44 protein-coding genes, 2 pseudogenes and 1 riboswitch (1 of these 47 running past the window's edge) are annotated in these 57,671 nt (G+C 68.9%); of the genes and pseudogenes, 20 read left to right on the top strand and 26 right to left on the bottom strand.

Going from position 1 to position 57,671, the window contains the following annotated elements; genetic code table 11:
* On the bottom strand, positions 1–14 hold the start of the coding sequence (locus tag ABD225_RS17725; RefSeq protein WP_344088740.1) for an ROK family transcriptional regulator. Its footprint begins 1,207 nt before the window's first position; 14 of the gene's 1,221 nt are visible here — the first part of the coding sequence; the start codon lies at positions 12–14; the stop codon falls past the left edge of the window.
* A 133-nt stretch (positions 15–147) separates the two neighbouring features.
* Here ABD225_RS17725 and ABD225_RS17720 point away from each other — a divergent pair, with 133 nt between their 5' ends.
* Both ABD225_RS17720 and ABD225_RS17715 read left to right on the top strand, forming a co-directional pair.
* Positions 148–1,479: a YbiU family protein gene (locus ABD225_RS17720; protein ID WP_344088737.1), complete on the top strand. Its 1,332-nt coding sequence runs from the start codon at positions 148–150 to the stop codon at positions 1,477–1,479.
* A gap of 248 nt (positions 1,480–1,727) precedes the next feature.
* Positions 1,728–3,644: a M3 family metallopeptidase gene (locus ABD225_RS17715; protein WP_344088734.1), complete on the top strand. Its 1,917-nt coding sequence runs from the start codon at positions 1,728–1,730 to the stop codon at positions 3,642–3,644.
* Between the two features lie 18 nt (positions 3,645–3,662).
* Here ABD225_RS17715 and crcB read toward each other — a convergent pair whose 3' ends face one another.
* The 4 genes from crcB to ABD225_RS17695 are packed head-to-tail and all read right to left on the bottom strand — an operon-like array spanning position 3,663 to position 8,222.
* Positions 3,663–4,007, bottom strand: coding sequence for a fluoride efflux transporter CrcB (gene crcB / locus ABD225_RS17710; protein WP_344088731.1), 345 nt, complete (start codon positions 4,005–4,007; stop codon positions 3,663–3,665).
* Complete coding sequence (locus tag ABD225_RS17705; protein ID WP_344088728.1) at positions 4,004–4,474, bottom strand: fluoride efflux transporter FluC; 471 nt, start codon at positions 4,472–4,474, stop codon at positions 4,004–4,006. Before ABD225_RS17705 ends, crcB begins: the two co-directional genes overlap by 4 nt.
* Before the next feature lie 26 nt (positions 4,475–4,500).
* Entirely contained in the window at positions 4,501–6,492 is a 1,992-nt protein-coding gene (locus ABD225_RS17700; RefSeq protein ID WP_344088725.1) for an ABC transporter ATP-binding protein, read from the bottom strand.
* Positions 6,489–8,222, bottom strand: coding sequence for an ABC transporter ATP-binding protein (locus ABD225_RS17695; protein WP_344088722.1), 1,734 nt, complete (start codon positions 8,220–8,222; stop codon positions 6,489–6,491). Before ABD225_RS17695 ends, ABD225_RS17700 begins: the two co-directional genes overlap by 4 nt.
* A 140-nt stretch (positions 8,223–8,362) precedes the next feature.
* On the opposite strand from ABD225_RS17695, the gene ABD225_RS17690 reads away from it, so the two are divergent.
* Together ABD225_RS17690 and ABD225_RS17685 are read left to right on the top strand one after the other, a co-directional pair.
* Positions 8,363–10,231 (top strand): DUF294 nucleotidyltransferase-like domain-containing protein, encoded by a 1,869-nt coding sequence (locus ABD225_RS17690; protein WP_344088719.1) that lies wholly within the window; start codon positions 8,363–8,365, stop codon positions 10,229–10,231.
* A gap of 15 nt (positions 10,232–10,246) precedes the next feature.
* Complete coding sequence (locus ABD225_RS17685) at positions 10,247–10,936, top strand: exonuclease domain-containing protein (protein WP_344088716.1); 690 nt, start codon at positions 10,247–10,249, stop codon at positions 10,934–10,936.
* Positions 10,937–11,077: 141 nt separating this feature from the next.
* Here the strand turns inward: ABD225_RS17685 and ABD225_RS17680 are convergent, their stop codons facing one another.
* The gene (locus tag ABD225_RS17680) at positions 11,078–11,488 is read right to left on the bottom strand and encodes an SRPBCC family protein (RefSeq protein ID WP_344088713.1); all 411 of its coding nucleotides are present in this window, start codon (positions 11,486–11,488) and stop codon (positions 11,078–11,080) included.
* A gap of 135 nt (positions 11,489–11,623) precedes the next feature.
* Here ABD225_RS17680 and ABD225_RS17675 point away from each other — a divergent pair, with 135 nt between their 5' ends.
* From ABD225_RS17675 to ABD225_RS17665, 3 genes are all read left to right on the top strand, one after another.
* Complete coding sequence (locus tag ABD225_RS17675; RefSeq protein WP_344088710.1) at positions 11,624–12,523, top strand: hypothetical protein; 900 nt, start codon at positions 11,624–11,626, stop codon at positions 12,521–12,523.
* A 109-nt stretch (positions 12,524–12,632) separates the two neighbouring features.
* Positions 12,633–13,814: an acyl-CoA dehydrogenase family protein gene (locus tag ABD225_RS17670; RefSeq protein WP_344088708.1), complete on the top strand. Its 1,182-nt coding sequence runs from the start codon at positions 12,633–12,635 to the stop codon at positions 13,812–13,814.
* 5 nt (positions 13,815–13,819) lie between these two features.
* Positions 13,820–14,851, top strand: a complete 1,032-nt coding sequence (locus ABD225_RS17665; RefSeq protein WP_344088705.1) for an acyl-CoA dehydrogenase family protein — start codon at positions 13,820–13,822, stop codon at positions 14,849–14,851.
* A 254-nt stretch (positions 14,852–15,105) separates the two neighbouring features.
* Here the strand turns inward: ABD225_RS17665 and ABD225_RS17660 are convergent, their stop codons facing one another.
* The 8 genes from ABD225_RS17660 to ABD225_RS17625 all read right to left on the bottom strand — a co-directional run bounded on the left by ABD225_RS17660 (position 15,106) and on the right by ABD225_RS17625 (position 28,218).
* A complete protein-coding gene (locus ABD225_RS17660) occupies positions 15,106–16,620 on the bottom strand; it encodes an aminotransferase class I/II-fold pyridoxal phosphate-dependent enzyme (RefSeq protein WP_344088702.1) in 1,515 nt (504 codons plus the stop codon).
* A gap of 1 nt (position 16,621) precedes the next feature.
* On the bottom strand, positions 16,622–17,689 hold the full coding sequence (locus tag ABD225_RS17655; protein WP_344088699.1) for a hypothetical protein: 1,068 nt from the start codon (positions 17,687–17,689) through the stop codon (positions 16,622–16,624).
* On the bottom strand, positions 17,682–18,683 hold the full coding sequence (locus tag ABD225_RS17650) for an SGNH/GDSL hydrolase family protein (protein ID WP_344088696.1): 1,002 nt from the start codon (positions 18,681–18,683) through the stop codon (positions 17,682–17,684). The genes ABD225_RS17655 and ABD225_RS17650 overlap by 8 nt, the downstream gene beginning before the upstream one ends.
* Positions 18,684–18,862: 179 nt before the next feature.
* Positions 18,863–19,555 carry an ABC transporter ATP-binding protein gene (locus ABD225_RS17645; protein ID WP_344088693.1) on the bottom strand — a complete coding sequence of 231 codons (693 nt, stop codon included), beginning with the start codon at positions 19,553–19,555 and terminating at the stop codon, positions 18,863–18,865.
* Positions 19,548–20,480 (bottom strand): ABC transporter ATP-binding protein, encoded by a 933-nt coding sequence (locus tag ABD225_RS17640; protein ID WP_344088690.1) that lies wholly within the window; start codon positions 20,478–20,480, stop codon positions 19,548–19,550. Before ABD225_RS17640 ends, ABD225_RS17645 begins: the two co-directional genes overlap by 8 nt.
* Entirely contained in the window at positions 20,477–23,257 is a 2,781-nt protein-coding gene (locus ABD225_RS17635) for an FtsX-like permease family protein (protein ID WP_344088687.1), read from the bottom strand. The genes ABD225_RS17640 and ABD225_RS17635 overlap by 4 nt, the downstream gene beginning before the upstream one ends.
* The gene (locus ABD225_RS17630; RefSeq protein WP_344088684.1) at positions 23,254–26,361 is read right to left on the bottom strand and encodes an FtsX-like permease family protein; all 3,108 of its coding nucleotides are present in this window, start codon (positions 26,359–26,361) and stop codon (positions 23,254–23,256) included. Before ABD225_RS17630 ends, ABD225_RS17635 begins: the two co-directional genes overlap by 4 nt.
* A gap of 213 nt (positions 26,362–26,574) precedes the next feature.
* On the bottom strand, positions 26,575–28,218 hold the full coding sequence (locus ABD225_RS17625; protein ID WP_344088682.1) for a DHA2 family efflux MFS transporter permease subunit: 1,644 nt from the start codon (positions 28,216–28,218) through the stop codon (positions 26,575–26,577).
* Positions 28,219–28,440: 222 nt separating this feature from the next.
* Between ABD225_RS17625 and ABD225_RS17620 the strand changes: the two genes are divergently transcribed.
* Both ABD225_RS17620 and ABD225_RS17615 read left to right on the top strand, forming a co-directional pair.
* On the top strand, positions 28,441–29,838 hold the full coding sequence (locus tag ABD225_RS17620; RefSeq protein ID WP_344088679.1) for a sigma 54-interacting transcriptional regulator: 1,398 nt from the start codon (positions 28,441–28,443) through the stop codon (positions 29,836–29,838).
* Between the two features lie 7 nt (positions 29,839–29,845).
* Positions 29,846–31,837 carry a vWA domain-containing protein gene (locus ABD225_RS17615; RefSeq protein WP_344088677.1) on the top strand — a complete coding sequence of 664 codons (1,992 nt, stop codon included), beginning with the start codon at positions 29,846–29,848 and terminating at the stop codon, positions 31,835–31,837.
* Between the two features lies 1 nt (position 31,838).
* On the opposite strand, the gene ABD225_RS17610 is transcribed toward ABD225_RS17615, so the two are convergent.
* The 3 genes from ABD225_RS17610 to ABD225_RS17600 all read right to left on the bottom strand — a co-directional run bounded on the left by ABD225_RS17610 (position 31,839) and on the right by ABD225_RS17600 (position 34,241).
* Positions 31,839–33,023, bottom strand: coding sequence for an MFS transporter (locus ABD225_RS17610; RefSeq protein ID WP_344088674.1), 1,185 nt, complete (start codon positions 33,021–33,023; stop codon positions 31,839–31,841).
* A gap of 50 nt (positions 33,024–33,073) precedes the next feature.
* Positions 33,074–33,802 (bottom strand): sulfite exporter TauE/SafE family protein, encoded by a 729-nt coding sequence (locus ABD225_RS17605; protein ID WP_344088897.1) that lies wholly within the window; start codon positions 33,800–33,802, stop codon positions 33,074–33,076.
* An 82-nt stretch (positions 33,803–33,884) separates the two neighbouring features.
* Positions 33,885–34,241 (bottom strand): TetR-like C-terminal domain-containing protein, encoded by a 357-nt coding sequence (locus tag ABD225_RS17600; protein ID WP_344088671.1) that lies wholly within the window; start codon positions 34,239–34,241, stop codon positions 33,885–33,887.
* 6 nt (positions 34,242–34,247) lie between these two features.
* Between ABD225_RS17600 and ABD225_RS18810 the strand changes: the two are divergent.
* The 3 genes and pseudogenes from ABD225_RS18810 to ABD225_RS17580 all read left to right on the top strand — a co-directional run.
* Positions 34,248–34,493: pseudogene (locus ABD225_RS18810) on the top strand (carotenoid oxygenase family protein); the annotation flags it as partial.
* Between the two features lie 230 nt (positions 34,494–34,723).
* Positions 34,724–35,327: pseudogene (locus ABD225_RS18805) on the top strand (carotenoid oxygenase family protein).
* 88 nt (positions 35,328–35,415) lie between these two features.
* Complete coding sequence (locus ABD225_RS17580; RefSeq protein ID WP_344088662.1) at positions 35,416–36,900, top strand: DUF3352 domain-containing protein; 1,485 nt, start codon at positions 35,416–35,418, stop codon at positions 36,898–36,900.
* A 62-nt stretch (positions 36,901–36,962) separates the two neighbouring features.
* Here the strand turns inward: ABD225_RS17580 and ABD225_RS17575 are convergent, their stop codons facing one another.
* From ABD225_RS17575 to ABD225_RS17565, 3 genes are read right to left on the bottom strand one after another with little or no spacing between them, the layout of a single operon-like run.
* Positions 36,963–38,447, bottom strand: a complete 1,485-nt coding sequence (locus ABD225_RS17575; protein ID WP_344088659.1) for a gamma-aminobutyraldehyde dehydrogenase — start codon at positions 38,445–38,447, stop codon at positions 36,963–36,965.
* A 9-nt stretch (positions 38,448–38,456) separates the two neighbouring features.
* The gene (locus tag ABD225_RS17570; protein ID WP_344088656.1) at positions 38,457–38,699 is read right to left on the bottom strand and encodes a hypothetical protein; all 243 of its coding nucleotides are present in this window, start codon (positions 38,697–38,699) and stop codon (positions 38,457–38,459) included.
* Between the two features lie 29 nt (positions 38,700–38,728).
* Positions 38,729–39,298 (bottom strand): glycosyltransferase 87 family protein, encoded by a 570-nt coding sequence (locus ABD225_RS17565; RefSeq protein ID WP_344088653.1) that lies wholly within the window; start codon positions 39,296–39,298, stop codon positions 38,729–38,731.
* A gap of 191 nt (positions 39,299–39,489) precedes the next feature.
* On the opposite strand from ABD225_RS17565, the gene ABD225_RS17560 reads away from it, so the two are divergent.
* From ABD225_RS17560 to ABD225_RS17550, 3 genes are all read left to right on the top strand, one after another.
* On the top strand, positions 39,490–43,017 hold the full coding sequence (locus ABD225_RS17560; protein ID WP_344088650.1) for an indolepyruvate ferredoxin oxidoreductase family protein: 3,528 nt from the start codon (positions 39,490–39,492) through the stop codon (positions 43,015–43,017).
* Between the two features lie 5 nt (positions 43,018–43,022).
* Positions 43,023–43,445 (top strand): rhodanese-like domain-containing protein, encoded by a 423-nt coding sequence (locus tag ABD225_RS17555; RefSeq protein WP_344088647.1) that lies wholly within the window; start codon positions 43,023–43,025, stop codon positions 43,443–43,445.
* A gap of 74 nt (positions 43,446–43,519) precedes the next feature.
* A complete protein-coding gene (locus ABD225_RS17550; protein WP_344088644.1) occupies positions 43,520–43,948 on the top strand; it encodes a hypothetical protein in 429 nt (142 codons plus the stop codon).
* A gap of 59 nt (positions 43,949–44,007) precedes the next feature.
* Here the strand turns inward: ABD225_RS17550 and purL are convergent, their stop codons facing one another.
* The 5 genes from purL to ABD225_RS17525 all read right to left on the bottom strand — a co-directional run bounded on the left by purL (position 44,008) and on the right by ABD225_RS17525 (position 52,445).
* A complete protein-coding gene (gene purL, locus ABD225_RS17545; RefSeq protein WP_344088641.1) occupies positions 44,008–47,928 on the bottom strand; it encodes a phosphoribosylformylglycinamidine synthase in 3,921 nt (1,306 codons plus the stop codon).
* 67 nt (positions 47,929–47,995) lie between these two features.
* Complete coding sequence (locus ABD225_RS17540; RefSeq protein ID WP_344088638.1) at positions 47,996–49,111, bottom strand: hypothetical protein; 1,116 nt, start codon at positions 49,109–49,111, stop codon at positions 47,996–47,998.
* A 75-nt stretch (positions 49,112–49,186) separates the two neighbouring features.
* Positions 49,187–49,909, bottom strand: a complete 723-nt coding sequence (locus ABD225_RS17535; RefSeq protein ID WP_344088635.1) for a GNAT family N-acetyltransferase — start codon at positions 49,907–49,909, stop codon at positions 49,187–49,189.
* A gap of 35 nt (positions 49,910–49,944) precedes the next feature.
* A complete protein-coding gene (locus ABD225_RS17530; RefSeq protein WP_344088632.1) occupies positions 49,945–51,552 on the bottom strand; it encodes an ABC transporter permease in 1,608 nt (535 codons plus the stop codon).
* The gene (locus ABD225_RS17525) at positions 51,549–52,445 is read right to left on the bottom strand and encodes an ABC transporter ATP-binding protein (RefSeq protein ID WP_425564496.1); all 897 of its coding nucleotides are present in this window, start codon (positions 52,443–52,445) and stop codon (positions 51,549–51,551) included. Before ABD225_RS17525 ends, ABD225_RS17530 begins: the two co-directional genes overlap by 4 nt.
* Between ABD225_RS17525 and ABD225_RS17520 the strand changes: the two genes are divergently transcribed.
* From ABD225_RS17520 to ABD225_RS17500, 5 genes are all read left to right on the top strand, one after another.
* Positions 52,423–52,596 carry a hypothetical protein gene (locus ABD225_RS17520; RefSeq protein WP_344088626.1) on the top strand — a complete coding sequence of 58 codons (174 nt, stop codon included), beginning with the start codon at positions 52,423–52,425 and terminating at the stop codon, positions 52,594–52,596. The two genes, ABD225_RS17525 and ABD225_RS17520, sit on opposite strands and share 23 nt — an antisense overlap.
* Positions 52,597–52,622: 26 nt before the next feature.
* Positions 52,623–52,728, top strand: a riboswitch (TPP riboswitch).
* Between the two features lie 36 nt (positions 52,729–52,764).
* The gene (locus ABD225_RS17515; protein ID WP_344088623.1) at positions 52,765–53,910 is read left to right on the top strand and encodes a thiamine ABC transporter substrate-binding protein; all 1,146 of its coding nucleotides are present in this window, start codon (positions 52,765–52,767) and stop codon (positions 53,908–53,910) included.
* A gap of 20 nt (positions 53,911–53,930) precedes the next feature.
* Positions 53,931–55,643 carry an ABC transporter permease gene (locus ABD225_RS17510; RefSeq protein WP_344088620.1) on the top strand — a complete coding sequence of 571 codons (1,713 nt, stop codon included), beginning with the start codon at positions 53,931–53,933 and terminating at the stop codon, positions 55,641–55,643.
* On the top strand, positions 55,640–56,650 hold the full coding sequence (locus ABD225_RS17505; RefSeq protein WP_344088617.1) for an ABC transporter ATP-binding protein: 1,011 nt from the start codon (positions 55,640–55,642) through the stop codon (positions 56,648–56,650). The genes ABD225_RS17510 and ABD225_RS17505 overlap by 4 nt, the downstream gene beginning before the upstream one ends.
* A 53-nt stretch (positions 56,651–56,703) precedes the next feature.
* Positions 56,704–57,093 carry a VOC family protein gene (locus tag ABD225_RS17500; protein WP_344088614.1) on the top strand — a complete coding sequence of 130 codons (390 nt, stop codon included), beginning with the start codon at positions 56,704–56,706 and terminating at the stop codon, positions 57,091–57,093.
* A gap of 60 nt (positions 57,094–57,153) precedes the next feature.
* Here the strand turns inward: ABD225_RS17500 and ABD225_RS17495 are convergent, their stop codons facing one another.
* Entirely contained in the window at positions 57,154–57,501 is a 348-nt protein-coding gene (locus ABD225_RS17495) for a histone-like nucleoid-structuring protein Lsr2 (protein ID WP_344088611.1), read from the bottom strand.
* Between the last annotated feature and the right edge of the window lie 170 nt (positions 57,502–57,671).

The following is a 57,671-nucleotide window of genomic DNA, read 5'->3' as shown; positions in this document are numbered from 1 at the left end:
CGGAGGGGGGTCACAGGAGGACTCGGGCTGACGGCATTCGTGCAGCATAAGCCTTTGTAAGGTCTCTTGACATATGCACTCTCAGTCTGCCATTCTCTCCATTAGTCAGCAGTCCTAACCAAACCTTTGAGAGCATGGAGCACGCCGATGACCGCCGTCGCCGACACAGCCCAGACAACCCCCGCCGGGGGCACCATCTCCCGCATCACCGGCCTGCCGCACTGGGAGAGCACCCCCGGTGACCTGGCCGCGGCCACCCGCGAGATCAAGGCCGCGATCCGGGCCAAGATCGAGCGCGAGTCCGGCAAGAGCGTTGCCGAGGTCTTCGCGCAGCTCGAGGAGCACATCCGCGCTGAGGTTGAGGAGATCACGGCGGCCAAGGAGCGCGGCGAGCAGGTCTGGCCGGTGCTGGACTATGCCGACATCGAGGCCGGTCGCATCACGCCCGAGCAGCGCGCCCAGATCAAGCGCCGCGGCTGCGCGGTCATCCGCGGCCACTTCGATCGCGACCAGGCGGTCGCCTGGGATGGCGAGCTCGTCGACTATGTCGAGTCCAACCACTTCTTCGAGAACTACCGCGGGCCGGGCGACGACTTCTTCTCGACCGTGGGGTCCAAGCCGGAGATCTACCCGGTCTACTGGTCACCGACCCAGATGGCGGCGCGGCAGCACCCGCGGATGGCGACCGTGCAGGCGTTTCTTAACTCGATGTGGGCCAGTGAGTCCGAGGGTCGGCAGTGGTTCGACCCCAATGTCGACTCCCTCTATCCCGACCGGATCCGTCGCCGTCCGCCGCGCACCAACTCCGCGGGCCTGGCCGAGCACCTCGACCCGGGCACCCTCGATCTGTGGATGACCGAGGGCTACCAGCAGCACTTCCGCCACCTGTTCAGCGGCGATGTGACGGCATACGACCCGTGGGACCCGGCCTATCGCACCGAGGCCAGCCAGTATCCCGGCACCACGATGTGCTCGGCCTTCCGCACCTTCCAGGGCTGGACTGCTTTGTCGGACATGGCTTTTGACCAGGGCGTCCTGCACACCGTGCCGATCCCGACCGCGATGGCCTATCTCATGCTGCGCCCGCTGCTCGATGATGTCGCCGATGACGACATGTGCGGCGTCACCACCGGCAAGACCTTCCCGGCCAATGCCGCGTGGCACCCACTGCTCATGGAGGCCGTCACGGGCATCCCGTCGGTCGAGCCCGGCGACTCGGTGTGGTGGCACTGCGACATGATCCACTCGGTCGCGCCGGTCACTGACCAGCAGGGCTGGGGCAACGTCATGTACATCCCCGCCGCCCCGTGGTGCCCGAAGAACGAGGCGTATGCCGAGCACGTCCGCGCCGCGTTCGAGGCCGGCACCTCGCCCTCCGACTTCCCCGTCGAAGACTACGAAGCCGACTGGCCGAACCGCTTCCAGCCCGCCGACCTCAACGCCATCGGCCGCCGCGGCCTCGGCCTCCCGCCGGCCTGACCTGCGGGTGTAGCGGCTATACCACGGGGCGGAAGCCGGCGTTTTGGGCGGCCGTCTCGTCGAGGAACCACAGGTGCGGCTCGGCGTCGGCGGGCGCGATACGCCTGCCGTAATTGCCAACGTACGCCGCGCGGAGGACTGGCCGCAGAGCACTGCCCGCCCACTTGCGCCGACCGCGGCTTTCTACCCCAAGGGGTGGGTTCGGGCATATGCCGGACCGGGCCGACCCGGCTGGTTAGGGTCGGAGTATGCCGCTCGCCCCGCTGACCCTGCCCGCGACCGATGCCGCCTGGCTGGCCTTCCTGGATCAGCGGCTGACCGCTGCTCTGACGCGGGCCCAAGACGTCGTGACAGACCTGAAGGACGGAGCAAGCAGGTCGGCATTAGACGCCCTCCAGGCCTGGAACTCCGGCGATATCGGTCTCGGCGAGGCTGGCGGGATGGCCAGCCTCTTCGCCGAGGTTCATCCGGACCCGGACGTTCGCGAGCGGTGTGAGCGGGCCAGCCAAGAGGTCTCGAAGTTCCTCACCGCGAGGGCCTTGGACCGGCCGCTGTATGACGTGCTCTCCGCCCTCGATCCGGCGGGCCTGGACGGCGATGCCCGGCGCCTACTCGAGCGGACGCTGCGGGACTTCCGCCGCTCCGGCGTGGACCAGGATGAGGCCACGCGCGAGCGCATCACCGCCATCCAGGAGCGGCTGACCGTGCTCGGTCAGGAGTTCGGTCGGCATATTCGCGATGACGTCCGCACGATCCGAGTCACGGCCGACCGGCTTGACGGGCTGCCCGCGGACTACATCGCGGCGCACCCGGCCGATGCGGACGGGCTTGTCACGATCACCACCGACTACCCCGACCTGATCCCGTTCACGACCTTCGCGACGGATGCGGCGGCGCGGCGCGAACTGCATACGGCCTTCCTCAACCGCGGCTGGCCGGCGAATGACGCGATCCTGCACGAGATTCTCGACCTGCGCCACGAGTTCGCCGGGCTACTGGGGTATGCCGACTGGCCGGACTTCGACGCCGAGGTCAAGATGATCGGCCGTGGCGCCGCGATCGGGGAGTTCATCGATCGGATCGCCGCGCTCGCCGAGGCCCCGGGAAAGCGCGACATCGGCATACTCCTTGCCCGCGCACAGCAGGATGATCCGACGAAAACCGCACTGACAGCAGCAGATTCGGGCTTCTATGCCGAGCGGGTGCGCCGCGAGCAGTATGACGTGGACGCCCAAGAGGTGCGTCGCTACTTCGCCTTCCCCAAGGTTCGCGCCGGCTTGCTCGATGTCACCGCATGGCTCTTCGGGATCACCTATGTCGAGCAGCCCGAGGTGCCGGTCTGGCATGAGGAGGTCACGGCATATGACGTGCACCGGGATGGCGCGATCATCGGGCGCATCTATCTGGACCTGCACCCGCGGGAGGGCAAGTACAAGCACGCCGCCCAGTTCAGCATCACCAGCGGCGTGGACGGGGAGGTGCTGCCCGAGGGCGCGCTGGTCTGCAATTTCCCAACGGGGCTGATGGAGCATTCCGATGTCGTGACGCTCTTCCACGAGTTCGGTCACCTCGTGCATCACATCCTCGGCGGACAGCAGCGCTGGGTGCGCTTCAGCGGAGTCGCGACGGAATGGGATTTCGTCGAAGCGCCCTCGCAAATGCTCGAGGAGTGGGCGTGGGATGGGGCGGTGCTCGCCTCGTTCGCCACCGATGAGGACGGGCAGCCGATCCCGGCGGACCTCGTCGCGAAGATGGTGCGCGCGCACGAATTCGGCAAGGGTCAGAAGGCGCGGACCCAGATGTTCTATGCCGCGGTGTCCTATGGCCTGCACAAGGAGCGGCCGGCCGATCACACGGCCTTCGTCGCGGACCTGCAGGGCCGCTACGACCTGCTGGCGCGACTGCCCGACACGCATTTCCAAGCCGCCTTCGGGCACCTCGACGGCTATGGCTCGGGCTACTACACCTATATGTGGAGTCTGGTCATCGCTAAGGACCTCTTCGGTGCCTTCGACCCCGCTGACCTGTTCGCACCGGATGCGGCGGGCCGCTACCGGGATCAGGTGCTCGCGCCGGGTGGCAGCGCCGACGCCGCGGACTTGGTCGCCGAATTCCTCGGCCGGCCATACTCTTGCGACGCTTTCGGCGAGTGGCTCTCGTCCTAATCGGTCAGCGTCACATCGTCAGCCGAGCGCCACCCCGAGCGCGCTGGCCGCCAGGCCGAGCGTCAGGCTCAGCACCACATTGGCCACGGCCTTGCCCGCTGCCTGCTCGTCAAGCAAGCCGACGCTTTCGCTGGCGAAGGTGCTGTATGTCGTGAGGGCGCCGCAGAAGCCGGTACCGGCGAAGAGCGCGGCGTCACCCGTGAATTTGGCCATGACCACGCCGAGGAGGAACGAGCCGACGACATTGACCAGCAGCGTCCCCCACGGGAAGGCGCGCCCGAAGCGGGCCGCGACGAGAGCATCCGTCAGGTAGCGCACCACGGCGCCGGCTGCGCCGCCGAGCGCGACGAGGAGGATCGTCATACTCCTGCCTCCTCGGTGGGACCAAACAGGTCTCCGGCGTCGGCCTCGCCGGGCAGCGGCCACCCGAGGAACCGGTGCATGGCCCGGACCCCGATCCAGCACGCCAGGATGGCCAGCACGGGCGTGAGGATGAAATAGCTTGCGGCAGCGGCGCTTTCGCCGGCCGACCAGAGTGAGTGGGCGTCATACGCGAAGGTCGAGAAGGTCGTGAAGCCGCCCAGAATCCCGGTGCCGAGGAAAGGGCGCGCCAGCCGATGACCTGGCCGGCGCAGCAACCAGCAGACGAGCAGTCCCATAAGGAACGAGCCGAAGACATTGACGGCCAGCACCGGGCCGGCCGACCCGCCCCACCCGGGATCGAGTGCCTCGGTGAGCGCGGTCCACGACCCGACCCCCCACCGCGCCGTCGCCCCCACCGCGCCGCCCGCCGCCACCGCCACGAGCACGGCGGGTTCGCGGGGCGGCATACGAGCACCGTATGCCGTCGCGCCCGTCAGGCGGACTCCTCGAGCGCGCCGGCGAACTGGGCGGCATAGAGGCGGGCGAAAGCGCCTCTGGCAGCCAGGAGTTCGGCGTGCGAGCCCTGCTCGACAATTCGGCCGTCCTCCATCACGAGAATGAGATCGGCGTCTCGGATCGTGGAGAGGCGGTGCGCGATGACGAAGCTGGTCCGGTCGGAGCGCAGCGCGGCCATGGCATGCTGGACCAGTACCTCGGTGCGGGTGTCGACCGAAGAGGTGGCCTCGTCCAGGATGAGCAGCGAGGGGTCGGAGATGAAGGCGCGGGCGATCGTGACCAATTGCTTCTCACCGGCGCTGATATTGCTGGCCTCCGAATCGAGCATGGTGTCGTAGCCATCCGGCAGCGAGTGGACGAAACGGTCGACATAGGTCGCCTCGGCGGCGGCCCGGACCTCGGCATCAGAGGCACCAGGTTTGCCGTAGGCGATGTTCTCGCCGATTGTGCCCTCGAACAGCCAGGTGTCCTGCAGCACCATGCCGATCCGAGAACGCAACTCGTGCCGAGTCAGCTCGGTGATATCGGTGCCGTCCAAGGTGATCCGGCCAGAGTTCAGCTCGTAGAAGCGCATGATCAGGTTGACGAGTGTCGTCTTGCCAGCGCCCGTCGGCCCGACGATGGCCACTGTCTGGCCGGAGTGAACCGACAGCGATAGGTCTTCGATGAGCGGGCGCTGCGGATCGTAGGCGAACGAGACGTGCTCAAAGTCGACCTCGCCGCGGGTGCCAAAGCCCAGCACACCCGACCGCTCGGGCACATTCTCCGGCGCGTCGAGCACCTCGAAGACCCGCTCGGCCGACGCGACGCCGCTCTGCATCAAATTGGCCATCGAGGCGACCTGGGTGAGGGGTTGGGTGAACTGGCGCGAGTACTGGATGAAGGCCTGGACATCGCCGATGCTCATCGACCCGGACGCCACCCGCAGCCCGCCCACGACCGCGATGAAGACGTAGTTGAGGTTCCCGACGAACATCATCATCGGCATGATCAGACCGGAGATGAACTGCGCGCCGAACGACGCACCACGCAGGTCGTCATTTTTGGCCTCGAAGGCCGCTTGCGCCGCATCCGCCCGACCGAAGACCTTGACCAGTCCATGGCCGGTAAAGGTCTCCTCGACGATCGAGTTCAGCTCGCCGGTCGACTTCCACTGCTGCACGAAGTGGGCCTGACTGCGCTTGCCGATGACGGCGGTGATCCCGATCGACACTGGAATGGTCACGAGCCCGAGGATGGCCAGCAGCGGTGACACCCAGAACATCATCGCGAGCATCGCGATCACGGTGAGGAAGCTCGTGATGAGTTGGCTGAGGGTCTGCTGCAGGCTTTGTCCGATATTGTCCACGTCATTGGTCACGCGCGAGAGCAGCTCGCCTCGCGGTTGAGAATCGAAGTACGCCAACGGAAGTCGGTTCAGCTTGGCCTCGACGTCCCGCCGCAGCCGATAGACCGCGCCATTGACGATCTGCACGATGATCCGCGCCTGAGCCCACGAGAGCAGGCTCGCCGCGGCATACAACGCCAGGGCCAGCAGCAGCACCGACCGCAGCGCGCCGAAGTCGATGCCCTGGCCGGCGACGAAGTGCGACATGGCGCCCACGACCTCGGCGAAGTCGTTCTCTCCCTGGGCGCGCAGCCCGGCAACGACCGCCTCCTGCGTCATGCCAGCAGGGAACTTGCTGCCCGCCCACCCCTCGAAGACCAGGTCTGTGGCGTGCCCGAGAATCCGTGGCCCGAGCGCGTTCAAGACAACCGACACCAGGGCGAATGCCAGCGCCGCCCACAATCCGATCCGGTCTTCGCGCATCAATCCGAGCAGTCGCCGCGCGGACGGGCCGAAGTTGCGGGACCTCTCGCCAGGCTGGCCCATCCGCATATGCGGTGGTCCGCCGCGCTGCGCCGCTCCGGCCGCCCCACGGCGCTGCTGGGCTGCCTTCTCTTCCTCGGTGAGGATGCGGTCGCTCATGGCTGCACCGCTTCCAGGGTTTGCGAGGCGACGATCTCGGCATAGGTCTCGCACATCTCGAGCAAGTCCGTATGCCGTCCGCGCCCGACCACCCGGCCGTCCTCCAGGACGATGATCTGGTCGGCATCGATGATGCTGGAAACCCGTTGCGCCACAACGATGACCGTCGCTGCCGTGGTATGCGGACGCAGCGCCTCCCGCAGCCGCGCGTCGGTCGCGACGTCGAGGGCTGAGAAGGCGTCGTCGAAGAGGTAGACCTCGGGCCGGCGCACGAGCGCCCGCGCAATCGCGAGACGTTGCCGCTGACCCCCGGAGACATTCGTCCCGCCCTGACTAATGGGTGCATCGAGACCGCCCGGCATGGCGGCGACGAAATCCTCCGCTTGTGCCACCCGCAGGGCCCCCCACAAGTCCTCATCGGTGGCGTCCGGGTCGCCATAGCGCAAATTGCTCGCGACCGTTCCGCTGAACAGGAAGGGCTTCTGCGGGACGAGGCCGATATGCCGCCACAAATCGGCGAGGGCGGCATCGCGCACCTCGACGCCGCCGAGGAGAACGGAGCCGGCGGTCACGTCATACAGCCTGGGCACCAGGCCGATGAGGGTGGACTTGCCGGCGCCGGTGGAGCCGATGATCGCGGTCGTGCGGCCGGGTTCGGCGATGAAGGACACCCCGCACAAGACTGGCTGCTCGGCGCCCGGATACGCGAAATCGACCGACCGGAACTCCACCGCCAGCGGACCGTCCGGGATGGCGAGCGGCTCGCCCGTGTCCAGGACGGTGGACCGGGTTTCAAGCACCTCGGTGATCCGGCCAGCAGAGACGGCCGCCCGCGGAATCATCATCGACATCATCGTGCCGAACATGACAGACATCAGAATCTGCATGAGGTACTGCATGAAGGCAGTCAGCGCGCCGACCTCCATCGCGCCGGTGTCGACGCGCTTGGCACCGAACCACCAGACGGCGACCGTCGCCGCATTGAAGACGAGCATGACGAGCGGGAAGACCCGGGAGAAGAGCTTGCCGACGGCGACCGCGGTGCCGGTGTATGTCGTGTTCGCCGCATCGAAGCGGCGCTCCTCGAAGTCCTCCCGGACGAAGGCGCGCACCACGCGGATGCCAGTGATCTGTTCTCGCAGAATGCGATTGACGGTGTCCACGCTCTCCTGCATACGGCGGAACCACGGCAACATCCGATAGACAATGGACCCGACGATCACACCGAGCAGCGGCACCGCGACGGCAACCAACCACGACAGCCCGACATCCTCGCGCAGCGCCATGATGATGCCGCCGATCATCATGATCGGGATCGAGACCATGAACATCAGGCCCATATTCACGACGAGTTGGACCTGCTGAACGTCATTGGTGTTGCGCGAGATCAGCGTTGGCGGGCCGAAGCGGGACAGCTCCTGGGCCGAGAAGCCCGTGACCGATCCGAAGACCTCGCCGCGCAGATCCCGCGCCATCGACGCCGACGTCGCCGCAGCATTCCGGGCGATCGCGACCGTGGCGAGAATGTTGACGAGCGAGACGGCCAGCATGATCGCGCCGAGCCGCAAGATTTCGCCGGTGTCGCCGACCGCCACCCCATCATCGATGATCCGCCCGTTGAGCGACGGCAGATAGAGCGTCGTCAGCGTCGAGACGAACTGCAGGACGACGATCGCCGCCACCGCGCCGGCATACGGCCGCAGTTGGGAGCGGATGAGCGACCACAACATGAGGGATAGAACATCACCTGAGGCTGGGTCATGCCCATGTCCTTTCTGGACTTTCGCGTTGGGCGCACGATCCCGCGCGTCCGGCGCGCCGTTGGGGAGGCGCCGGCGGCGTCGATGTCCGGGCCGGGCACGATGGAGGCATGGCGCTCGATGTCGAGTTGGCGGAGATCCGCGATTTTCTCGCGGCCCACGCACCCTTCGAGGACCTGCCGCCGGCAGCTCTCCTCGCGCTCGTGCGCCGGATGAGCGTGACCTACCACCGGCGCGGCAGCGCGATCATGACGCCTGGGCTCCCGAACGATCGGCTGTATGTCGTGCGCTCCGGCGCCGTTGACGTCCGCGACACCTCCGGAGCGTTGGTGGACCGGGGGGAGGTGGGCACCGCCTTCGGGGCGACGACTTTGCTGCACGGCAATCCGTCGGCCTTCAGCGTGGTCGCGATCGAGGACACCTTGACGCTGTCGATGGAACGAGCCGCCTTTGACGACCTCGTCGCGGCGCATCCGAGCGTTCGGGAGTTCTTCGATCGGCAGCCGGCGCATCGCATGGCGGGTGCGGTCGCGGTGCAGCAGGAAAGCGCTTCTGGCAGTGCGATTCTCAAGACCCGGCTCCGCGAGTTGATGCGTGGTGAGCCGGTCACCGTGGCGTCGGGGGTGAGTATTCAGGAGGCCGCGCGCGTGATGTCGCAGCGGGGCGTGTCCTCGCTGCTGGTCATGGACGGCGAGCGCCTGGCCGGCATCGTCACCGACCGCGATCTGCGCAACCGCGTCCTGGCCTGTGGCCGTGACCCGCACGACTCGGTGGACGCGGTGATGACCGCCGATCCCGTGACCGCGCCCGCGGATGGTCTGGCCTTCGAGGCCCTCCTGGAAATGGTGGCGCGCAATATCCACCACCTGCCGCTCCTGGCTTCCGGGCACGCCGTTGGGGTCGTGACGACCACCGACTTGATGCGACTCGAGCGGGCGAATCCGGTGTATCTCGCGGGCGATATCGCCAAGCAGGCCGACAGCGCCGGGGTCGCGCAGGTCGCCGGACGGCTCGCCCGCGTGGTGCAGTCGCTCGTGGCGCAGGACGCGAGCGCTGCCGATATCGGCCGGATCGTGACGTCTGTCGGCGATGCCATCGAGCGGCGATTGATCGACATGGCCCACGAGCAGCTTGGCCCGCCACCGGTGCCCTATTGCTGGGTGGCGCTCGGCAGCCGGGCCCGCATGGAGCAGGCGCTGGCGGCCGATCAGGACACTGCTCTGATCCTCGACGACTCGGCTGGGCCCGACGATCGGGCCTATTTCGAGCGCTTCGCCGAGCTCGTGACAGGCTGGCTCGTCGAGGCAGGCTATCCCCGGTGCGCGGGCGATGTCATGGCGACCAATCCGGCGTGGCGGATCACCCTGCGGCAGTGGCAGGACGTCTTTCACACCTGGCTCACCGCGCCGACCCCCGACGCCATCCTGCGCGCCAGCATCTTCTTCGACATGCGCCCGATCGCCGGCGACGAACGGCTCTATTCAACGCTCGCGGAGTCGGTGCGACGCGAGGCACGCGGCGCGCAGCGCTTCCTCGCGCACCTCGCGAGCGCGGCCGTCGCCAATGAGCCGCCGGTCGGCTTCTTCCGCGGCTTCGTGCTGGAAAAGCACGGCGAGCACGCCGAGACCCTCGACATCAAGCGCGGCGGCATCGGTGCCGTCGTCGACCTCGCGCGCGTTCACGCGCTCGCCGTCGGCTCGGCAGCCCGCTCCACGCAGGATCGCCTCGCGGCCGCCGGGGAGGCCAAGGTCATCGACCCCAGGCGGGTCGCCGATCTGCGCGACGCGTTCGAGTTCATTTCGTATGTCCGCGTGGGGCACCAGGCCGCCCAGGTCGCCGACGGCATCGCTCCCGACAACCACATTCGGCCCGATGACCTCAGCTCCTTCGACAAAAGACACCTGCGCGAGGCCTTCACGATCGTGCGTGGCGCGCAGTCCACGCTCGGCTCGATCTACGGCACCGGCCGACTCGGCTGAGCGCGAGGTCACCCGATGGCATGGTTCGGCAAGGAGCGCGGGCGGACGAAGTCACTCGACCGCCTGAGCACACAGCCAGGGGCACTCGGGGTGTATGCCGCCGCGGGGCTGCCTGATCCGCATACTCCGGCCGGCGACCTGCGCCTGCTCGCCATCGACATCGAGACCACCGGGCTCGACCCGGACCGGGACATCCTGCTGAGCATTGGTTTCGTGCCTGTGGACGGCTATGCGATCACGCTCGCCGGGGCTCGTTCGGTACGCGTCCGCCCGCCCGCGGGGCATGCCGGGGTGGGCGCGAGCGCGACGATCCACGGCCTGACCGATGACGCCGTCGAGGCCGGCATACCCGCGAGCGAGGCTCTGGACGTGGTCGCCGAGGCCCTGACCGGCCGGGTCTTGCTCGCCCACCACGCGCCAATCGAAGTCGGCTTCCTGAGCCGGCTATGCCGCGAGGTCAGCGGCGCTGAGCTGCCCTGTCGGGTCGTCGACACCATGGAACTGGCCCGCCGTGCCTACCCTCCGCATATCAACCCGCCCGGCGCCTTGCGCCTGTGGGCTGCTCGGGAGCGGCACGGCTTGCCGGTGTATGCCGCCCACGACGCCCTGCTGGACGCGCTCGCGTGCGCCGAGCTCTATCTCGCCCAACTCGCCGAGATCGAGGCTCGCAGCGACCGGCCGATCACGGTGGATCGGCTGACCTGAGCACCGGCCGGGCTGCGGCGAGTGGGAACGCGCGCGCCTGAGCGGAGCAGGGTCTGTGAACGCGAGCGGGGATATAGGGCCGCTCCCATTCAGAAGGCCCGCTCCGCTCGGGCGCTCGGCGGGGTCACGCGCGCGACGCGGCTACGGAGCCAACGAGTCCAGACGGTCCAACGCGGCATTCCAGTGCGCGGACAGCTCGTCGTGGTCGGCGCCGGAGTCCAGGTGCTCGTGCACGATCTCCAACTGGGTCCGTTCGCCCTCGGGGCGTAGGTGCACATCCACCAGCGTGGCCGGCGAGTCGGCGTTCGCGTGCCAGGAGAAGCGGATCTGCTCCAGCGGATGGAAGCTGCGGGTCACGCCGAAGGTGCCATCGCTCGCGCGCCAGCTCGTGCCCTTGGTGCCAAGTTCGCCGCCCTCGCCGAGCAGCGCCTCGGCGCCGTGCGGGGCCATCAAGGCACCCCACACACTGGTCACGGGATGGTCGAGCACGCGTGCGACGCGCACGAAATCGGCCTTCTCGGTGGGTGCCTCACTCACGGTGTCCGTCGTCATCGACGACCACGTCCTTTCACCTGGTGGTGACCGGGGCCGGCCCGGTGACCGGCCTATGGGATTGACCTTACGCTCGGGCGCCGCGAAGCCGAAAGGGGTGGGGAACCGTGGTGCGCGCCCGGGCGTCCATGACCTATGAACGCCACGCCGCGACGCCGCTCGGTCCTCATCCTCGCTGGGCTCACCCTGGCCACCAGTGCGTGCGGGAGCGAGTCCGCGGGCGGGGGCAGTGCCAACCCCACCGGCGAGGGCACCGGATCGGGGATGCCCGCCGACTTCACCGCGCGGGCGGGCGCCGTGGCGGCGGCCCTGCGCTCCAATGGCGCGCTCACGGCATACCAGAACGGCGTCGTCCTGCTGGGGGACGCGGTGCGCTGGGGCGGGTTCAAGGACGACAAGGCCAAGGAGGCGGCGGGTGCCGGCCGCGCGGCTCTGGCCCTGCCCACCGTCGCCACACCGGGCCCGCGAAAGGTCACGTTCGCCGACGGCACGTCCCGGAGTATGCGGATCACCTCGGCAGAGAGCGCTGCGGGCCTGGCGATCACCATGCCGTGCGGGCCGGCCGAGCGGTGCCCGCTCTCGCTGGACGGGGCGAAGCTCGTGACGGCCGATGTCCTCACCAATCACGGTGTGGCCAAGGCGCCCTTCTGGGAGTTCACCGGCGGCGGGATGAGCGAGCCGCTTCGGGTGCTGGCCCTCGACGCGGCGGAACTCATCACGTGGCCGACTCCGGAATTGCCCGCCTGGCAGCCCGATGGGATCACCGGGGCCATGGCGCTGAAATCCGTCGATGGTGCGGCCTTGACCTACGAGATCGGGCTCGGCGCCTGCGACACCGGCCCCGCGCCGCTGGTGATGGAGGCGGAGGATGTGGTGATCGTGGGCGGCTCCTTTACGCCGCCGAAGCCGGGGACAGCGTGCACCGCAAACCTCATCTCTCAGCCGGTGTCGACCACGCTGAGCGCGCCCCTGGGCAGCCGGCCGCTGGTCGATGTCGCCACGGGCGGTGTCGTCACCACGCCAATGTGGCGCTGACCTGCCCCGTCGTCGGGGTGCGCAAGCTCATACCGGTCAGGTGAGCAAGCGCTCACCGGCGCTTGATTGAATGGGAGCAGTAGCCAGTCGGCCCGACGAGAGGCATCCCATGCAACGCGGCTTGAGTCCCGAGGACGAGCAGTTCCGTGCAGAAATGCGCGAGTTCTTCACCACCGCCATCCCGCAAGACATCCGCGACAAGGTCGCGGCTGGGACCGAGTTGAGCAAGGAGGACTTCGAGCGGTCGCACCGGATCATGCACGAGGCCGGACTTGCGGTCCCGCATTGGCCGGCCGAGTGGGGCGGCAAGAATTGGTCGGACCTGCAGCGCTATATCTATCTCGACGAGATGCAACTGGCCAATGTCCCGGCGCCGCTGGCGTTCAATGCGAACATGATCGGCCCGGTCATCGCGACCTTCGGCAGTCAGACGATGAAGGAGCGCTTCCTTCCGCCCACGGCTTCGCTGGATATCTGGTGGTGCCAAGGCTTTTCGGAGCCCGAGTCCGGCTCGGACCTCGCCTCGCTGCGCACCACGGCGGTCCTGGACGGCGATGAGTATGTCGTCAACGGGCAGAAGACCTGGACGACGCTCGGCCAGCACGCCGACTGGATCTTCGCGCTCGTGCGCACCAACCCCGCCGCGGAGCGGCAGCAGCAGGGTATTTCGATGCTGCTCATCCCGATGGACGCACCGGGTGTCACGCTGCGCCCGATTCAGCTCATCGACGGCGGCCACGAGGTCAACGAAGTCTTCTTCGACAACGTCCGCGTGCCCGCGGCTCAGCTTGTGGGAGAAGAGAATCGCGGCTGGGACTATGCCAAGTTCTTGCTGGGGAACGAGCGGGTCGGCGTCGCTCCCACCGGATGGATCAAGCGCAAGCTCGCCGCCGCCAAGGAGTATGCCGCGGCCGTCGCCTCCGGGGACGGTCACCTCATCGACGATCCGGTGATCGCCGCTCGGATCGCTGAGCTCGAATGCGACCTGATCGCGTTGGAGTTGACGGTGCTGCGCGTGGCCGCGAATTCCCACGGGGGCAAACCCGATCCGGCCTCCTCGATCCTGAAGTTGCGCGGCAGTGAGTTGCAGCAGGATGTGCTGGAGTTCATCGCCGATATCGCCGGGCCCTCATCGCTCTCGTGGGACCTGGACGCCGAGAGCGCGATCGCCGACTGGGCGCACAATGCCACGCCGGTCTACCTCAACTTCCGCAAGGCCTCGATCTATGGCGGCTCGAATGAGGTTCAGCGCCAAGTCATTTCCACCGGAATCCTCGGACTGAAGGGCTGAACGACATGAACTTCGAATTCACCGAGGACCAGATCGCGCTGCGCGACGCCGCCCGCGAAGCCATCTCCCGCCATCGCACCGAGCCCGTCCCGGGCACGGCTGCGCACAACACCGAGCTGTGGAAGGCCCTCGCCGAACTCGGCGCCTTGGGCCTGCCGTTCCCGGAGGACGCCGGCGGAATGGGCGCCGGACCGGTCGAGGCGATGGTCGTCGCCCTGGAGCTCGGGCGCGCGGGGGTGCGCACGGCATACTCCGAAACCCTCACGGCCGCAACGATGCTCGGCGAGGACGAGCTTTTCGGCGCCGCCGTTGAGGGCTCCCGGCTCGTCGTCCCGGCGCTCTTTGAGCCGATGCGCGCCTGGTCGCCCACACCGGTGGGCGTGCGCGCCGACGGCGACGCCCTGACCGGCGTCCGAGAGCCGGTGCCGTATGCCGCGGCCGCGCCCGCCGTGGTCACCACCGCCGCAACCGCGGACGGGGTCGGCATCTTCGCGATCGACAACCCGACCTTCACCGGCGCTCGGCTGGACCTGGCCGGCGTCTCGGCTCGGCGGGTGGACGGCGACGAGCTGCTCGTGCAGCGCGCCATCAACCTCGGCACCCTGTTGCTGAGCGCCGAAGCCCTGGGCGCCATGGAGTCGGCGCTGCACCTCACCGTCGAATACCTCAAGTCCCGCAAGCAATTTGGCGTCCCGCTGATGAAGTTCCAGACGCTGACGCAGCGCGCGGCGGATATGTACACCTCGCTCGAACTGGCCCGCAGCGCCGTCTACTACCTCGCCATGACACTCGCGATCCGCCCCGACCACGCGATCGGCGTCTCCCGGACCAAGGTGATCGTCGGAAAGTCCGGACGCCACATCGGTCAGGAGGCGATCCAGTTGCACGGCGGCATCGGCATGACGGCGGAGTATGCCGTGGGCCACCACACCGCCCGCCTGACCGAGATCGAACACACCTATGGCGACACCCGCTACCACCTGAGCCGCCTCGCCCGAGGCGTTTCGGAGTATGGCTCCCTCGACCTCGTCAGCTAACTAGGTGCGCCAGCAGGCCGGTGGATCTCCCCTGAGTGAATGAGGCGATCTGCATGGGTCAGCGTGGCGTCAGCCGTCGTTTCTCTAGGGCTGTTGGGTGCCCTGTCGGGAACCGGCGCGGCGCCGGCGCATGATGGCGCATCCGCCGCCGTCTCCGGAGGTGGCGCGCAAAGTGGGTCGGTGCCGACGACGGCGTCCGCTGCCGGCATGCAGGCGGCAGCTAACTGTCGTCCGACGCGTTCTGCCCCTGATGCTTAGCAGGGCACGGGTGCGACGACAGTGAGGATCGTTCGCAGGGTGGGGTCGGCGGCATACGCGATGCGGGCGCCGGCGTCGCGGGCCGCGAGCAGGGCGTCGAGGGCGTATTCGGTGATGCGTTCGCCGGGCGCGAGTACGGGGATGCCGGGCGGATAGGGGGCGATGAGTTCCGCGCAGATGTGGCCGACGGCGAACTCGATGGGGGTCGGAGCGTGGCCGGAGTAATAGGCGCCTCGCGGAGACATCACGACCTCGGGAGTGATGGTGTACGCCGCCATCCCGGCGGGCTGCCTCGGCGCGCCGCGGTGGCACTCGATCGACTCAATCAGGTTGTCCGCCAAGGCTTCTAGATCCGCATCCTCATCGGCCATCGTGACCATCGCGACGATGGTGTCGCGGTCCGCGAGTTCCACGGGCTGGCCGGCGGCGATCAGGTCCTGCTCGATGACGATGCCATCCGCGCCGGTGCCGGCAAGGACAAGGGTGATCTTCAGGGGGTCAATGCCGGGGCCGTCCAAGACGACTAGGCCGGGGACCGACGCGAACCGATCGCGCAGGCGCCTGACCCGTCCGAGGCAGTCGCCGAGCAACTGCTCACCATCGCGCGCCAGCAGTGCGCGACTTGCGTCGATGCTCGCGTAGATCGACCCGGCCGGGCTGGTCGTGTGCGTCGCATCAATGGCGGTCTCGAGTCGTCCTTGGTCAATCCGGTTGCTGCGCAACAGGATCAGGGCGGCCTGGCTGTATGCCGGCAGCACCTTGTGCGCGCTCGTCACGAGAGCATCGGCTCCGCACGCGAGGGCATGATCCGGAAGATCGGGGTGGAAGCCGAAGTGGGCGGCCCACGCGGCGTCGACGATGAGCGGCGCGCCATGGGCATGGGCCACCTCGGCCCAGGCGGCCACATCGCCGTGGGTGCCGACATACGCCGGGTCGGTGAGGAAGACGGCCGCGAGTTGCGGATCGGCAAGGACCGGCGGCCTGGGTCCGGATCCCGAAGAGGTCTGTGCATCATCGTCGGGCAGCGGGGCCGACGGGGATTGTGCTTGCTTGCACGCCCGCTCGAGTTGTTCGGCGGTGATGGGCAGCGGCAGCCCCGTCGCCGGGTCGACATCCGGAATCACCCAGACCGGTTCCAAGCCCGCGAGGACCAGTGCCGTCACGAGCGATCGGTGGGCCGATCGCGTGATGACGACCCGAGCGCCCGGGCGGGCGACGGCCAGCGCCAGCGCTTGGTTGCCATGCGTCGACCCGCCGGCCGAGAACCAGCAACGATCTGCTCCCCACAGTCGCGCCGCCCTCTTCTGCGCGTCGGCGAGCACGCCGTGGGCGAGCTTCATCGTGTCGAGGCCCGCGTAATAGGGCACGTCTGACGCGACGACATCGCCCACGAGGTCTAGCCGGTGCTTGTGTCCGGGGATCGTGAAGGCGTGCGTCGTGCGCTTATGGAAGGAAAGCCAGGCGTCGAAAAGCGGTGCATCCGAGCGCAATCCGCGCGGGTCGGTGGGCATCTCAGGCCTCCGCTTCGGCTTCGCGGCGGGCGAGCAGCTCGGCCGCCGCTTGCCGCCGTCGGACGGCGGAGGCGACGGCCTCGCGTGCCGCGGCGTCGGCGGCGAACAGCTGCTCGATCTCCCGCTCCGCGGTCGCAAGTTGATCCTTCAGGTCTGCCAGCCGGGCCTTCGCGGCGTCAAGCGCCTGACTCGCCTCTCGCACAGTCGCCTTCGCGCCCGTGACCTCCGCCGCCGCGTCCTGGTATGCCGTGGCCGCCGCCTCAATAGCCGCGTCCGGGTCAGCAGCGTTGTCGGTCGCTATCTCCTCGGCTACCGCTTGGTATTGGTCATGATCACGACCATTAACAGGCGGTAGGTCGGTGGTTAGCTCGCGGGTCGGGGCTGTGTCTGGCTCGACGTCCAGGGCGGTGGCTGGCTCTGCGTCTAGCTCGGTGGGTGGCTCTGTGTCCAGGTCGGTGTCCGGCTCTTCGTCTTGGTCGGAGGCTGGCTCGGCGGCTGGCTCGGGCGTGCGGATGAGGCGAAGGAGACGCCCGGTGGTTGTGGCGACGACCGCATCCGCGAGGTCAACCTCCCCGAAGCCGGCATAGCTGATCGCGCGCGTCAGCGCCCCCGACGTGACGGCATCGGCAGCCTCGGCGCTCGCGAGGGCCGCGATGACGGTCTCGCGAATCTCGTTCTCCCCCGCGACGGTTAACGCGGCACCACCGGCCTCCGAGACCTCGCGCGCACCGCCGAGGACATCGGCGATCACCTGATCCCGCGCGGGGCGCAAGGCAGCGATCGCCGTGCCGTGCAGATTCGCCTGGGCGGCACGCAGCTGCGCGCCCACGCTCAGCAACTGCTCCACCAGATCCGGTCGGGCGCGCACCAAGGCATTGACGACGCCCGCCGCCACGCTCGGTTTGCGCAGCTTGCCGATTGCCGCCGCGAGCGGCCGATCCTTGGCTGCCCGCGCGGCGGCGACCAGTTCGGTCCGGGTCGCCATGAAGTCGGCCAGCGGGACGGCATACAGCTGCTCGGCGGCCTCGGCCAGCGTGTCCGGCGCGCTCGCCGCTAGCTCCTCAGCCACCCATCGTCACTTCCCCGCGACGCGCGGTCGCGATGGCATCCAGTTCATTCAGTCGGGCCGCGGCCGCAGCCACTCCAGGGTCAGGGAGCACCGCAGCCTCGCGGGAGGCGGCGAGCCCGTCATACAGCTGATGCGCAAGAGCCTCGATCTCGGTGGGGTCGAGCCCGATATCCCGGGCACCGCCAAGACTGCGCGCGCCGAGCAGATCTGGCAACGAGAAGGTCGGTGCCGATCCGGGAACGCACGGGCCCTCGATGACCCTGCTGCCGCCTTCTCCGGCGTCCTCTGGCGCCACGCCCTCGCCGAGGCGGGCTTGGATGGCGTCGGCATATGCGTTGTGCCCCAAGGAATTCGGGTGGAATGAGCCTTCGAGCGGCCAGGAGACGCCATTGAGCCATTCGACGCCATCGCAGACGGCGTGGCCGGCGAAACGGGACCCAACGCCGACATAGATGAAGCCTGCCCTATGCGCGGCGGCGGCGATGGTGGAGCCGAGTTCGTCGGCGGCGGCATTGAGGCGGGACATCTCGTGCGCGGAGAAGAAGGTCGCGAGATTGCAGTCGACGCCATTGAAGAGCCGTGGGTATCCCGTGACGATGACCCGCGCGGCCGGCGCCCGGCGACCTACCTCGGCATACACGCCATCGAGCAAGCCGGGCAGGCGGCTGCGCAGAGCGATCAGCGCGTGGTCGATCGACACATCGCTATTGCTCATCCAGCCCGGCTCAGCGGCCGCGATGAGGACGGGAACGAAGCCGATATCGTTGCCGCCCAATGTGATCGAGACCAGCTCGGTGTCCGGACCGAGCGCATCAAGCTGATGAGACAGGACGTCCGCGCAGGTCGCCCCCAGGCAGGCGTTGTATGCCACGTCGAGACCGAGCCGCCGCGCCACCAGCACGGGATAGCCATCATCGGCCCGCCAACACGCATTGCGGCGTTCGCCCCCACCCACCCCGGCGGCATAGGAATCTCCGAGCGCGACATACCTCATCCCCCCACCCTGCCCCGCCGCCGGACCGGAAGCAACGAGAGAGACGCACTGGTTCGCGAACGGAGGGGCGGACGCGACGGCCGTCGTCGGGGCCGTGAATGATCGGTGACGGCGGGCCAATTAAGGTCTGAGCTTTGGCACCACATGTGGGGCCAAAGCTCAGACCTACCGGCCGGTAGTCACCCGGACTGGGCGAGCGCCCCGTCGGCGAGCTCCAGGACACGGTCGGCGATAGACAGCAGGACGGGATCGTGGGTGGTGACGATGGCGGTCATGCCGTTGTCGCGCACCAGGCTCGCGATCAGCTCCATGATCTCGCGCGCGGTGGTGGAGTCGAGCTGGCCGGTGGGCTCGTCGGCGAGCAGCAGGATCGGCTCGGCGACGAGAGCGCGGGCGATGGCGACGCGCTGCTGCTGACCACCGGAGAGCTGGCCCGGGATCTGATTGGGGTGCTTGTCCAAGCCCACTTGAGCGAGCGCCGCACGCACTCGCTCCTCGCGCTCGGCAGCGGGAAGGCCCTTGAGCCGCAACGGGATTCCGACATTCTCGGCGGCGGTGAGGATGGGCAAGAGCCCGAAGCCCTGGAAGATATAGGCGACCTGCTCGCGACGAAGCCGCAACAGGTCGTCATCGGACATTGCCGTCACCTCGCCACCGTCCACCACGATGCGGCCGGAATCAACGCGGTCGAGGCCCCCGATGGCGTTCAGCAAGGTCGTCTTGCCCGAGCCCGACCGGCCTCGGATCGCGAGGAACTCCCCACGAGGCACCACGAAGCTCACGCCTTGCAGGGCGGTCACGGTCGTCTCACCAGCGCCGAAGGTCTTCGTGACCTGCTCGACATGCAAGACCGCGCTCGACGCGTCAGCCACCGGACACCTCCTGCTCCCCCGAGTCCGCGCGTGGACGGTCCGGCCAGACACCGATGTGATCGCTCTCCAGGTCCAGGCGGACCCGATCCTTCATGGCCAAGGTCGTCGTGAACTCCCGAGGCAGCTGCAGGCGGCCGGCGCGGTCGAGCACGGCATACTCCTCGGCGATCACCGACTCGCCCCCGTGCTCGTCGATCGCGGTGCGCCGCAAGACTTCCGAGGAGGTGCGCCCATCGCGGATGCCGACAGTGCGCTGCACATGCTCGCTCACCAACGGGTCGTGGGTCACGACGACAACGGTCGTGCCGAAGGCCGCATTGGCCCGTTGAATCGCCCCAAAGACTTCCTCGGAGCTCTGATGATCCAACTCGCCCGTCGGCTCGTCGGCAAGCAGCACCCGCGGCTCGTTGGCCAGCGCGACGGCGAGCGCAACGCGCTGCTGCTGTCCGCCGGACATCTCCCCGAGCCCGCGGTCGGCGACCTGCGGAATGCCGAGCACCTCAAGCAGTTCCAGCGCCCGATCGTGCCGCGTGCGTTTCGGCGTGCGGGCAAGGGCCATGGGCAGCTGGATGTTCTCGATCGCGCTGAGATAGGGCAGCAGGTTGGAGGTCGCCTGCTGGAACAGGAAGCCGACCGTATGCCGTCGGTAACGCACCCGATCGCGCCCGGACATCGTCAGCAAGTCGGCTCCCGCCACCCGGGCGACGCCGGCGCTGGGGATATCGAGCCCGGAGAGGATGTTCAGCAGCGTGGACTTCCCGGACCCGGATGCCCCGACGACGGCGAGCAACTCGCCGGTGCGGACGAAGAGATCGAGGCCCTGCAGGGCCACCACCTCGACGCCCTCGGACTTGAAGATTCGCACGAGGTTGTCGCACAGGATCTCCAGTTCCCCGTCGCTTCGGGTCTCGGTGCGGGTCGTCATCGGTCTTCTCCTGCTCGCAGGTGGGCGCTAAGAGGGGTCGCACGGGCTCGAGCGAGGTCGAGGAGCACGGCGAGGATCGTGAGGAGCAGCAGGGCAATCGCGACCAGACCCGCCACCCACCACGGGGTGGAGATCGGCGGATAGGGCTCGCTGCCGGCATACGGCCCGAGGTCGATGGCTGACTGCATGACGCGCGGGAGATAGCGGCCCAGGACAAAGCCGCCGGCAATGGCCACGGCCGCGGGGGGCAGCACCTCGACCATGGCGAGCACCCAGTCGCGGCGGCGCGGCATACCCAGCACCCGCATGCGCAACAGGGCGGCCACCCGCTCGGGTCGGGTCAACGCGAGGATGACCAGCAGGGAGAGCACGGTGAAGGCGGCGGCCAGGGCCAGCCCGATCGCGAACAGTTGACGCACCAGCGTCGGGAGCGAGCGCGCGGCAATATCAGCTGCCGCCTCCCGCCGGTCCACGACACCCTCACGCAGCGCGACCGGATTGTCAGCACGCACCCCGGCAATGGCCTGCGCCGACCCCATCACGAAGAGGGTGTTCGGCTGCAGATACGGCTGGCCCTCGAGGACGGCATCCCACGGCAAGACCAGCACGGGATGCCCGGCAAGCTGACCGCCACGGGTCAGCCCTGGTTGCACCGCACCGATGGTCACGGCGCGCTCGCGGCCCTGCACGGTCACGGTGAGCTTCCCCGTCGGCCGGACCGGTTCGCTCGCGATCGCCGTGAGCTGTTCGGGCGTGCCCCCGGCGCCGGCCGCATCGAAGGCGATCGGGCTGCCCCCCAGTGCCCGGGAGTATGCCGCCGGGTCCACCCCAATGACGGTCACGGCTTGGTCGGCGCTCCCCGCCTCGCCCGCCAGTTGGCCGGCGAGGACAAAGGCGGGGACGGCGGCGGTGATGCCCGGAACGGCCGCGACCGATCGCACGGCACTGTCGTCGACGCGACGCGCGTCGATGCGCAGATCCGCCCCCGTGAGCGCATAGGCCGCAAGGGTCCGCTCGCGCTGGATTGACGTCGCCAGCCCGCCGAGGAAGGTCGCGAGCGTCGCCGCGACCACGAGTCCGACAAGGGCGGCCGACATACCTCCACCGCCGCGGGCGGCCCTGGTGAGACCCAGGAAGCCGAGCACCGACCGGCGCCGACCCAGCAGGCCCGCGGCCCAGCGGATCGGCAGGGGTAGCAGGCGCAGCAGGACCACCCCGACCGCTGCGGCGAGAAGGATGGGGGTGAGGGCGGCATACCAGTCGATCGAGCCCGTCGAAATAGCGCCTCCGCGCGTGCGCACGGTGTTGATGGCGAAGTAGGCGCCACCGATCAGGGCGAGCTCTGCGAGGAGCCGAATCGCCTGTGCCGCAGTGGAATCACTGCGTGACGTCCCGAGCTCGCGACGGGCCACCAGGGCGGCGGCGAGGGCCGCGATGACCGCAGGCGCGAAGGCCAGCACGGCCATCCGCCCGGCCCCCAGACGCCACCCCACCACGGCCGCCACGGTGCTCACCGGAACGACCCACATCAGGACTTCCAGAACCAAGCCCCAGATCAGCGAGAACCGGGACGCCCCGCGGGCGGACTGCAGGCGCATGGCGGGGGCCCGCCGACTGCCCAGGGTGACGACGAGCAGCACGGCGGCGATGGCGCCCAGCGCCGTGAGCGCCACCGAGACGAAGGCCGTCAGAGCTTTGGTGACCGTCACCGCCTTGGCCTGCTTGGTCAGGACATCAGCCAAGCCACTGCCGACGACCGGCCGCGTCTCGGCCCAGCCCGAAGACTCCAACTTCATCGCGTCGATGCCCTGCACGATGGTCCGGGCTCGAGCCAGATCGAGGCCTTTCGGGTTGAGGACATAGCGCCATTCGTAGTTCAGCCCGCGCGCATAGTCGGCGGACCCCTCGACCCGGCTCGGACCGAATCCTCGGTAGGCCTCGGGTATGGCGTCGAGCGCCTGCCCGAGCGGACCGACCAGGGCGTCCGAAACCATGAAGGCTGCTCGCGAGGTCGTGCCCCCGTCCCACGCGACAACGACATCATTGACGAGCAGTCGTCCTTCGTCCGCCCAAAACGGATCGTTTGCGTCGATCGGGGTGTAGGTGCCCGTCAGTTCGACGGTAATGGGGTATGGCGTGAAGCGCCCCGGCAGGGAGGGCGCCAGCGCGAAGCGGTCACCCACCGTGATCTTCCACGCCGTCGCAACCACGGTCGGAACGACAACCGGGATCACCGGAGTGGTCCGGCTGATGCGATAGGGCTCCACGGCATCGACATATGCGACCGTGCCCAAAGGCTTGGTCCCGAGCGAGCCGGCGTCCCAGCGGACCTTCTCGTTCAGCCCGCCCTGGACCCGCACCATCGCCTCGCGGCTCGACCCGATCGGCGACGACCCCGGACCGGTGACCTTGAATTCCGTTGTCGTGGCGGAGAAGTCGGGGCGACCAAGGAGCTTCGACGCAGCCGGCCCCAAGATCGTCGCGGCCCGCTCGGTGATGATCTGCTGAGGCGAGGTGGGCATGGCCAGGGTCTCGCGCTCAAAGTCCCCGCGCAGCAGCACCACGGACCCGGCGTTGTAGCTAAGCCGGACATCACGTTGCCCGGCCGCCGCGTCGGCCAGGAAATCCCCCAGGGCGCGGTCGTATGCCCGATCCTCCGCCACCGGGAGCAGCGCCACGAAGGCAGCGAGCAAGGCCGCGACCAGAGCCAAGAGCACCCCCGGTCCGACATCTCGCGCCTGGCGGCGCCAAGCGGCAGCAGTCGTGAACGGCCTCATGCGTGCTCCCCCGCCCGCAGCACATCCGCCGGATCCCGTGCGGTGCGGCCGACGACGACCAAACCGACCGCGGCGAGCAGCGCGAGGACGGCGCCCGCGAAGAGCACGAGGGCGCCCACGCCATACTCCGTGTGCACCGCCGGCACCTGTGGATGGCCGTCGCTGCCGATGACGAGCGCGACGATCGCCCAGATCGCCGCCACCCCGGCCCCAAGTCCGACAAGTGTCGACAGCACGAGGACGACCAATCGCTCCCCAAGAACAGCCCGCCGGATCTGCCGGGGCGAGGTGCCGAGCGCCAGCAGGATGCCGGCTTCCCGATGTCGCGCCAGCGCCAGCCCGGCGGTCGCTGCGGCGAAACCGAGCGCGGCCAGGGCGAGCGCTGAACTCGTGACCAAACGCAGCGCGGCCCGCATCCCTGCGTTAACCGGATTGTCCCGCCGCGCCTGCGCGATCTCGGCCGCATCGAGACGCGCAGTCGCGAGCCGCGGCTGTTTGTCCAAAGTGGCTCGGGCGGCGTCGAGGTCCGCAGGCGCGAGCAGCCAAAAGGTCGCGAGCGGGGTCGACAGGGCGCCGCTGCTGGTGCCTTGCGGGCGCGTCGCGGCGGCGGTGACGGCCGCTAGATCGGCGACCATCGCCAGCTGGGGGTTTGGGGCGGTGGGCACGGCGTCGAGGATTCCGTTGACCTTGGCCGGCAGGGTCGCGCCGACCAAGCCGATGGCGAACTCCGCTCCCACGGTGAGCCGGTTGGCGTCCGCGAGCGCCCGCGTGACCAGGACCGGGACGGGCTGCGCGGCGGCCTCTTCGTCGAACGGGACATAGACCGTCACGTTCATCAGCCGGCTGTCGGGCTTGCCGGTCACGGGCGCCGGTTGGGCATCGATGTGCACCGGCGACGCCCCGGACAGGCTCAATGTCACGCCGGCGAGATCGCCCGGACGCCAGTAGGGCGCGGTCGGCGAGGCCGAGACACCCGCGATCCGTGCCCCTGCCGGCCACCCGCCGTCGACCTGGGGGAGGGTGGCGGTGAGCTGCTGCGGGGTCGGGCCGTTCAGCTGCCCGGCCGCGAGCGAAAGCCGTTCGCCCGTCGGAAGTTCGATACGCACACGCCCGGCCAGCGGGAAGATGGAGTCGCCGACGCCGGCATTCTGGCTCGCCGAGCCGACCACGCGCACGCTGACCTCGCGGGCCCCCGCCGGGATGGGGATGCCATGTCTCGGCTGCGCCAGACCAGTCAGCGCACCTGGCCAGGCCGTCCCCGCCCGCACATCCGCGCGGGGCACGTAGGGCGCCGACGCGGCCGATGAGTCGAGCGCCAGCAGCGAGACATCCTTGCTCGCCCCGACCTCAGCCGTCGTGACATTGACCGCCATCGCCCGGTCTCGACCACCGGCGAGTGCGGCATAACTGCTGTTGAGTTGCGCGCTGCCGCGAAGCTCTTGCCCAGGTGTCACCCGAAGCGGCGCTCCGACGGCGAAGCGGGTCTGATCCTCGATGGCCCGCGTGACGGTCGCGCCCTGGGACAGGGCGAGCGCGCCCATCGCGACGCTCAGGAAGACCAGGAGTATGGCGCCCGCCTGGCCCCCCAGCCGCCGCGCCACTTGCCACGATCCCCAGGCCAGCGTGAGCCCTGGCCGCCGCGCGGCAGCGCCCGACGCGAATCGCGCCAGCAGCGGAATGATCCGCAGCCCGAGCACGCACAAACCGGCGATCACCAGAGCCGGTGCACTCAGCGTGAGCGGATCCATCCGCGGCGAGGTCGGGTCATAGCGCCGCAACTGCAGGATCCCCAGCACACCGAAGGCAATCAGCACGACATCAATGCCCGCCTTGGCCAGCCGCCCGAGCAGGGCGCTGCGCGCGGATGGGGTGGCTGACGCGCGCAGCCGCCCGGAGCGAGCCGCCGTGATCAGCACGATGACCGCCGACGCGATCCCCGCAGCCACGATCGGCCCGAGCACATCAGGGCGCATCACCCGTTCAGGGCTGGCCGTGATCTGCTCGGACAGACCGCCGAGCCGGGCCAGAGGATTCGCCACCAGGGGAATCAGCAGAATCGCCAGGGCAACAGACAGCAGCGCCACGAGCGCCGCATCAACGGCCGCCAGGGCCAGCACCTGCCAGGACGAGGCGCCCCTCGCTCGAACCAAGGCCGTCTCGCTGGTGCGCAAAGCGGCCAGTTGTAGGGCCGCCATCGTCAAGGCGACCCCGCCGAGCAGCATGAGCAGGATCGTCGGGGTGAGCAGCGCGATCCGGGTGCGGTCGGCGATATCGCGCGCCTCGGCATACAGCATGGGCGCCTGCGTGCTCACCTGCGCGTGCTTGAGGTCACCCTCGGTGAGCAGGCGCATCGAGCGCTCCGCGTCCTGTTTGTAGGCCAGCGCGTTGGCCCGGGTCACGCCCGTTTCGGGCCGCTCGATCCGCCACCGGGCGCTGACGCTGCGACCGGCGACCTTCGCGAGGTCGCCCTCGGCAAAAAGGAAAGGACCATAGAGAGTGAAACTGTCGCTGGCCTCGACGCCGGTGTTCATCAGCGGCTGATCGAGCCAGATCGGATCCGTGGGGTCGATCGCCTCGACGATGCCCGTGACGATCGCCGGCATCGTCGGCGCACCATCGGCGACGAGATCGACCAGGTCGATCGTGTCCCCGACCTGCCACCCCCCGGCCGTCGCGGCATCGCGGGGCAGCACGACCTGCAACGCGCTGGCCCCGGCGACGGGATAGGCGCCCGCGACGAGCCGGGTCCATCGGGGCAAGTCTCCGACGACGGCCAGCCGCGCGCGATCGCTCTCGGGACGAGACTGCATACCCCGGGAAATGGCCTCAAAGACCTCCGTGACCACCGCGCCGTCGTGCGCCGCCGCGGCGTCGACAACCGCGCGCGCCTGCGGCAACTGGTCCACCTTCACCGAGGCCCGCGCAGAAATCGTCGACAGCGCGGGATCGGCCGCCGTCAGCGTGCTCCGCGCAGCCGCATCCGAGACCACACCACCGAGCAGTTGGAGGAAGCCAAGGACGACCAGCGCGATGAGCGCCGTGGTGGTGAGCACGACGAGGGCACTGCGGTGATGGCGCAGGCGGGATCGACCGATCTGCAGCATCGACCCTCCTGCGAACATCCCCGACGTCGGCCCACCCTGCCACGCGCGTGACGCGCACGGATGGATCCGCTTATGCCAATAAGACGGTAGAGCAGCCCACTGACGTTGGGTCCCGGCGAACATCTCGGGGAAGCAGAACGCCCGGCCGGCCCCTGGTGTGGGGCCGACCGGGCGGTCGTATGCGGCGGTGCCGGGCGGGTCTGCCCGCGCCGCTCAGTGCACGAAGACGGGGGCCGCGGTGGCGTCCTCGTCGTCGAGCAGGTGGCTCTCCTCCTCCTTGCGGGGGAGGAAGAGGGCGGGGATGAGGGTCAGCAAGACCAGGAAGGCGGCCACGAGGAAGCTGTTGCCGAAGACCTTGCCCATCGCATCGGCCACGGCGCTGGCGAGCGCGGCCTGCCCGGCAGCCGCGTCCTGCCCGGCGGAGGCCAGGATCTCAGCGACCTTCGGGAACTGCGGAAGCAGCTGCTGAACGGCCCCCGGGGACATGCCCTTGCTCGCCTCACCGAAGGCAGCGGCCTGGGAGACCAGCGCGTCATTCTTCAGCCCGGTGGTGAGCACGACCGACATGATGGCGACGCCGACGGAGCTGGCGATCTGCTGGGTGATGTTGAGCAGGGTCGAGCCGCGGGCCACCTGGTGGGCGGTCAGCGTCTTGATCGCCGAGGTCATGATCGGCATCATCGTGCCGCCCATGCCGAGGCCGAGCAGGAACAGAACGGGGATGATGTAGCCCCAATAGGACGTCGTGCCATCCACGCGCGACAGCAGGAACATGCCGACGATGATCGCCACCAGGCCGAAGGGCACGATCTTGCCAACCGGCTTCTTGTCGGCCAACGCACCGGCGATCGGCATGGTCAACATGGCGCCGATGCCCTGCGGCGCGACGAGCAGACCGGCATGCAGCGCGTCCTCGTGACGGACATTCTGGAAGTAGGTCGGCACGAGCAGCAGGCCACCGAAGAAGGCCGCGGCGAAGATGAACATGGTGATCGTCGCAACGGTCAAGCGCCGGTTGGCGAACAGCCGCAGGTCGAGCAGCGGGTGCTCGGGCTTGAAGCTGTAGACCACGAACGCGATCAACAGCAGTAGGCCGGCGGTGCCCCAACCCATGACCTTGGCGGAGAAGAAGGTGCCTTCACCGGGGATCGACGAAATGCCGTAGAGGAACATCGCCAGACCCGGGCTCATCATCGCCATGCCGAGCACGTCGAAGCTCTCGCTCGGCTGCGGGCGGTCCTTCGGTAGCGCCCACGCGGCATACAGCAGCGCAATCAGGCCGAGGGGCAGGTTGATGAGGAAGATCCAGTGCCAGGAGACGGTGTCGATGAGATAGCCACCGAGGATCGGGCCGAGGATCGGGCCGAGCAGCATGGGGACACCGAGGATGGCCATGAGGCGGCCCATCCGGTGCGGGCCGGCCGCGCGGGTCATGATCGTCATACCCAAGGGCATGAGCAGACCGCCGCCGAGGCCCTGGACGACCCGGAACAGGATGAGCATGTCGATGCTCGTCGCCGCGGCGCACAGCACCGAGCCGGCGGTGAAGAGGCCGATGGCCAGCATGTAGAGACGCTTGGTGCCGAAGCGGTCCGCCGCCCAGCCGGTCAGCGGGATGACGGCCGCGAGGGCCAGGGTGTATGCCGTGACCGTCCAGGCGACCGTGGAGTAGGCCAGCGGCTCGCCGTTCTTGGCGAACTCGGTCTCGAAGGTGGGCAGGGCGACATTGACGACCGTGATGTCGAGGATCGACATGATGGCGCCGAGCACGACGACGCCGGCGACTTTCAGGACCGCCCCGTCGATCTTGTCGGAATACGCGTCGACGGGTGCGTCGACCGGTGCAGGGGTAGACAAGGATTTCTCCGTCTGTGGAAATGAGGTCCCGGCCCAGGGCTGCTACTCGTCCCGGTGGCGACGCTGTCTCCGGAGGCGGGTCGTGGCAAGGCGGGTGGCGACGAGGACACGCCGCAATCGGCCAATGCTAACAGTTTGAACGTTCATCGACTAGTTGGATTTGCGCGGCTCGGGCAGGAGTGAGGCCGGCAGCCCAAAGGTGCCGGGGTTAGGTTGACTCGTATGACTGGGGCCCCGGATATCGCCACGCTCAGCCAGCTGCGCGCAAGCGGGCATGAGCAGAAGTCGCTGCGCCGCGAATTGCGCGACAACCTGCTCGCCAAGCTCGCCGCCGGCGACGATCCGTGGCCCGGTCTGCACGGCTTCGAGCAGACCGTCCTCCCGCAGGTCGAACGCGCCCTCATCGCCGGGCACGACATCGTTCTGCTGGGCGAGCGCGGCCAGGGCAAGACCCGTTTGCTGCGCACCCTGACCGGCCTGCTGGATGAGTGGACGCCGGTCATCGAGGGCTCTGAACTAGGCGAACACCCCTACGAGCCGATCACCGCCGCCTCCGTGCGCCGCGCTGCGGAACTCGGCGACCACCTCCCCGTCGCCTGGCGGCACCGCTCCGAGCGGTATGCCGAGAAGCTCGCCACCCCCGACACCTCCGTCGCCGACCTGATCGGTGATGTCGACCCGATGAAGGTCGCCGAAGGCCGCCATCTCGGCGATCCCGAGACGATCCACTACGGCCTGATCCCGCGCAGCCACCGGGGCATCGTCGCCATCAACGAGCTGCCCGATCTCGCCGAGCGCATCCAGGTCGCGATGCTGAATGTCATGGAGGAGAGGGATATTCAGATCAGGGGGTATGTCGTGCGCCTCCCCCTCGACGTCCTCGTCGTCGCCTCGGCGAACCCCGAGGACTACACCAACCGCGGCCGGATCATCACGCCGCTGAAGGATCGCTTCGGCGCCGAGATCCGCACCCACTATCCGGTCGAACTCGCCGACGAAATCGCCGTCATCCGCCAGGAGGCCGACCTCGCCGCAACGGTGCCGGACCAGATCGTGGAGATCATCGCCCGGTTCACCCGGCACCTGCGCGAGTCCAGCGCGGTCGATCAGCGCTCCGGCGTTTCGGCGCGCTTCTCGATCGCGGCGGCCGAGACGGTCGCGGCGGCGGCGCTGCACCGGGCCACGATCCAGGGCGAGCCAGAGGCGGTGGCCCGTGTGGTGGACCTCGCCGGCGCCGTGGACGTCCTCGGCGGCAAGGTCGAATTCGAGACCGGGGAGGAGGGCCGTGAGCGGGCCGTCCTCGATCATCTGCTGCGCACCGCGACGGCCGAGACGGCGCGAGAAGCGTTCCGCGGCATCGACTTCCGGCTCCTCGTGGAGGCGCTGGCCGGTGGCGTGCTGGTCATGACCGGCGACCAGGTCAGCGCCGCCGACTTCCTCGACGCCCTGCCGATCCTCGGGGAGTCGGAGTTGTATGACGAGGTCGCAGCCCGCGTCTCGGCCGCCTCCGCGGGTGAGCGGGCCAGCGCCCTCGAACTCGCCCTGGAGGGGCTCTACCTCGCCAAGCGCATCGGCAAGGACTCCGACGGGTCCCGCACGGTCTACGGCGAAACCCCTTGAGCCACCGGTGAGTTCGCGTCGGGAGTCGAGGCACTCCGCATACGGACCGTATGCCGGGGGCGACCCCCTCGCGCCGCCGGTCGACCTCGGCGAGGCGCTGTCAGCGATTGGCGAGGACGTCATGGCGGGCTACTCGCCCGACCGGGCGCTGGCGGAGTTCCTGCGCCGTGGTGGTCAGAACCAGCGCGGCTTGGACGACCTTGCGCGGCAGGTCGCCGAGAAGAGGCGCGAGTTGTTGCAGCGCCACAACTTGGACGGCACCATGCAACAGGTCAAGGAGCTGCTCGACAAAGCCGTTCTGGCAGAACGCAAACAGCTCGCGCGGGACCTCGATGATGACGCGCGTTTCCAGGAGATGCGCCTTGACGGGTTGCCGCCCTCGCCGGCGGCGGCAGTCAACTCGCTCGCCGATTACCCGTGGCGCAGCAGTGACGCGCGCGCGGCATACGAGGACATAAAGGACCTGCTCGGGCGGGAGTTGCTCGACCAGCGCTTCGCCGGGATGAAACAGGCCCTCGAAGGCGCCACCGACGAGGACCGGGCCCGGATCAACGAGATGCTCGGCGATCTCAACGACCTTCTGGAGAAGCACCGGCTCGGCGAGGACACCGACCAGGACTTCGCCGATTTCATGGGCAAGCACGGTGACTTCTTCCCCGAGAATCCACAGTCCGTCGAGGAGTTGATCGACGCTCTCGCCCAGCGGGCGGCCGCCGCACAGCGGATGCTCAACTCGATGACGCCGGAGCAGCGAGCCGAGCTGATGGCGTTGTCGCAGCAGGCTTTTGGCTCACCGCAGCTCATGGACAGCCTCAGCCGGTTGGACGCCAATCTGCAGATGCTGCGCCCGGGCGAGGACTGGAACGGCGGCGAGCGCTTCCAAGGTGACGAGGGCTTGGGCCTCGGCGATGGCACGGGCGCCTTCCAAGATCTTGCCGAGCTCGATGCCCTCAGTGAGCAACTCTCCCAGTCCTATCCGGGCGCGCGCCTGGACGATATCGACCTCGACGCCCTGCTGCGCCAGCTCGGCGACGAGGCCAGCGCGGATGCCCGCACTCTCGCCGAGATCGAAAAGCAACTGCGCGAGACCGGCCTGATCAAGCGCAGTGCCGATGGCTCACTTCGTCTCTCTCCCAAGGCAATGCGCCAGCTCGGCAAGTCCCTGCTGCGCGATGTCGCCGACCGGATGTCCGGCCGACAGGGCGCCCGCGAGCTGCGCCAAGCCGGGGCGGCCGGCGAGCCGAGCGGCGCCAGCCGCGCCTGGGCCTTCGGTGACACCGATAGTTGGGATGTCACAGCCACCCTGACCAACGCCGTGCAGCGCACGGTGAGCCGCGGGATGGACGCGCGGCACGGCATACGGCTGGAACTGGACGACATCGAGGTGATCGAGACCGAGGCGCGCACCCAGGCGGCCGTCGCGCTGCTCGTCGACACCAGTTTCTCGATGGCGATGGACGGCCGCTGGCTGCCGATGAAGCGCACCTCGCTCGCGCTACACCAGCTCATCTCGACCCGCTTCCGCGGCGACAAACTGCAGCTGATCGCCTTCGGCCGACGCGCCCAGGTGATGGACATTGAGGAACTCACCGGCCTGGAACCGAAGTGGGACAAGGGAACCAACCTCCACCACGCCCTGCTGCTGGCCAACCGGCACTTCCGCAAGCACCCGAGCATGCAGCCGGTGCTCCTCGTCGTCACTGATGGCGAACCGACGTCACATCTGCACTCCAGCGGGCAGGTCTTCTTCGACTACCCGCCGCACCCGCTGACCCTCGCCCTGACGGTGCGCGAGCTCGACACGACGACTCGGTTGGGCGCCAAGGTCACCTTCTTCCGGCTCGGCGACGACCCCGGCCTGGCCCGCTTCATCGACCAGATGGCCCGACGCGCAGACGGCAAGGTGGTGGCGCCGGAGACGGACGATCTCGGCGCCGCCGTCGTCGGGAGCTACCTCGGCTCCCGCTCGACCTGGCGCTCCGCCTGGACCGGCCTCTGACCTACGCGTCCGCCACGCGCGTCCGTTGGTGGACGAGCAGCGAGACCGCGAAGATCAGGCCGCCGGCGAGGGCCAGAGCGAAGCCGACCCACGACGGGGCGGTGTAGCCGTAGCCGGCGGCAAGCACGGCGCCACCGAGCCAGGCACCGAGCGCATTCGCCACATTGAGGGCCGCGTGATTGCTCGCCGCGCCCAGGTTGCGGGCATCACCGGCGACCTGCATCAGCCGCATCTGGAGACCGACCACCAGCATGCCGGCGCAGATGGAGCACGCGAGGATCGACAGAGCTGCGGGGATCAGCCACTGTGAGGTCCAGGTGAAGAGCGCCAGGTTGGCCGCCAAGGTCGCCAGCCCGATCCCGATGGTCCGCAGGATCGACCAGTCCGCCATCCGCCCGGCGATCGGGGTCCCGACCAGCCCGCCGAGTCCGAGGACCAGCATGATGACCGGCACCACCGACGCCGGCTGTTTCGTCACCTCGGTGATCGTCGGCGCGATGTACGAGTTCATCGCGAACATCCCGCCGAAGCCGATCGCCCCCGTCAGCAAGGTCAGCCAGACCTGCAGGTTCTTCAGCGCCCGCAGCTCGCGTCGCATCGCCCCGTCAGGATGCGGATAAGACTGCGGCACAACGAGATGCACGAGCAGAGCGGAGATAAGGGCCAGTCCCCCGATCACGCCATATGCCGTCCGCCACCCGAACTGTTGCCCCAGCCAGGTGCCCGCCGGGACCCCGAGCAGGTTGGCGAAAGGTATGCCGAGCATCACCCGTGAGACCGCGCGTCCGGCCATCTGCGGCGGCATCAGGTCGACAGCAGCGAGCGATGCGACTCCGAAGAAGGCACCATGCGGCAGCCCCGCCAGGAAGCGGGCACCGACGAGCAGGCCGAAGTTCGGCGCCAGGGCCACGAGGGCATTGCCGATCGCCAGCGTGGCTAACAGGCCCGCCAGCATCGTGCGCCGCGGCCAACTGGCCCCCGCGACGGCGAGGATCGGCGCGCCGACGACGACCCCCACGGCATACGCAGCGATCGAGGCCCCGCCCGCCGGTATGGAGACCCCGAGATCGCCAGCGGTCTCCGGCAGCAGGCCCATGGCGATGAACTCGGTCGTCCCGATCCCGACCCCGCCGAGGATGAGGGCGATGATGGCGAGGTTGGTATGCCGGGCCTGGGTCACCGGCATACGGTGTCACGACTCGGGGTCCGACAGCACTCTCAGTCGGATGCTGGCGGTCAGCGCACGAGGAGCGCGAGGGCGGACAGGGCGGATGCGGCCAGCACCGCCTTCTCGAAGGCGGCCTGCGAGATGCGCCGGATCGTATGCCGCCCGAGCCAGGCGCCGATGCCGACCAGCGGGGCGAGGGCGAGCGCGCGCCATACATCGGCCCAGGCCAGCAGCCCGAGACTGGTGGAGAAGGGGATCTTCAGCAGGTTGATGCCGAAGAAGAACCAGGCGCTCGTGCCGACGAAGCGCACCTTGTCGACCTGCTTGGCGACCAAATAGACCGTCATGACAGCACCGGCGGCGTTCGCCGTCATGGTCGCGAACCCGGCGCCCATGCCCGCGGCCCACGCGGCCGCGCGGCCGTGGGCGACCTGGCCAAGGCGGTCTCGCCGGGCGTTGACGACCAGCTGCAGCGCAACCATCGCCAGCAGGAGGGCTCCAATCGACCGGCGCAAGACCGTGTCGTCGACGATCGCCAAAAAGCCGGCGCCGAGCGCCAAACCCGGCAGGACGCTCGGAATCAGGCCGCGCATCAGCTGCAGATCGCAGTCGCGTCGGTAGGACCAGATGGCGAAGAGATCGCCGACGATCAGCACCATGAGGATGGCGGCCGTCGAGGACCGGGTGGGCAGGATCGAGGCGAAGATGACCACCGAGATGACGGCCAGGCCGCCGATGGCGGTCTTGCTATAGCCGATGACGAAGGCCGCGAACCCAAAGAGCAACAGCTGTGTCATCCCCACGCCCAGATCATGTCGCGGCCAGCGGCACCGGCGCGAGTGCGCTGGTCCGCTCGTCGCAGCACGGAGCGCGAATGGCTTACGACTCGAGAGGTGGTCGACGGACCAGGTGGACGCGCTCGGATGAGCTGAGCAGCGCCCGCATGATGTCTTCCTCCGTCGCGCCGTATCCCTTGAGCAGCGCCCCGAACAGGCCACCCATCACGAGCAGGTCGGGCTTTTGACCGAAGTGACCGCCGAGCTCCAGGGCGACATACCCGTGAAGAGCTGCCCACATCTGGGCGCTGAACAAGCTGGCGTCCACCGGGTCGATGAGGTCTGCCTTGAGGATCGCCCGCGCGCGCTCGACCACCATGGCGAAGGCGGCGATGCCCGCCGGCGCATCCGCATTCATCGAGCTCTCGACCTCGGCGCGCACGCCGCGGGCATAGCGCATGACCCATTGTTACCCTCGTCACCGGCGGCCGAACTCGACGACGAACTGGCGACTCTCGGAATCTGCGACTTCGGCGGCACCATCAAGGGCGCCTATAGCGCGCACCCGCATCGCGACCCGGTAACCGGCGAATTGCACGCCGTCTCCTATCACTTCGGCATGGGCAACCAGGTGGAGTATTCCGTCGTCGACCAGCACGGGCGCGCACGCAAGATCGAACGGATCACCGTCGGCGGCAGCCCGATGATGCACGACTTCTCGCTCACCGCCGAGCACGTGGTCTTCTACGACTTGCCGGTGTCTTTGACCCGGCGATCGTCGCGTCGGGCGCCCCACGACTCTTCCGGACCGGGGTCCAAGTCTTCCTCGGGGGGATCATCGGCCGGGTCCGCATACCCGAGCCCATCCTGGACCGAATCCCGTTGGGCAACAGCGACTTTCCCTACACCTGGAATCCGAAGTATGCCGCCCGCATCGGCATCATGCCGCGCGAGGGCACCGATGCGGACGTGCGGTGGTTTGAGATCGATCCGTGCTTCGTCTTCCACCCGCTGGGGGCGTATGACGATGGGTCCCGCGTCGTGCTGGACGTCGTGCGGCACCCGCGGATGTTCGATTCGAGCCCGTTGGTGCCCAACGAGGGCGCGCCGCGCTTGGAGCGCTGGATCGTCGATCTCGAGCGCGGCTCGGTGACTCAGGAGGTGCTCGCCGACCAACCGCTGGAGTTCCCGCGCCGACGAGCGGCGACTGGGCCATCGGCACCGCTATGGCTACTCCATCGGGATCGGCGCGGGCGGCATCGCGACCGGCCAGGTCCTCAAACATGATGTCGAGCACGCGACCACCCAGACCCGTGATCTCGGGGCGGCGGTCAACGTCGGCGAATTTCTTTTCGTGCCCCGGGACGAGCACTCCGGCGAGGACGACGGCTGGCTGATGGGGACGGCATACCACCGCGACGGCGACCGCAGTGAGCTCCGCCTTCTCGACGCGGGGACCCTGGAGGATGTCGCGATCGTGGAGCTGCCGGCGCGGGTGCCGGCCGGCTTTCATGGCAACTGGATAACAACTGGCCCAGCGGGTTAGGAGGAACCCGCGAGGCTGGTTTAGCGTCGCACCTGCCGAAGCCGCGCGGTCGCCCGATCGCGCGCACGATTAGGGGGAGAGAACGAGCATGACCGAAGACATCCAGAACCCGGCCGAGCCGCTTGATGGCGTCGTCGAGGTCGCCGCGCCCAAGCGCCGCCGGGGCGTCACCATTGCCGCCGTCGGTGGCACCCTCGCGCTCGTTGGCCTCGCGGCCGGCGGTGCCCTCGCGATGAACGCCCTCAGCGGTGGCGGGCCGCAGCCGGAGGATGTCCTGCCTGCCAACACGCTCGGCTTCGCCAAGATCGACCTTGACCCGTCCAGCGGTCAAAAGATCAGCGCGCTGCGTCTGATGCGCAAGTTCCCGGCATTGAAGGATCAGCTGTCCGGCACCGATGACAACTCGGACTTGCGCAGGGTCGTCTTCGAGGCGGCCCAGAAGGAAGGCGGCCTGAAGGGGCTGTCGTATGACGCCGACGTGGCCCCGTGGATCGGCGACCGATTCGCGATGGCGGCCGTCCCCACGGCCGACGGCAAGGGCGTCGTCCCCGTGATGCTGCTCGCGTCCACCGACCAAGCTAAGGCCAAGGCCGCACTGGCCAAGGCCGCGACCGACGGCGCGGCGTGCGATGTGCTCCCCGACTTCGTGCGCTGCACTGAGAAGGCGGAGGAGCTGGCCGCGCTGGCTAGTGCCCCCGGCACGAAGCTGGTCGACTCGGCGGGCTTCAAGGGCGACATGAAGGACCTCGGCGAGGATGGCATCGTCAGCATGTGGCTCGACCTCGGGGCGGCCGTCGACCTGGCGGCCACGGAGTCGAGCGTTTCGGCACAGGAGCTCGACGCGGTCAAGGACAAGATCGGCGGCGGCCGGATGTATGCCGCCCTGCGCTTCGATGGCGCCAATGTCGAAGTCGCCGGTGCAGTTCGCGACGCCAAGGCACCGGCCGTCGACGCTAGCGGCTCCACGGAAATTGGCTCGCTGCCTGCGGACACCATCGCGGCCGTGAGCTTCAATAGCCTGGGTGAGCAAGTCAAGTCCGCGTGGGCGGACGTCCAAAAGGCCTTGGACGCCACCTCGGGCGAGAGCGATCTCACCGGCTCGATCCAGAACCAGTTCGGCATCTCGCTGCCGGACGACCTCGTGGGCCTGCTCGGCAAGCACACGACCTTCACGTTCGGCGGGATGGGCAGCGACGACATGCCCAAGATCGCCCTGAAGACCGACGGCGACCCAGCTGTGGCGCAGAAATTGGTCAACGCGGTGTCCGACCAGGGTCAGCCGCTGGGCCTGGTCGGTGACGGCCGCGTCGTGCTTGCGCTGGACCAGACGTATGCCGATGCTGTCGCCAAGGGCTCTGGCCTGGACAAGAACGAGGCCTTCGTCAACGCGATGCCGGACTACAAGAACGCCTCACAGGCGGTCTTCGTCAATATCGCCAAGGTCATCGAGGCCTTCGGCGCCGACATCCCGGCGGATATGCGCGCCAACCTCGACCCGCTGTCGGCCTTCGGCATGACCGGCACCCAAAAGGGCGGCGACTCCGACTTCACCATCCGCCTGACGACCCGCTGACCCGGGCCCCGCGCGGGCTCGGGGGCTCGGGCGCGAGGTCTCCTAACCTCTGCTAGCACAGGTTAGTCAACCCGGCCCAGCGTGAAAATTGTGCGGTGCCAGGGCTTTTCGGCCACGGCAGTGCGGTCGAACATCACGTGCTTGATCGTCGTGTACTCCTCGAAGGAGTAGGCCGACATGTCCTTGCCGAAGCCCGACTGCTTGACGCCGCCGTGCGGCATCTCGCTGATGATCGGGATGTGGTCGTTGATCCACACGCACCCGGAGCGGATCTCGGCGCTGGCGCGCATCGCGCGATAGACATCGCGGGTCCAGGCCGAGGCGGCCAGCCCGTATGCCGTGTCGTTGGCCAGCGCGATCGCCTCGTCATCGGTGTCGAAGGGCGTCACCGTGAGCACGGGGCCGAAGATCTCGTCGGTCCACACCTCATGCGCCGGAGTGACATCGGCAATCAATGTCGGCGCGTAGTAGGAGCCGGCCGCGAGGTCGCCGCCAGGGGACGTGCCGCCGGTGACGACTCGGGCATACGACCGGGCACGCTCGACCATGCCAGCGACCTTGTCGCGGTGCGCCATCGAGATGAGCGGGCCGAGATCGGTCGCGGGGTCGGGGGTGGGGCCGAGGCGCACCGCGGCATACAGATCGGCGACGCCCTCGACGAAGCGACCATGCAGCGAGCGGTGAACGATCGCGCGGGTCGCGGCGGTGCAGTCCTGGCCGGTGTTGATCAGCGAGCCGGCGACGGCGCCATGAATGGCGGCCTCGAGGTCGGCGTCATCGAATACGACGAAAGGCGCCTTGCCGCCGAGTTCGAGGTGTACGCGCTTGGCGGTCCCCGCGGCAGCTTCGAGCACCGTGCGCCCGACCCGGGTCGAACCGGTGAAGGAGACCATGTCGACGTCCGGGTGGCGCAGCAGATGCGCGCCCGCGGTGGCACCCGCGCCGGCCACGACGTTGATGACGCCGGGCGGCAGACCGGCAGCGGTCGCCGCCTCGGCGAACATCAAGGACGTCAGCGGGGTGTTCTCGGCAGGCTTGAGCACGATGGTGTTGCCGGCGGCAATGGCGGGCAGGATCTTCCACGCGGCCATCTGCAGCGGGTAGTTCCACGGCGAGATCGACCCGACCACGCCGACCGGTTCGCGGCGGATGCTGCTGGTGTGGTCAGGCGAGTATTCGGCGGTCGCCTTGCCGTCGAGATTGCGCGCGGCGCCGGCGAAGAAGGCGATGTTGTCGATGGTGCCGGGCACGTCGAACTCGGTCGCAAGCCGGATCGGCTTGCCCGCCTGCCGCGACTCGACCTCGGCGAATTCGCTTGCCCGGCGCTCCATTTCGGCCGCGAAAGCGGTCAGGACCCCCGACCGCTCGCCGGGCGAAGTGCGGGACCAGCCGTCGTATGCCGCGCGCGCCGCCCCCACTGCCGCGTCCACCTGCCCGGGCCCCGCCAAGGCATACTCCGTGATCGTCTCCCCGGTCGAGGGATCGATCACCCGGTAGGGCTCGCCGCCGTCCGCTGCCAGTTTCTCGCCATTGATGAACTGCATCACGGGGGCAGCCTATGCACCCGCCACGGTGGTGGCTCGCTCATCGCCCTTGTTGGCGTAGGTCGTGACGAGCCACCAGATGCCGAAGGCCGGCATCAACACGGTGGCGGCCACCCAAACTGGCCGCGGCGCATCACCGAGCGCCCCGAGCGGCGAGAGCGCCAGCGGCGCGAACCAGAAGACCACCGCAGCCAGGGCCAAGGCGACTCCGCGACCTGCGGCATACAAGCTCATGCCGAGCGGGACGCACCACACCCAGTGGTGGGACCACGAGACAGGAGACGCTAGGAGCGCGCCGACGGCGACGGCCAGACGGTTCCGACGGTCGTTGCGATTAACCGCAGGATGGAGCCGAGGTCCCGCCGAGCGAGCAGACACAGGGCGAAAGCGGCTGGCACCAGCTTGATTCCGGCCGCGATGCCGATCAGGATGCCGCGATATCGGCGAGGAACATTGAGCAAATCCGCAGACACCAAGGCCGCCAGGACGAGATTGACCTGGCCCTGCTGGATGGTCCGTAGCACCGGCTCGGCGAGCAGACCGACGCCCGCCGCCACGGCGATCCCGGTGCGCGTCCAGCCTAGGCTCCGACCGAAGACCCCGATGAGGACGGCATACGCGAGAGCCGACAACAGGACCAGCGCCACCGCGGCCCCAGCCCAAGGCAGCAGGGCGAACGGGACGAAGATGAGGGCCGCGAAGGGCGGATAGGTGAAGACGAGTTGTCCGTGGCCGGCGGAGCGATCGGCATACAGCGCCGACCCGTCCAGAAGAGCGCGGGCGCCGGCCCGATAGACACTCAGGTCCTGGAAGTGCGGGGGCCCGCGAAGCCAGTCGACATAGCGCCAGGACACCAGGACGAGCAGAAGTGCGACGGCGAACGCACGACGCCCCGCCCCGCCCCGCCCCGCCCGCCCCGAGCCACCATCACGCCCCGAGCCACCATCACGCCCAGAGCTTAAGCACGTGCCGTGGCGCGCGCAGGTCACGTCCGGCGAAAGCTGCGAGAGTGGGAGAGACAGGGCAGGCGAGCGGAGGGGACGCGATGACGGCGACGCAGGACGGCGCGCGGGCGGGTGGCTTCCGGATCGCGGACCGGCTCACCGCGACGAGCGGGACCGTCCACCTTGGCGGCCTGCACGCGCTCGTCCGGCTGCCACTCGACCAGCGGCGGCTCGACGAGGCGGCGGGGCGGCATACGGGCGGGTTCATCAGCGGGTATGAAGGGTCGCCCTTAGGCGGCTATGACAAGGAACTCCTACGGCTGGGTCCGCAGCTGGCGACGGAAGGGATCGTCTTCCGGCCGGCAGTGAATGAGGAACTGGCGGCCAATGCCGTGCTCGGCAGCCAACTCGCGGCCACGCGATCGACGCGGACGGTCGATGGGGTGGTGGGCCATTGGTACGGCAAGGCACCCGGCCTGGACCGCGCGACCGACGCGCTGCGGCATGGGAATCTCGGCGGGAGTTCGCCGCTCGGCGGGGTGCTTGTCATGGTCGGTGACGACGTCAACGCCAAGAGTTCGACCGTCCCGAGTGCGTCGGAGTGGGCGATGGCCGAGCTGGGTATGCCGGTGCTCGTCCCCGCGGACCCGCAGGACATCCTGCGGCTGGGGCTGCACGGCATCGCGATGTCGCGCTTCAGCGGGCTGTGGTCCGGGCTGAAGCTTGCGACCAATGTCGTGGACGGCAGCGCCACGGTGCAGCTGGGTGACCCGCCGATTGTCTTGCCCGACAACGAGATCGACGGTCGACCCTACGTGCACCAGCCGCACGCGCGCTTCCTGCAGCCCGCCCTGGCGGCGCTCGAAGAGTCGCTGCTCACCACGCGGCCGCAGCTCGCGCTGCGCTATGCCCGCGCCAACGGCCTCAACGAGATCACCGGTGATCCGAACGCCCGCGTCGGCATCGTCGCTGCTGGGCAGCGCTTCCGGGACGTCCAGGAGATGCTGGGCCTGCTCGGCGTCACGGCAGATCGCCTGTCCGACAGCGGGATTCGGTTGCTCAAGCTTGGCATGGTCGCGCCGCTCGACGCCGAGATCGTCCAGCGCTTTGCCGAGGGACTCACCGAGATCATCGTCGTGGAGGAAAAGCGCGCCTTCGTCGAGGCGGCGGTCAAGGGCATCCTGTATGGCCGTGCCCACGCCCCCGCAGTCAGCGGGCGAACCACCCCTGATGGCCACTCACTGCTTCCGCCGCAGAGCGACCTGACCGCCGCGACGCTCGCCCGAACTCTCGGCCACCGGCTCGCCGAACTCCTCCACGCCGAAACGATTGCTGCCGCGAGTTCCGCTCTGGCGCAACCGCGTTCGCGCACCCAGCTGTCGCTGACCCCGACGGCGCCGCGCACGCCATACTTCTGCTCCGGCTGCCCGCACAACCGCTCGACCCGCACCCCCCGCGACAGCCTCGTGGCCGCGGGCATCGGCTGCCACACCCTCATCGTTTTCATGGAGCCCGACAAGGTCGGCGATGTCATCGGCTTCACGCAGATGGGCGGCGAGGGTGGTGCCTGGATCGGCATGTCGCCCTTCGTAAGCGACGAGCACCTGACCCAGAATCTCGGCGACGGCACCTTCCACCACTCCGGCAGCCTCGCCGTGCGCGCGAGCGTCGCGGCGGGCACGAATATCACCTACCGCATCCTCTGCAATGGCGCGGTCGCCATGACCGGCGGGCAAGACATCGTCGGCGGTATGGCCGTGCCAGACCTCGCCCGCGCCCTGCTCGCCGAGGGCGTCACAAAGGTCGCGATCACGACCGAGGACCCGAGCCGGTATGCCGAGGCGCGCCTGCCAGAGGGCGTGCGCGTCCACCATCGCGACGACCTCGACCAGGTGCTCGCCGACCTCGCTGCCATCCCCGGCACGACGGCTCTGCTGAACGACCAAGAATGTGCAACGGAGTTGCGGCGCAAGCGCAAACGCGGCCTCGTGACCGCGCCAACGCGACGCGTCGTCATCAATGAGCGCGTCTGCGAGGGCTGCGGCGACTGTGGCGCGAAGTCGAACTGCCTCTCGGTTGTCCCCATCGACACCGAGTTCGGTCGCAAGATCGCCATCCACCAGGCATCCTGCAACCAGGACTTCTCCTGCGTCGACGGCGACTGCCCGTCGTTCCTCGAGGTCATCCCGGGCAAGACGCCGAGCCCCCGCGGGCGAGCGACGGCCCTGGCGGCTACGGACCTGCCCGAGCCCACGCCGCTTCGGCCCGGCGCACCCGTCAACATCCGCCTTATGGGCGTCGGCGGCACGGGGATCGTCACCACGGCGCAAGTGCTCGCCGTCGCGGCCACGAATGCCGGCCTCTACGTGCGCGGCCTCGACCAACTCGGCCTTTCTCAGAAGGGTGGCGCGGTCATCTCCGACCTGCGCCTGCGCCCAGAACCGACCGAGGGGAGCAATGTCCTCGGCCTGGGCGAGGCCGACCTCTACCTTGGCGCCGACCTGCTCGTGGCCGCCGCACCGGCAAATCTCGCCATCACTGATCCAGCGCGGACCTGGGCCGTGGTGTCCACCTCCAAGGTTCCCACTGGTGCGATGGTGGCCGATCCAGGCGTGACCTTCCCCGCCCTCGATCCCCTCACCGCGAGCCTTCGCGAGCGCATCCGCCCCGACAGCATCCTGCTCGACGTTCGCCACCTGACGACGACGCTCTTCGGCGGGGACCAACTCGCCAACACTTTCCTCCTCGGCGTCGCGGTCCAAGCCGGTGCCCTCCCGATCCCACCGCGCGACATCGAAAATGCCTTGCAGCAGAACGCCGTCGCCGTCGAGGCCAATCTGCAGGCCTTCCGTTGGGGCCGGATGTATGCCGCTCAGCCCGACCGGGTGCTTGCCCTCACCGCCGCTCCCGAACCGGCCGCCCCGCCCACGGCAGCGGTCGCCTTGGTGCGTGCGGCGGGCCTGCCCACCGAGGGTGACCTCGGCGACCTCCTAGCCCGTCGGGCGGGCGACCTGATCGCCTACCAGGACACGGCATACGCCCGCACGTTCCTGACCCACCTCGCCCACGTCCACCGGCGCGAGCAGGCGGCCGTGCCGGACCCCGACGCTCCCCTCACCCGGGCGGCGGCGGTCGGCCTGCACAAGCTGATGGCCTACAAGGATGAGTACGAAGTCGCTCGCCTCTCCACCGATCCCGCTGTGGGAGAACGGATCCGGGCCGAGTTCGGCGACGACGCGGCATACCGCTTCCGCCTCCACCCGCCCGCGCTGCGCGCCCTCGGGATGGACAGCAAGATCGCGCTCGGCCCGTGGTTCGAGCCCGTGTTCAAGAGCCTGTATGCCGCGCGCCGCCTCCGCGGCACGCCCCTCGACCCCTTCGGCCGGGCCCGCGTCCGGGTGGTCGAGCGGACCCTGATCGAGGAGTATGTCGCCGCCCTCGCCTCCGCGACCGCCCACCTGAGACCCGACAACCGCCCCGCCGTGATCGCGCTCGCCGAGCTCCCGGACCTCGTGCGTGGCTATGAGGACGTGAAGCTGCGCAATGTCGAGGGCTTCCGGGCCGCTCTGGCCGAAGGATTGGACGCTATCCGCGCCACGCCAGTCGCGGCGAACCATGCGCCAGACTGAGGCGCATGAGCCGCCAGCCCGGAGAGCCGCTGCACCGCACCGCCAAGGACCTCGTCGACGCCGCGATGGAGCGCATCGAGACGATCCCGCTTGCGCAGGCCGAGGCGCTCCTCGATGATCCCGACGTCCTCATCGTCGACATCCGGGACCCGCGCGAGTTGGAGAAGCTCGGGACCATCCGCGGGGCTTACTCCGCGCCGCGCGGGATGTTGGAGTTCTGGATCGACCCGGCGAGCCCGTACTACAAGCCGGTCCTCGACGACGGCCGCAAGCTGGTGCTCTATTGCGGCTCCGCGTGGCGCTCAGCGCTCGCCACCGCCGTGCTTAACGATATGGGCCGCACCGATGTCGCCCACCTCGAGGGCGGCTTCACCGCATGGAGCAAGGCCGGGCTGCCCGTCGAGCCCCACCAGGCTCGGCGCGGCTGAGCCGAGCGGCGGCCAACGCAAGAGGCCCGGCGCTTTCGGCCCACAAGGGTGAGCGGGCGCCATACAGTCGGCCCATGACGACTGACGCCCCCGAGAACAGCACCGGCGAGACCAGCGACGTCGACGCCAACCCCGCCGCCAAGATCGCGCCCGCGCGCATCGCCCACATCGTCTTGTCCGAGTCGTTCGTCGAACACCACGGCCCGGAGCACGTGCAGGCGTATGTTGACGCGGTCGTCGCAGCCCAGGTCGACGCGCAGACGATGGACGAGGACGCCGTCGCCACCCGCATCCGTGAGCGCCTCGACGCCGTGGGCCTCGCGATCCCGGACGAGTCCTATCGCAACCTCGCCAAGCAGGTGCACGACAGCACCGGCGTCGCGATCAGCACCGATGGCGGCGAGGTGCTGCATGGCGACCCGGCGGTCTCGGCCGATGTCCACGAGCCCGATGTGCGCGGCACCGATGACCCCGACGACCCGGATCGGCCCTTCTACTCCTGACGCTTACCGGCAAGTAGGTCTGAGCTTTGGCACCACATATGGGGCCAAAGCTCAGACCTTCAGTTCGCCCAGGCGCGGGCGTTGCGGAACATCCGCAGCCAGGGACTCGGCTGGTCGAGCGGGCCGTCGGTCCACGACATTTGGATGTTGCGCTGGACGCGCTCGGGGTGCGGCATCATCGCGGTGAATCGGCCGTCCGGGGTGGTCACCGCCGTCAGCCCGTCGGGCGAGCCATTGGGATTCCCAGGGTATGCCGTGGCCACCGCCCCGGTCGCGTCGACGAAGCGCATGGCTCGGTGGACCTGCTCGGGGTCGCCTTGCGCGGAGAAGTCGGCGAATCCCTCACCATGCGCCACCGCGATCGGGAGCAGTGAGCCGGTCATCCCCGCGAAGAAGAGCGAGGGTGAGTCGAGCACCTCGACGAGGGACAGGCGGGCTTCATACTGCTCGGACTTGTTGCGGGTGAACCGCGGCCACGCGTCGGCGCCGGGGATGTGCTCGGCGAGCGCGGCGAACATCTGGCAGCCATTGCAGATGCCCAGACCGAAGGTGTCCGCCCGGGTGAAGAAGGCGTGGAAGGCGTCCGTCAGCTCGGGATGGAACAGGATCGAGCGTGCCCAGCCCTCGCCGGCCCCGAGGGTGTCACCATAGGAGAAGCCACCCGCCGCGACCAGGCCCGTGAAGTCACGCAGGTCCGCGCGGCCGGTCATCAGGTCGGTCATGTGGATGTCGTATGCCGTGAACCCCGCCGCGTCGAAGGCGAAAGCCGTCTCGACATGGCTGTTGACGCCCTGCTCGCGCAGGATGGCGACCTTGGGTCGGGCACCAAGATTGAGGTAGGGCGCCGCAATGTCTTGCGCTGGATCGAAACTCGGCTGCACAACCAGACGACTCTCGGAAGAGCCCAGGCGGGCGAGAGCGGAGTGTTCCTCGTCCGCGCACTCGGGGTTGTCGCGCAGTGCGCTGATCCGCCAGGAGACCTCATCCCACGCCGCCGCGAGATCCTGCAGCGACTCATCGAGGAGCGGGCCGGCCGTGCTCGACACGCTAACGCGCGGCTGGTGATGGGTCGCGCCGAGCACGTGGACGAGATCGCCGAGTCCGTGATCGCGCAGGATCGCGACGGCTTCGGTGGCGCGCTCGGATGGCACGGCGAGGACGGCGCCGAGTTCCTCGGCGAAGAGCGCGGCGACCTCACCGCCGGGCGAGCGCCGCACCAGGGGCGCCAGGTCGATGTCGATGCCGATGCCGCCCGCGAAGGCCATCTCGCAGATCGCGGCCCAGAGTCCGCCATCGCTGCGGTCGTGGTATGCCGCGACAATTCCCTTGTCCCGCAGGCTATTCAACGCATCGACGAGGGCGACCAATCGCGCCGGGTCATCGAGATCGGGCACCGTCGCGCCTAAGGCGTTCTCGGTTTGGGCGAGGATCGAGCCGCCGAGCCGGTGCTTGCCCGCGCCGAGGTCGACGAGGATGAGCACCTGGTGTTCGCCCGCCGCGGGCGTGAGGGTCCCCCGAACATCGGGCAGCGTCGCGAAGGCCGTGACGACGAGCGACACCGGTGACGTCACGGAATGCTGGACGCCGTCGTCGCCCGCCCACTTGGTGCGCATCGAGAGCGAATCCTTGCCGACCGGCACGCTAATGCCCAGGGCCGGGCACAGTTCCATCGCCACGGCCTGCACGGTGTCATAGAGCGCGGCGTCCTCACCCGGCTCCCCGCACGCCGCCATCCAGTTGCACGATAACTTGATGCCGCGCAACGAGATTGGCGCCGCCAGCAGGTTGGTGATGGCCTCTCCGACCGCCATCCGTCCCGACGCCGGAGCGTCGAGAGCAGCCAGGGGCATCCGTTCGCCGGTGGCCATCGCCTCGCCCTCGAAGCCGGTCAGGTCCGCGAGAGTGACCGCGACATCAGCGACCGGCACCTGCCACGGGCCGACCATCTGATCGCGATGGGTCAGCCCGCCGACGGTCCGGTCCGCAATGGTGATCAGGAAACGCTTGCTAGCCACGCTCGGGTGGCGCAGCACGGCATAGGCCGCCCCCCGGAGATCGACCCCGGAGCCGTCGAAGTCATCGCCCGACCGATCCACCCGCGCGACATCGCGCGTCATTCGCGGCGGCTTGCCGAGCAGCACCTCCATCGGCATATCGACGGCGAACTCCTCGCCGGGCTCGCCCTCGACGTCAAAGCTCAGGCGCAACTGGCCGTCCGAACGCGCCTGTCCGACAACGGCATACGGGCAGCGCTCTCGCTCGGCGAGCCGCCGGAACAGCGGCAGCGACTGGGGCGCGATGGCCAGGACATAGCGTTCCTGGCTCTCGTTGCTCCAGATCTCCTTGGGCGAGAGCCCGGACTCGGCCTGCGGCACCAGGTTCAACTCGAAGCGGGCGCCGAGCCCGGCATCGTCGACGAGTTCGGGGAAGGCATTAGACAGCCCGCCCGCTCCCACATCGTGGATCGCCAAGATCGGGTTGCCCTGGCCGAGCGCCCAGCAGTGGTTGATGACTTCCTGCGCTCGACGCTCCATCTCGGGATTGCCGCGCTGCACCGAATCGAAGTCCAGCGCAGCAGTATTCGCGCCGGCCGCCATGGACGAGGCTGCCCCACCGCCCATGCCGATCCGCATACCCGGGCCTCCGAGTTGCACGAGGAGGCTCCCCTCGGGGAAGGCGATCTTGTCGGTCTGACCGGCATCGATCGTGCCGAGTCCACCGGCGCTCATGATCGGCTTGTGGTAGCCGCGGCGGACACCATCGACCTCTTGCTCGAAGACCCGGAAGAAGCCGCCGAGACCTGGCCGCCCGAACTCATTGTTGAAGGCCGCTGCTCCGAGCGGCGCTTCGATCATGATGTCGAGAGGCGTCGCGATATGCCCGGGCGCATCGGCTTCCCTTGTCTCCCAGGGCTGTTCAGCACCGGGGATTCGCAGGTTCGACACCGCGAAGCCGGTCACGCCTGCCTTCGGCTGCGACCCACGACCGGTGGCGCCTTCGTCACGAATCTCGCCACCGGCTCCGGTTGCCGCGCCGGGGAAGGGCGAAATGGCCGTCGGGTGGTTGTGCGTCTCGACCTTCATCAGCACATGCACTTCGCCCTCGCGGGCGGCATACGCGCTGGGACCGTCCGGGCCACCCTCGGGCAGCCACCGGCTGCGCACCGAGCCCTGCATGATCGAGGCATTGTCTTTATACGCAACGATCGTGCCCTCGCCGGCCACGCGTTCGGTGTGCCGGATCATCCCGAACAGCGAATTCGGCTGCGGCACACCGTCAATGACGAAGTCCGCGTTGAAGATCTTGTGCCGGCAGTGCTCGGAATTGGCCTGGGCGAACATCGTCAACTCGGCATCGGTGGGATTGCGACCCAAGCCAGTGAAGGCTTCGACGAGATAGTCGATCTCGTCCTCCGCCAGCGCCAGGCCGTATGCCTCATTGGCCGCCTCGAGCGCCGCGCGGCCGTGTCCCAGCACATCGATATGCGCCATCGGCTCGGCCTCGCGCTCGTCGAAGAGCGCCGCCGTCGCGGCCAACGAGGGCAGCGCGGTTTCGGTCATCCGGTCGTGCAGGATGTCGGCGCAGGCCGCCCACTCATCCTCGGTGAGCGGCATACCTGTGAGGAGATACTCCGTCGCCCGCTCGACCCGCACGATCGGAACACCGCAGTTGTGGACGATATCGGTCGCCTTGCTCGACCACGGCGAGATGGTGCCGAGCCGCGGGGTGACGACGACAAGCGTGCCCGCGGAGGCGGGCGGGCCGGCATACGGCGGGCCATAGGTCAGCAATCGCGCGAGGGTCGCCGCGGCCTCGCTGGTCAGCGGCCCCTCACTGGCGACCGTGTGCACATAGCGCGCGGCGACGCCGCTCACGCTGGGGGCGGCGACGACGAGCCGCGCGAGCAGGGCGCGGGCGCGGAAGTCCGAGAGGGCGCTGCCGCCGTCGAAGGTCGTCAGGGTCAGGTGGGTCGAGCTCACCGGGCGTGCTCCTGGTCGGGCCGGACGGGCATACCGCCGATTCTCTCAGGTGGCGCGCCCGCCAGGGTCACGGGACCAGGACTCCCGCCGGGTAACAGAAGTCGTCTCCTCCCGGGCGAGTGAGCGTCGAGGAGGTGAGCCGGGCGCCGGTGGCCGCGTCATAGGTCTGCAGCACAAAGGTATTCGGATCGCCGCCGTCGTCACCGACCAGCGCGAGCCTCCCGCCCCGGACGGTGAAGCCGAGGATGCCGGCGTCCAGGTCATAGCCGGTCACGGCGGAAGTGGCAAGATCGACCCGCGAGATGTGCCGCAGACCGTCGATGGCGCCATAGGCGGGATTGATGAAGGTGTGGCCGACATAGAGCGTGTCGCCCTCCATCGTCAGCAGGTAGGGCGTGTTCGCGCCGAGGTAGATGCGGCGCTCGGACATCGTCGCGGGGTCGAGGACGACGAGTTCGTGGCCCGGCCGGTCGCCCTCGTGGGTGGCAGTGAGGGGATAGATGAGTCGGCCGCCATGCACGATTGGCGAGCCGGTGACGAACTCGCCGCCGGGGAGGGGCTGCTCCGAGACCACGGTCAGGGTCTCGGCATCGAGCGTGATAAGCCGCGATGTGGCCTGGCCGGGAGCAGGTTGCGTGATGCCGAAGAGTCGAGCAGGGGATCCGTCGCCGCTGCGCTGGAGCGCCAGAGTCGTCACGACCTGGCCGGGGAGTTGGCGCTCGGCGAGTGCCTTGCCCTGCCGATCGCTGCGGGTGATGTGGGCGACCCCGTTCAAGACGTATGTCGTGTAGAAGCTCGCGCCATCCGCCACCAGCGAGAGCGGGTTCACCACGCCGGCCAAGCGGATCGGGGTGGCCGTGCAGTCGGTGAGCGAGAAGTCGACAACATGGGCCTGGTCCTTGCGGACGTCGCCGACGGACAGCATGAAGACGTGGTCGCCGACCCGCTGACCGTTGACTTGGCCGGGGTAGAGGCCCTTGATCTTGGCCGTGGCCACCACCGCTTCGGTGTCCTGGACCTGCGCCACGAACCGGCTCGGCGCGGCATCCTCGCTTGACCACGCCACGATCGGCGCGCTCGGGCACGCCGCGGCCGCGGCGTCGGCCTGGCCCGAGGTGCTGCAGGCGGCCAGGAGCGGCGCAGCCAGGAGGGCGGCGAGTGCGGCGGTGATTGCGCGGTGCATGGGGTCGTCTCCTCGTCGGTGGCTACTCCTCGAAGTAGACCGTCGAACCCGCCGGTCGCGCCTGAGCACGAATGCTCAACCGGCCGCTGTGGCCCCCCGCGCCTGCGCGATGAGTGCCCCTAGCGAGCGCCGTTGGGCACCATCCGGGGCGAAGTTCTCGGGGGCCAGCCACGCGTCATACGCACCGGCAAGGGTCGGCCACTCGCTGTCGATGATGGAGAACCAGTCGGTGTCGCGGTTGCGGCCGCTATAGACCATGGCCTGCCGGAAGCGGCCCTCATAGGTGAAGCCGAGGCGCGCGGCCGCCGCCCGGGACGGCTCGTTGAGCGAGTCGCACTTCCACTCGTAGCGGCGATAGCCAAGATCGTCGAAGATGTGCCGCGCCATGAGGATGAGCGCCTCGGTCGCCGCGGTCGTGCGCTGCAGCGCGGAGGAGAAGACGATCCCGCCAACCTCCACGACCCCATTTGCCGGGTCGTTGCGCAGGAAGCTCGCCACCCCGAGCCCGGCGCCGGTCGGGCTCAACACCGCATGCGGCGCCGCGGCCGGTCGGTTGAGTTGGTCGACCAGGAAGCCCTCGAAGGCCGCGCGGCTCATGTCCGGTGGGTATGGGTAATAGGTCCAGTTCCGCGGGTCCGAGGCGGTGACCATCGGGCCATAAAGCAGGTCGGCGTGCGCCGCCGTCAGCGGCTCGAGCCGCACGTGGCGGCCCACCAGGGTCGTGGGTATGACGCTCGCTCGCCCCTCCCAGCCCGGCACCGCATCGCCGATCGGCTGGCCAAAGTCGTTGTGCCTCATGGTCGAACCGTAGCCGGGGCCTCGCGGTTGCGACACTAGGTGATGTCCCGGCGGGCGTAGCCCCACCACCCCGCGGCGAGCAGGACAGCTGCGACCAGACACTCCACCACGACGGGGGTCCACGACATCGCGTCGGCAGGCAGGCGCGGCAGGTAGCCGAAGGGCGTGGCGTCGAGCAGGCGTTGCGGGAAGCCGAGCACCCCGCCGATCCAGTTGACGACGACGGACCACGCGGTCACCGCCCACGGCAACCAGCGCAGCCGCGGCGCCAGACCGTGCACCGCCACGGCGAGCGCCACGATGAGCAGCACGCCCGGCGACTGCACGAGCCCCGCCCCGGCCAGCCGCGCCAGCGCGCCCGGGTCCCCATCGCGCACCGCCTGTGGCACTGCCAGCAGGACGGCGCTCACGACGACGAGGGCGACGGGGACGAGGAGGGCGGGCACGGCATACGCCCTGAGCAGGGCGGTGCGGGAGGTGGCGGTCGAGAGCACCAGTTCGGCTCGGCCGCTGTCCTCTTCGCGGCGCAGCCGGTCGAGCAGCGAGAGCCCCACGAGCGCGATCAGCACGATGAGGATGCCGAGCATCGCGACATAAAAGGCATCGCTCAGCAGCTTCGCGCCGCCTCCCATGCGCCGGAAGCGCTCGGCCAGCGTGCGGTCTTCAGCCACCTGGTCGAAGACGTTGGACAGCGTGCCGATGACCAGCGAAAAGATCCCGAAGCCGAGCACGCTCCACAGCACGCTGCCGCGATCGAGGCGCCACGCGAGCGCGCCCGCAGACCGCAGGCCCGCCAGCGCCCCAGCCGGCCCGGGCTTGGTGGCCCGCAGACCGGCGCCGAAGTCCCGACGCGATTCCAGCGTGATCGCCAGCGCCACGAGACCCGCGCTGACAACCAACGGCACGATGAGCACCCACCAGCGCTCACCGGCATACGGGCGGACATAGGGCGCCCATTCCACCGGCGAGAGCCACCCGAGCCGGCGCAGCCCGGAGCCCTCCGACGAGCCGTCCGCGAGGGCGCGCAGGAGGTATGCCGCCCCCACCGCTCCCATCGCCATCCCTCGGGCGGTCCGCGCCGATGAGGTGAGTTGCGCGGCGACCGCACCGACGCCGGCGAAGACCACACCCGTCGCCGCGATCGCAAGGCCCATGGCTAGCGAGCCGGTCAGCGGGGTGCCGAGCCCGGTCATCGAGCCGGCGATGAGCAGCCCGAGGAGGAGGCAGGCGCCGGTCGCGGTCAGCAGCGCCGCGGCGAGCGAGGCGTGCCGACCGATGGCGCCGGAGCGCAGCAGTTCGGTCCGGCCGGCTTCCTCCTCGGCGCGGGTGGCGCGCAGCACGCCGAGGGCGGCCATGATCGCCGCGCACGTCGCGACGAAGCCGCCGACGCGCCACATGACGAAGCCGCCGACCTGCAGCAGGTCGTAGGGCGGGCCGAGAATCGCGCGCATCGTCGGATTGCTCGCCAGTCCGACGGCGACCTCGCGGCCGGCCGCGTCGTCGGAAATGATCGCGCGGTATGCGGATGCCGTGGCGGGCAGGAAGCTCCACAGCACGAGCACCCACACGAGCCAGAACCATCGGTCGGCCCGCAGCGCGCGCCGCACGAGCAGGCGGGTTCCGGTGAGCGACATGCGGGTCATCGGGCGCCGTCGTAATGCTGGAGGAAGAGTTCTTCGAGCGTCGGCGGCGTCGCTGTGAGGGTGCGTATGCCGTGGCTCGCCAACTCCCCCACCACCGCCCCGATCTGGGTTTGGTCGGCCAGGAGGGTGACGCGATGACCGTCGACAGTCACATCGTGGACCCCGGCACGTTGCGCGAGAGCCGTTGGCGGAGAGTCGAGTTCACAGACAATCTGCGTGCGGCTGAGGTGCCGCAGGTCCTGCAGCGTGCCGCTCTCCACGACCTTGCCGGCGCGGATGATGCTCACGTGATCGCAGAGCGTCTCCACCTCCGAGAGGATGTGGCTGGACAGCAGAACGGTCTTGCCGCGCTCGCGGGCGGCACGGACATACTCCGTGAACACCCGCTCCATCAGCGGGTCGAGACCCGACGTCGGCTCGTCGAGCAGCAGCAGGTCGACATCACTCGCGAGCGCCGCGACCAGGGCGACCTTTTGCCGGTTGCCCTTCGAATAGGAACGGCCCTTCTTGGTCGGGTCGAGGTCGAAGCGCTCGATTAACTCCGCCCGCCGAGCGGTGTCCAGCCCCCCACGCGCGCGGCCGATCAGGTCGATGATCTCGCCGCCGGTCAAGTTCGGCCAGAGGGCCACATCGCCGGGGACATACGCCAGCCGCCGGTGCAGTGTCGCGGCCTGCGACCACGGGTCTGCGCCAAGCAGAGTCGCTCGGCCGGAGTCGGGCCGCAGCAGGCCGAGCAGCACCCGGATCGTTGTGGACTTGCCGGACCCATTGGGTCCGAGGAAGCCGTGCACCTGCCCCGCCTCGACCGTCAAATCGAGCCCGTCCAGGGCGCGGGTGGAGCCGAAGGTCTTGACCAAACCGGCAATATCGATGACGGCACTCACATACCTCATTCTGCGCCTGAATGACGCGCCGGATGCCCGCGGCGACCGATTCTTCGCCGGCGTCGAGATCGGGAAACACGCCGCGGAACGGGTCTCGCCGTCGGCGTGTTGCCCGAACTCGTCGGTGGGTGAGCGCTGGGTGCTGCGCCGCGAACTGTGATCGCCGAGGTCGAACTGCTAGCGTGCTCTCACAGACAGGGGAGCGCCACCAGGGCGCTGAGAGTGCGCGCGAGCGCAGACCCTCGGACCTGATCCGGTTCGCACCGGCGTAGGGAGTCGGGATTCTCCTCGGCAACAGCCGAGCCCTCCGAAAAGGAGGACACGACACATGACCACCACGCGTATGCCGCACGCCGCCCTCGCGACGATGCGCACCACCGCGCGCGCGACCCTCGCCACCACCCTGGCCGTTGTCGCCCTCGCGGCCTGCTCCTCGGGCTCGACCAAGACCACCTCAACGACTAGCACCGGCACCACCTCGAGCAGCAGCTCCGGCGAGACGACCGAACCGACGCGCGCCGACACCCTCACCGTGCTCACGCACGACTCCTTTGCCCTCAGCGATAAGGTCAAGGAGCAGTTCGAGAGCGACACCGGCATCAAGGTCGTCTATGTCGCGCAGGGCGACGCGGGCAGCCTCGTCAATCAACTCATCCTCACCAAGGACGCCCCGCTCGGCGATGTGGTCTTCGGCATCGACAACACCTTCGCCTCCCGTGCGGCGAAAGCCGGTGTCCTAGAGCCCTATTCGGACCCGGCCCTGCCCGATGGCGCTGAGGCATTCAACGCCGAAGACGGCCATCTGCTAACGCCGATCGACTATGGCGATGTCTGCGTCAACGCCGACAAGGGCTGGTTCGAGAAGAAGGGTCTGAAGATCCCGGCGTCCCTCGACGATCTGGCGGACCCGGCATACAAGGACCTGCTCGTTGTGGAGAATCCGGCCTCCTCCTCCCCCGGACTCGCCTTCCTCGCGGCCACCGTCGGCGCCAAGGGGCAAGACGGCTATCTCGCCTATTGGGAAAAGCTGAAGGCCAATGGCGTCAAGGTCGCCAAGGGCTGGACCGAGGCTTACACCGGCGACTTCTCCGGCTCGTCCGGCAAGGGCCCGCGCCCGCTCGTCGTCAGCTACGCCACCTCGCCGGCCTTTGAGGTCGACAAGGGCGCCACCGCCTCGCGCACCGTGGCACTGCTCGACACCTGCTTCCGGCAGGTGGAGTATGCCGGCGTCCTCAAGGGCTCCCTCAACGAGGTCGGCGCGCAAAAGTTCATCGACTACCTGCTGACCAAGGGGGTCCAGAGCGAGATCCCCGAGCAAATGTATATGTACCCCGTCGACAAGGCCGTCGATCTGCCCGCCGATTGGGTGAAGTTCGCGCCGCTGTCCGACAAGCCGATCAATGTCGACGCCACCACCATCGGTGACAACCGCGAGGCGTGGATAAAGGCTTGGACCGCAACGGTTCTCGGCTAACACACTCCGCAAGCCTCGACATGACCACGACCACCCAGCCCCCGGCGCTCACTCACGGTCGGGGCACCTGGGGGCGCACCGGGCAGACGCTGGCCTGGCGGGCGGGGTGGACGCTCGCGGTCGTCATACCCCTGGTCTTCCTGGCGATCTTCTTCGCCTGGCCGGTCGCCGCGCTCGTCGCGCGCGGCTTCTCCTCAGACGGCACGAGCACGCTCGGCGCGGTGGCCGAGGTGCTCGGGTCCGCCCGCACCTGGCGGATCCTGCGGACCACCCTCACCCTCGCCATCCTTGGGTCGGCGGCCTCGGTGCTGCTCGGGATTCCCGGGGCCTATCTGCTGTATGCCGTGCGATTCCCCGGCCGCGGGCTGCTGCGCGCGCTCGTGACGGTGCCGTTCGTCCTGCCGACGGTAGTTGTCGGGGTCGCGTGGGTGGCGGTGCTCGGCCCGTCCGGCCCCCTCGCCGGACTGGGGCTGGAGGAGAGTCTGCCGGCGATCGTGCTCGCGCTGGTCTTCTTCAACTATGCCGTCGTCGTGCGCACGGTCGGCGGGTTATGGAGTCGGCTAGACCCGCGCGCGGTCGAGGCTGCTCGGTCGCTCGGAGCCAGCCCGGCGCGGGCTTTCCGCACCGTGACACTGCCGGCGTTGATGCCGGCCATCGCGTCCGCAGCGGCCCTAGTTTTCCTGTTTTGCGCCTCCGCCTTCGGCATCATCATGGTGATGGGCGGAGTGCGATACAGCACCATCGAAACCGAAATCTGGTATCAGACAACCCAATTGCTGGACCTGCCCGCCGCCGCGGCCCTGTCGATCACACAACTGATCGTCGTCACGCTGGCTCTGCTCGCGACATCGTGGACGAGTGCGCGGCAGGAGCGCGCGCTGCGCTTGCGCGGCGATGCCTCCTCGGAGCGCCGGTGGGTATGGCGGCGGGATGCCTTCGCGACGCTGGTCACCGCGGCCGTTGCCCTAGGTGTACTGGCGTTGCCGATGGTGACATTGGTGGTGCGCTCGTTGCGGTCGCGGGACGGCTGGACGCTGGAGCACTATCGCGCGCTCGGGACGACCGTCGGCCGCTCGCTCCCGGTGCCGGTCTGGGTAGCCATCCGCAACTCGATCGTCGTGGCGCTGCAGGCGACTCTCATCGCCCTGGTGCTCGGCGTGCTCGTGAGTCTGGTCGTCAGCCGACGGCCACGCAAGGCAGCGGCACGGCGTGGATTGCGGCTCCTGGACTCGGTTTTCATGTTGCCGTTGGGGGTATCTGCCGTGACCGTCGGCTTCGGATTCCTCATCACCTTGAACCGGCCTCCGCTGGATCTGCGGCAGTCAATGATCCTCATCCCGATTGCTCAGGCGATCGTCGCGCTGCCGCTCGTCGTCCGCTCGATCCTGCCGGTGCTGCGCGCCATCGACCCGCGCCAGCGCGAAGCCGCCGCCACGCTAGGTGCCGCGCCAGGGCGGGTTCTGCGAACCATCGACGGCCCCTTCCTGCTGCGCGGCATCGGGTTGGCTGCTGGATTTGCCATGGCGACCTCGCTGGGTGAGTTCGGCGCGACCTCCTTCCTCGCGCGACTCGATCGGCCAACGCTGCCGGTCGTGATCTTCCGGCTCATCGGACGCCCAGGGGAAGCCAATTTCGGTGCGGCACTTGCGGCTTCGGTGCTGCTCGCCGTTCTGACCGCAACCGTCATGGTGATCGCGGAGCGTGTCCGCCCGGCCACAGCGAGCGAACTATGAGCTTGGGCAACCTCGGGTCAGGACTGGCCGTGCGCGATCTCGTCGTGCGCTTCGGGAACACCACCGCCGTCGATCATGTCGACCTCGATCTGGCTCCCGGGGAGATCCTCGCGCTGCTCGGTCCGTCCGGCTCCGGGAAGTCCTCGCTGCTGCGCGGCATCGCCGGGCTCGAGCCGCTCGCGGGCGGCCTCGTGGCCTGGGATGACGTCGACCTCACGAATGAGCCGGTGCATCGGCGCGGGTTCGGCGTGATGTTCCAGGACGGGCAGCTCTTCCCGCACCGCGATGTCGGCGGCAATGTCGCCTACGGCATCGAGCATCTCTCGCGGGCCGAGCGGGCCCACCGGGTGGGTGAGCTGCTCGACCTCGTCGGGCTCACGGCGTACGAACGGCGCGCGATCACCACCCTCTCCGGCGGGCAGGCGCAACGGGTCGCCCTGGCGCGTTCGCTCGCGCCGCACCCGCGGCTGCTGCTGCTCGACGAGCCGCTATCCGCCTTGGACCGCGCCCTGCGCGAGCGCCTCGTCGGCGTGCTGCGCGACACGCTCAAGGCGACAGGCACGACGGCGATCTATGTCACCCACGATCAGGACGAGGCCTTCGCCGCCGCGGATCGGGTGGCGGTTATGGGCGCCGGGCGGGTCCTGCGGATCGGGACCCCGCGGGAGGTATGGCGTGACCCCCGCTCCGAGACGGTCGCCGCGTTCTTGGGTTATGCGCCGATCATCTCGGCGCAGACCGCGCTCGCCCTCGGCTGGCCCGACGGGCTGGGGTATGCCGCCCGCGTCGCCCTGGGGCCCGATGCTTTGCGCGTCGCGGACACGGGCGCGACGGTGGCGGTGGTCGAGCAACTCGACCGGCGCGGGCATACGGCCGTGCTTGTGGACCTGCCCGACGGGCAGCGCGCGACGCTGCGCTCCCCGGTGCATGTCGAGGCCAGGCACCTCGCCGTCGCCCTCGATCCGGCGCACTGCGCGGTGCTGCCCGGCGAGGCTGACGCAGGCTAGCGGGGGACTTCTCGTGGTAATGCTCGCGACGGGCATTGGATAGGGTCGGCTTCATGATCTCGGCGGTCCACACGCTTATCTACTCCGACGACGCCCCGGCCACGCGCGCCTTCTTCCGCGACGTCCTGCAATTGCCCTTCGTCACTGACGACAACAACGAGGGCTCTGACTGGCTGATCTTCAACGGCGGGCCGTGCGAGATCGCGATGCACCCGACTTCGGGCGAGTTCGATGGGGAGTCCTTCCGAGCTCCTCGTCACCACCAGATCTCGCTGATGGTGGCCGACGCCGAAGCCACCGCGGCGACCCTGCGCGAGCGCGGCGCGACGATCCTCAATGGGCCGCGCGATATGGGCTTCGGCATTGGAATGGAAGTCGAAGTCCCCGGCACCGACGCGATCCTCTTCTACCAGCCGAAGCACGCCACCGCCTACGACAAGTGACCCGCCCGGTGCGCGGTCCTGCCGTCGCTTTGGTTGCGGGCGTTCGAGGCTCGCGGGTGCCTACTGCGCGCCGGCGTTGCTCATATAAAGATCCATCAGTTCGCCCTTGATCCGGCCCCGGTCACTGACCTCGTGGCCGCGGGAGCGCAGCCACCGGCGGGTCGCAGCCAACTGCTCGGGATCCACCCGCGTCCGGCCGGCCTTGGGGGTGGCAGTGCGCTGGCCAGCCACGCGTCGGCCCTTGGCGGCATACTTCTGCAGGGCATCGCGCAGCGCCTGAGCGTTGCGCGGGCCCAAATCGATCTCATAGCCGATGCCGTCCAGCCCAAAGCGGATGGTCTCGCTCGCGCCCGTGATGTCCTGACCGTCGAGATCGTCGATCCACTCGATGATTTCGCGTGTTGCCACGGTCAACCCTCCCCGTCGATTGCCTGAGCTGCACCGAATGTCGTATCCGGTACGTCGATTACCGGCTATTAGCTTAGCCGGACTTCGCGACGTCACGGACTCTTAGCCCGGATCCACCGATGACGTTTTTGCTGTCGGCGCCGCGACGTTGAGGCTCGGTTGATGGTGTC

Source organism: Nostocoides veronense, assembly GCF_039531185.1.
GTDB lineage: Bacteria > Actinomycetota > Actinomycetes > Actinomycetales > Dermatophilaceae > Nostocoides_A > Nostocoides_A veronense.
This window is presented reverse-complemented; position numbering and strand designations above follow the sequence as displayed.

Excerpts from the sequence above, each read along its gene's own strand:
- ABD225_RS17720 (WP_344088737.1), top strand. The coding sequence starts at position 148 with ATGACCGCCGTCGCCGACACAGCCCAGACAACCCCCGCCGGGGGCACC.
- ABD225_RS17715 (WP_344088734.1), top strand. The coding sequence starts at position 1,728 with ATGCCGCTCGCCCCGCTGACCCTGCCCGCGACCGATGCCGCCTGGCTG.
- crcB (WP_344088731.1), bottom strand. The coding sequence starts at position 4,007 with ATGACGATCCTCCTCGTCGCGCTCGGCGGCGCAGCCGGCGCCGTGGTG.
- ABD225_RS17705 (WP_344088728.1), bottom strand. The coding sequence starts at position 4,474 with ATGCCGCCCCGCGAACCCGCCGTGCTCGTGGCGGTGGCGGCGGGCGGC.
- ABD225_RS17700 (WP_344088725.1), bottom strand. The coding sequence starts at position 6,492 with ATGAGCGACCGCATCCTCACCGAGGAAGAGAAGGCAGCCCAGCAGCGC.
- ABD225_RS17695 (WP_344088722.1), bottom strand. The coding sequence starts at position 8,222 with ATGTTGTGGTCGCTCATCCGCTCCCAACTGCGGCCGTATGCCGGCGCG.
- ABD225_RS17690 (WP_344088719.1), top strand. The coding sequence starts at position 8,363 with ATGGCGCTCGATGTCGAGTTGGCGGAGATCCGCGATTTTCTCGCGGCC.
- ABD225_RS17685 (WP_344088716.1), top strand. The coding sequence starts at position 10,247 with ATGGCATGGTTCGGCAAGGAGCGCGGGCGGACGAAGTCACTCGACCGC.
- ABD225_RS17680 (WP_344088713.1), bottom strand. The coding sequence starts at position 11,488 with ATGACGACGGACACCGTGAGTGAGGCACCCACCGAGAAGGCCGATTTC.
- ABD225_RS17675 (WP_344088710.1), top strand. The coding sequence starts at position 11,624 with ATGAACGCCACGCCGCGACGCCGCTCGGTCCTCATCCTCGCTGGGCTC.
- ABD225_RS17670 (WP_344088708.1), top strand. The coding sequence starts at position 12,633 with ATGCAACGCGGCTTGAGTCCCGAGGACGAGCAGTTCCGTGCAGAAATG.
- ABD225_RS17665 (WP_344088705.1), top strand. The coding sequence starts at position 13,820 with ATGAACTTCGAATTCACCGAGGACCAGATCGCGCTGCGCGACGCCGCC.
- ABD225_RS17660 (WP_344088702.1), bottom strand. The coding sequence starts at position 16,620 with ATGCCCACCGACCCGCGCGGATTGCGCTCGGATGCACCGCTTTTCGAC.
- ABD225_RS17650 (WP_344088696.1), bottom strand. The coding sequence starts at position 18,683 with ATGAGGTATGTCGCGCTCGGAGATTCCTATGCCGCCGGGGTGGGTGGG.
- ABD225_RS17640 (WP_344088690.1), bottom strand. The coding sequence starts at position 20,480 with ATGACGACCCGCACCGAGACCCGAAGCGACGGGGAACTGGAGATCCTG.
- ABD225_RS17635 (WP_344088687.1), bottom strand. The coding sequence starts at position 23,257 with ATGAGGCCGTTCACGACTGCTGCCGCTTGGCGCCGCCAGGCGCGAGAT.
- ABD225_RS17630 (WP_344088684.1), bottom strand. The coding sequence starts at position 26,361 with ATGCTGCAGATCGGTCGATCCCGCCTGCGCCATCACCGCAGTGCCCTC.
- ABD225_RS17620 (WP_344088679.1), top strand. The coding sequence starts at position 28,441 with ATGACTGGGGCCCCGGATATCGCCACGCTCAGCCAGCTGCGCGCAAGC.
- ABD225_RS17610 (WP_344088674.1), bottom strand. The coding sequence starts at position 33,023 with ATGCCGGTGACCCAGGCCCGGCATACCAACCTCGCCATCATCGCCCTC.
- ABD225_RS17605 (WP_344088897.1), bottom strand. The coding sequence starts at position 33,802 with ATGACACAGCTGTTGCTCTTTGGGTTCGCGGCCTTCGTCATCGGCTAT.
- ABD225_RS17600 (WP_344088671.1), bottom strand. The coding sequence starts at position 34,241 with ATGCGCTATGCCCGCGGCGTGCGCGCCGAGGTCGAGAGCTCGATGAAT.
- ABD225_RS17580 (WP_344088662.1), top strand. The coding sequence starts at position 35,416 with ATGACCGAAGACATCCAGAACCCGGCCGAGCCGCTTGATGGCGTCGTC.
- ABD225_RS17560 (WP_344088650.1), top strand. The coding sequence starts at position 39,490 with ATGACGGCGACGCAGGACGGCGCGCGGGCGGGTGGCTTCCGGATCGCG.
- ABD225_RS17555 (WP_344088647.1), top strand. The coding sequence starts at position 43,023 with ATGAGCCGCCAGCCCGGAGAGCCGCTGCACCGCACCGCCAAGGACCTC.
- ABD225_RS17550 (WP_344088644.1), top strand. The coding sequence starts at position 43,520 with ATGACGACTGACGCCCCCGAGAACAGCACCGGCGAGACCAGCGACGTC.
- ABD225_RS17540 (WP_344088638.1), bottom strand. The coding sequence starts at position 49,111 with ATGCACCGCGCAATCACCGCCGCACTCGCCGCCCTCCTGGCTGCGCCG.
- ABD225_RS17535 (WP_344088635.1), bottom strand. The coding sequence starts at position 49,909 with ATGAGGCACAACGACTTTGGCCAGCCGATCGGCGATGCGGTGCCGGGC.
- ABD225_RS17530 (WP_344088632.1), bottom strand. The coding sequence starts at position 51,552 with ATGACCCGCATGTCGCTCACCGGAACCCGCCTGCTCGTGCGGCGCGCG.
- ABD225_RS17520 (WP_344088626.1), top strand. The coding sequence starts at position 52,423 with ATGACGGCACTCACATACCTCATTCTGCGCCTGAATGACGCGCCGGAT.
- ABD225_RS17525 (WP_425564496.1), bottom strand. The coding sequence starts at position 52,445 with ATGAGGTATGTGAGTGCCGTCATCGATATTGCCGGTTTGGTCAAGACC.
- ABD225_RS17515 (WP_344088623.1), top strand. The coding sequence starts at position 52,765 with ATGACCACCACGCGTATGCCGCACGCCGCCCTCGCGACGATGCGCACC.
- ABD225_RS17510 (WP_344088620.1), top strand. The coding sequence starts at position 53,931 with ATGACCACGACCACCCAGCCCCCGGCGCTCACTCACGGTCGGGGCACC.
- ABD225_RS17505 (WP_344088617.1), top strand. The coding sequence starts at position 55,640 with ATGAGCTTGGGCAACCTCGGGTCAGGACTGGCCGTGCGCGATCTCGTC.
- ABD225_RS17500 (WP_344088614.1), top strand. The coding sequence starts at position 56,704 with ATGATCTCGGCGGTCCACACGCTTATCTACTCCGACGACGCCCCGGCC.